A 57,671-nucleotide genomic window follows, 5' to 3' on the forward strand; every position below is an offset into this window, starting at 1 on the left:
ATCTCACCTGCCTGATATGGATTACAGGCATAACACGCAGAATACATCTTCACTCCTGCCGGGATTCCAAGAACCGTCACATCCGTACCAACAGCTTCACAAATGTCCCTTGCAGTCCCATCTCCTCCGCAAAACACGAGAAGATCCACACCCTGTTCTTTCATAATTTGTGCACAAAGTTTCGTATCTTCTGCGCTGCTTGTATGGGCTTTTGGACATAACACCACATCACATGGGATTTTAAGTTTCTCAAGCAAAGCTTCTCCCATATCCCCTGGTGCACTTAGGATTGAAAAATTTTTCTCTCCCACCAATCCTTTATCTCCTGCAACTAAACTTGTGGTAAGATCTGCAATTTTGCTCATACAGCTTTCTGCTCTCTTGGGGGCTGTTCTTTCACAGCCTTCCAGCAAAAGCTTTTCTATTTTTTTGTAATTGTCACTTCCTTTTAGACCGGCTTTTCCACCAATTCCAGCATATGGATTTAGAATAAAACCTATTTTCTTTTTCTTAGTCTCCATCTTTTCCCCTGTGTCGTTGCTGTTTTATGTAAACTTTTTTATTGCTATATAATTTTAAAACTTTCTTTTATCGTTTTTATATTATCAAATCAACAAATCCAAGAATAATCTTTACAACAAAAACTCACTCATAACATAGTTGCTGACATCGATTCCACGATCTGTAAGTTTCACAAAGTCTTCTCCATCTTCCAGAAGTCCTTTCTGTTCCATGTCTCTTATCACATTTCCATAAACGTTCTCCATGCTCTCACCATACATCTTAAGAAATTCTATTTTTGATACACCTTTCATCATACGCAAGCCAAGGAACATCGTCTCTTCCATCTGTGCAGATACAGTTAACTTTTCCGGCTCTTCTCCATAATTAAATCTACTGTTATTGATCAGTGATGCAGCTCCGGTTCCAATCCCTAGATATTCTGTTCGCTCCCAGTATCCGATATTATGTCTGCAAGCATATCCAGGCTTTGCATAATTAGAAATCTCATATCTTTCATATCCGTATTTTGAAAGTATTTCTTTCGTTCTCCAATACATCTTACGCTCTGTCTCTTCATCAGGTAATTCGTCTGCATGACGCCCTTCCCCATACTCCTCATAAAATGGAGTACCTTCCTCCACGATCAGACTATATGCAGAAATGTGTTCCGGGGCAAGCTCTGCCACTGTTTTTAAGTTTTCCTCCCAGTCAGTAAGACTTTGTCCCGGAATTGCTGACATCAGATCAACATTAATATTCTCAAATCCTTCTGCTCTTGCCATATGATATGTTTCAAGAAATTCTTCATATGTATGAATACGACCCAGTATCTGAAGTTCTCTATTTTTTGTAGATTGCAGGCCAATGCTTAATCGGTTAATTCCACATTTTTTATAACCGGAAAGCTTTTCCCTGTCTACAGTTCCTGGATTCATCTCAACTGTGATCTCTGCATTTTCTTCTACAACAAATGTATCACGGACTGCTGAAAATATCTGCTGCATCTGAAAAGCTGTCAAAGTAGAAGGCGTTCCCCCACCGACAAAGATACTGATAACACGGCAAGCCTTCGCCAGGTGCGCGTATGAGCGAATATCCTGACAAAGGCTTTTCACATAAGATTCCCTCTCATCCGCCGTTGACGGACCTGAGAGAAAATCGCAATATTTACATTTTTTTTTACAAAATGGTATATGAATATATAATTCTAATAATCTCATTATTTGTCATCCAACTTCAGTACACTCATAAATGCTTTCTGAGGAATCTCTACATTACCAACCTGACGCATACGCTTCTTTCCTTCTTTCTGTTTTTCAAGAAGCTTTCTCTTACGGCTGATATCACCACCGTAACATTTTGCAAGCACATCTTTTCGCATTGCTCTTACAGTCTCACGGGCAATAATCTTCCCACCAATAGCCGCCTGAATCGGGATTTCAAAGAGCTGTCTTGGGATCTCTTCTTTAAGCTTCTCGCACATCTTTCTTCCACGTTCATATGCAGTATCTGCATGGACGATAAAGGAAAGAGCGTCTACTTCTTCTTTATTGACCAGAATATCCAGTTTCACAAGTTCAGATCTCTGGTATCCGTCCATCTCATAATCAAAAGAAGCATATCCTCTGGATCTGGACTTCAATGCATCAAAGAAATCGTAGATAATCTCGTTGAGCGGCAGTCTGTAATGCAGAACTGCACGGGTCTCTTCAATATATTCCATGCCAAGATACTCTCCTCGTCTCTCCTGACATAGATCCATAATCGTACCGATAAATTCGGATGTTACCATAATCTCAGCCTTTACCATCGGCTCTTCCATATATTCAATCTCAGAAGGATCCGGAAGATTAGACGGGTTTGTCAGTTCTATGACATCTCCGTTCGTCTTGTATACTTTATAAATAACTCCCGGTGCTGTTGTAACAAGATCAAGATTATACTCTCTCTCCAGACGCTCCTGAATAATCTCCAGATGGAGAAGTCCCAAAAAGCCACAGCGAAATCCAAATCCAAGAGCAATGGAAGTCTCCGGCTCAAACTGCAGGGACGCATCATTTAATTGAAGCTTCTCAAGAGCATCCCGAAGATCCGGATACTTTGCCCCATCCGCAGGATACAGTCCACAGTAAACCATCGGATTCACTTTCTTATATCCCGGCAACGGCTCCTCGCAAGGATTCGCTGCATCTGTGATCGTATCTCCTACACGGGTATCTCCGACATTCTTCAAGCTGGCAGTAATATAGCCTACCATACCTGCTTCCAGCTCATCACATGGAATGAATTGTCCGGCTCCAAAATATCCGACTTCAACGACATCTGCCTCTGCTCCTGTCGCCATCATACGGATCTTCGTACCTTTTTTCACGGTACCTTCACGGAGTCTGCAAAATACGATAACCCCTTTATAAGAATCATATAGTGAATCAAAAATCAATGCCTTCAATGGTGCTTTCGGATCTCCGCCCGGTGCCGGGATCTTTTCCACGATCTGCTCCAGAACCTGATCTACATTCAGCCCTGTCTTTGCAGAAATAAGTGGCGCATCATGTGCTTCGATTCCAATGATATCTTCAATCTCTTCAATGACACGGTCCGGCTCTGCACTTGGAAGATCAATCTTATTAATAACAGGCATTACATCCAGATCATGATCCAACGCCAGATATACATTGGCCAGTGTCTGAGCCTCTACTCCCTGAGCTGCGTCTACGACTAAAATCGCACCATCACACGCTGCCAGACTTCTTGATACTTCATAGTTAAAATCTACATGTCCCGGTGTGTCGATCAGGTTAAAAATATACTCTTCTCCGTCTTTTGCCTTATATACTGTACGGACTGCCTGAGCCTTGATCGTGATTCCGCGCTCGCGCTCCAGATCCATATTGTCAAGCACCTGTGCCTGCATCTCGCGGCTCGTCAGAAGCCCTGTCTGTTCAATGATACGGTCTGCCAATGTTGATTTACCATGGTCAATATGAGCCACAATACAAAAATTGCGAATTTTACTTTGATCTATTCCTGCCACTTATCTTCTACCTCTTTATCTCTTTATCTTAAACTTTTTTCTATTATAATGATGTTGGAGTCAAAAGCCCCAACTATGATACCTGCAGATTGTTTCGTGCGATGCACTCCACAATGCTAATGCGCTACTTCTTTGGTGCACTATACTTCACAATGAACAACTCTACACTCATTGTATCACTGAGCCGTCCGGTCTTTACAGCTTCTTCTGTATCTGCCGCTTCTTCCATGATACCTTTTAGTTCTCTCATTGTAAAGCTTCTGCTCTGTTGCATGTATTTTCCTGCCACAAATGGATGAAGTCCCGCTTTTTTTGCGATGGTGCTTTTGTCTGCTCCCTGGTTCATCAGATCTTTCACCTGTAAAAGCAGACGGAATTGTCTCGCCAGCAAATATAAAATCCTCATCGGAGGTTCTTTTAACGCCAACAGATCATAATAATAATCCAAAGCTTTCCTTTGCTGCCTTGTTGCAACTGCTTCAATCATATCAAAAATCTTATTCGTGATCTGCGTCGTACAGATTGCATCAATATCCGCCACCGTAATCTCATTTCTTCCAAGCGTATAAGAAAACAGCTTTTCCATCTCCCGCTCCAGATTCTCCATGTCGGTTCCTGTTCGGGACAACATGTATTCTGCAGTGGACTGCTTAATCTGCCTGCCTTCACGCTTTATATTACCAGCAAGCCACAAAAGCAATGTCTTCTCATCCTGTCTTCCAAGCTCGACCACTCTTCCGGTATCCTTTACGGCCTTATACATCTTACTCCGCTTGTCAACTTCACTCTCCACAAATACAAAGCAGACCGTTTCCGGCATGCTCTTAATATAATCTGCAAACTTTGCATCTGCATTCTTAAATAAGCCAGAATCTTCAATCACAATGAGACGCTTTTCTGCAAAAAATGGCATTGTCTCTGCCAGATCTATAATCTCCGGTACATTGATCCCCTTGCCTTCATAATGCGCATAGTTCACTGTATCACCTTCCGGAAGCACAGCTTTTGTCAATCTGTCACGGTACTGCTTTTTCAGATAAGCCTCTTCTCCATACAAAAGATATGCCTGCTTGATATTCCCTGTTTTCAAATCTTCATTCAGATTCTTCATAAGCTGTCGTTTCGCTCCCTTCCTTAAGAGTATACTGAATTTTCCCACCGAATTCAACCGTGATTTCAATTCCTCCACAATTTGCCGTAGCTAAGATCCGGCTGCCGTTTTTTTCTAATCTTTCAATAGTTTCTCTGTGCGGATGCCCATATGAATTCTCTATCCCAGCCGATATGATTGTGTACTTTGGTCTGACTTTCTGAAGAAATATTTCAGAAGAGGAATTTCTGGAACCATGATGTGCCGCCTTCAATACCTCAAATGCTTTTTCAGGACAATATTTTTCTATAGATTCACAAAGTTTTTCTTCCCCTATACCTTCCACATCCCCGGTAAATAAAAAATCAAATTCCCGGTAACTGACAGATAAAACCATGGAAGCTCCATTACCAGTTTCTCCGGAATAATCACTCCCCGGACAAAGACAGAGGATTTTCATTCCCTGTTTTTCAATCTCCTGTCCTTGCTCCATAACCGCTACCTGCACTCCATTTTCTATTGCATATATTGCTAATTTCTTCAGGCTTTCGTCCCAGACACTTTCTTTTGGAAATACAAGCGTTTTAATCTTCACACCGATTTTCTGCCTCGATATCATTTCTTCAATCCCGTTCGTGTGGTCACTGTCACCATGGGAAATGAACACATAATCCAGTGTCCCGACTCCTTTCGATAACAGATATGGCTCGATCCTGTACTGCCCGACATTCTTCACATCACTGCTCCCTCCGTCAATCATACAGGTCATACCTCCGGGACTCTTTAAAAATATTCCATCACCTTGACCCACATCCAACACCGTCACTTGCATCTGCGACAAACTATCAAAACGGTGAAGCAGAACAAATAATCCCAAAGCACATAACATTCCTGTCAATATATTTCCACGTTTTCTTTGTTTTTCACATTCCTGTGCTTCATTGCGTTCCTGCCCTTTCGCATACTCTTTTTTCTGAGTATGTTTCTTTTCATAGTAGTATATAACACATATGACCACGACGCAGCCGTAGTAGAACAATATCTGCCAGATCTTAATTCTTCCAATAACGACTCTTGCCCCAGGAAGTTCCAAAAAAAACTCACAGCATCTTTCATAAATCGTCAGAATAAAGCCACAGATTACCAGCATACACTTTCCTGGAATCTTGAACATACCAGAGCACAACATACATATAAAACTTCCAGTAATTCCCAGGCTCAGCAAAATTGTCATGAGCGGAATTACAAGCAGATTTAAAAATGTTGCATAGAGTGGAAATTCATAAAAAAAATACAGAACAACAGGTAAAAGAAATAATTGCATTTCTATGTTGCTTATTATCATGCTTTTTATTTGTATTATCCAAGCCTTATTTTCTCTGTTTTTCTGAATGTCTATCTCTGTTCTTGTTTTTGCTTTCTCCATCTGTCCGGCTGGCATTATAACCACCACTGCAAATACTGCAAAAAATGACAGCCAGAACGCCCCGTCGTAAATACTGAGCGGCCTCCAGATGAGTACTACTGCCGCTGCCACAGAAAGTGCCGTCACACTGTCATAATGTCTCCCCGCGATTTCTGCACCTACCCGGAACAAATACATAATACCGGCACGGATCACAGATACTGTAACCCCAATCATCAATACATAAAGAAAGAAAAAGAATATGCCTCCGATTCCTCCTATCGTATAACTTCCTGTCAGTTTTCTAAGTAACTGATAAATTCCGATTCCGATTACCGACAGGTGCAAACCGGAAATTGCCAATATATGTCCGATTCCGTTCACCTGATATAGTTTTTTTATCTCTGGGTCCATCTGGGATTTTTCTCCAAGAAGTATGGTGCTTAAAATACTGCCGTTTTTCTCTCCCGCTTCACTCAGTAATATATTTCTACAATGTACTCGTATATTCTCCAATACATTTTGTATCCGTTTTACTGTGTGGTCTGTTATTCTTAAAGTTTCACTCCATACTTTTCCGTGAATATTCTGCCTTTGATAATAGGCTTTCTGATCAAAATCCCCCGGATTACGCGCAGTTTCAAAAAAACTAAGCTTCCCTTCCGCCTCCACCTCATTTCCTATCTGTATCTTATTTTTCTTCTCATCATAAATGAGCATTCTGGATTCTTTTATTAACGATTGCTGACTTTGTTGATTTTGTTGACTCTGTTGATCTTTCTGAAAATAGACATAACATTTTTTCAGATATAATATCTGATACTTTTCTTTTTCTTCTTTTTTATATACCTGGCCCCTGACAATCAGCCAATCATCTTTTTCTCCATATTGTTCAACAGGAGAAGGGCGAAGCTCTGACACGAACTTCGCACCCGCCCCGGCTGTCAGGATTCCGATTAAAATTGCGATCACCAGGCATAAACTGCATAGTGGTCTGTTCTTCAAATGATTAATCCTCCACAATATCTTCCCGCTCTGTAAGCGGCTGGCTAAGATCCACCTGATCCTGATACTTAAGATTTGAATCTCCATTAACCAGAATCTGTACTTTTGATGCACTTCCTCCTCGAATTATAGAATTTACGATAGAATAAATAGTAACTTCCGGCTGTATATCTGTCATATTCAAAAATCCATTATCAAAATTCACATAACATACATCATCTTTCACAGACACACCCAAAAGTACCGTATCCATAGGAATGACCTTTTTATAAGTTTCTGCAAAAGGTCCTTTCATCAGTTCTTCTACAATCAACTTCTCTTTCAATGTATTGCTGTTGTACCGGACATGTTCTGTCTCTGTCACAAGCTTATCTCCCTCACTGTTTGCAAAATACAATTCAAGATCTACACTTTGATATGTATGAAGTGTGGAACCTATATTCTGAACAAAATATTCGTCATTCATAGCTCCGATTTCGTTACCATTCGCATCGCACAATGGATCCCCACCAATATATAATTTTACAGAATCAACCCCATCAATCTGTATCAGTGACTGAACCAGTGACGCACGAAAAAGAAGTTCCGGCACTTTTTTCACATTTTTATATTCCTGATTAAAAGATATCCCCAGTCGTCCATTTGTAAGTTCCCATTTTTCCACTTTTATCTTTTTGGGAAATGTACTCTTTACTTCTACATCTTCTGGATTTTTCTTCAGTTCTTTTAGCATAGATTCAATCTTCTCTTCCGTAGTATCCCCTTCTATTTGAACTTTTTCCTGTTCCAGTGCCTGGGTCTGTACATTTACATAATACAGTTCATAAGTTTCCTCACCCGTATCATTTTTCTTACAGGACATAAGGAGAGCCACGCATATAAGAATCCCTAACAAAGCTGTAAATTTCCTTCGTTTTTTCATACTGCCTCTCCTTTCTATGACACGTAAGTCAATGGAATTTTCACTGTAAATGTTGTTCCTTTTCCCGGCTGACTGTAAACCTTAATCGCACCTCTGTGCATAACAATTGCACTTCTTGCAATCGCAAGTCCAAGTCCGGTTCCTCCGATTTCTCTGGAGTGAGACTTATCTACCCGGTAGAATCTCTCAAAAATATGATCTGTCTCCTCCGGTGCGATTCCAATGCCGGAATCAGCCACTTCAATATAAAACAACTTGTGATCTGCATTTAACGCCACATGCACCCAGCCATTTTCCTGATTATATTTAATCGCATTTTCCACCAGGTTTGTGATTGCAAGCGATAATTTTACTTCATCTACCTCTGCAGTCACCGGTCGGAAACTTTCAAACACCACCTCTATATTATTTTTTGCCGCAATTGGACGAAGCTGTTTTAATATTCTTTCCACAAGAGTATTAATGTTCACGGAAGAAATATTCATCGTATCCGCTGTTTTGTCCATTTTAACGAGAGATAGAAGATCATTAATAATCTTGTTCTCACGCTCTATTTCTTCTGACAGATCCCCCATAAACTCCTTGTACAACTCCACCGGAACATCTTCCTGTGTCAGCAATGAATCTGATAATACCTTCATAGACGTAAGTGGTGTTTTCAATTCATGAGACACATTTGACACAAATTCTGTCCTTGAATCATCCAACACCCGGAGTCTTCCCAGCATTTTATTAAATGCTTCTGTCATCTGTCTCGTCTCTGTATATGCATTTTCATGGAGCATACTTTCATCATAGCCCGCCGTTGCATTTTCCAGTGATCTGGTAATTCTGATGAATGGTCGGACCATAAGCTTACTGAATACCAGTGCTATAAGCACCCAGATGATCAGGATTACGCCTCCTACTGTTCTGACACTTGACCGAAGTTCATGAAGTGTATCTACGATCGTATCTGTGGACACACTGACTAACATAACGCCCTTTACTTCATTGGTCTGTGAATCAGCAATCGGTGAAGTCACTTCAATATAGCGGTTCCCCGAATCATAATGGCTGGTTCCCTGCCCTTTTAAACACTGAATCACATCACCTGAAACAATGGTCTTTCCATCGTCCATTCCATATGTATCTTCCATAATCTGAAAATTATCATCGATCAACATCACCCGGCCATTGTAAATATTTGTCAACTGGTCGAGTTCTGTCTTTATAAATTCTGAATTTTTTCCCTTCAGGTCACTGCTGTCACCCAATTGATTGCATAGAATTGTACATTGACTCTGAATCTCGGCAGTGCGTACATTCACTGCCCTTTTTTCATAAGTACTAAGGAGTACCCCTTCAATGATCAGCACCGGAATGATCCCTGCCAGAATGATCAGGAATCCAATCTGAAACCTGAGACTCCCTAGTCTGCTTCTTTTCAAATACTTCTTAACCCCTAAAATAATAACCAACTCCCCACTTCGTATGTACATACTTCGGATCACTCGGATTCTTTTCTATCTTCTCCCGAAGTCTCCGGATATGTACATCGACAGTTCTTGCGTCACCGGGATACTCATATCCCCATACGATATTCAGAAGATTCTCTCTGCTATAGACTTTATCCTGATTCATTGCAAGAAGCTCCAGAAGATCAAATTCCTTTGCTGTCAGATTCACTTCCCGTTCTCCGATTACAACTCTTCTTCCTTCGCAGTCGATCTTCATATCACCTTTGACGATCTGTCTTCCTTTCGGCCGTTCCTCTGTCTGTCTTTCGGTTCTTCTCATGATTGCCTTGATTCTTGCCTTCACTTCCAGAATGTTAAATGGCTTCGTGATATAATCATCTGCACCATATTCCAGTCCGAGGATCTTGTCCATATCCTCGCCTTTTGCTGTCAGCATCACAATTGGCACATCAGAAAATTCACGTACCTGCTGACACACCTGAAATCCATCCAGTTTAGGCAGCATCACATCCAAAAGAATAATGTTATACTTATTCTCACGGATCAGTTTCAATGCTTCCTCACCGTCATAGGCACAGTCCACATCCATACCATCTTGTTCCAGACTGAACCTTATTCCCTTCACAATCAGTTTTTCATCGTCTACTACTAATACTTTTCTGCTCATTGCCAGTCTCCCCTGTCAAATCTTAATCTGATCTTTTAATTTCTGAAAGGTCCCCTTTTTGATTCCTTCTACTTCCATAAGCTCTTCTATTGAGCGGAATTCGCCATGTTCTTCCCGGTATTTTAAAATTGCCTGTGCACGCACATCACCAATTCCATTTAATGTCAGCAATTCTTCTTTTGAAGCTGTATTCAAATTAACTTTTCCGTCATCCTGCCCGGATACATTTTCCACAGCCTGCACACTGAATGTCTCATCACTCTCAGATGCATTTCTGGTTGACGTAACTTTTCCGGAATCTACCTCTTCCTGTGACGGAACATAAATCTGCTGCCCGTCCTTTAGAAGCTCAGCCTGATTCAGATAAGAAAAAGCGGCAGTTGTAGTCATACCTCCTGCTGCCTCTATCGCTTCAAAAACTCTGCTATCCTGTTGTAATTCATAGACTCCTGGCTGATTTACATTGCCGCACACATGTACATACAGCTTCTCTGGTCTATCTTCTGTGTCAGGCACCGCATCATCTTTCTTCTTAGCAGTGTCTTCTTCCTTCACTTTTCCGACATCTTCTGTGGTATCTTCTCTTGAGTCTTCCGGTGTACTTTCCGGTTCTTCTTCCCTGACAGACACTGTCTTAAGATCTGTCTCCTGTGACTTTTTCTGGCAGCCCACACAAAATACCACGCACATAATTACAACTACGCTTCTGATAAAATACCTGTAATTCCACCTTGTCCTACTCATATGTCCTCCTTTGTAATTCTCATACAAAGTGGCTTGTACCCTCAAAATGTAAGACAGTTTTATTTTACTATCTCCATTCCAAAATTGCAACTGCGATCCGCCAAAGAGACGTAAAATCACTTCTATTATTTCCACTGAAAAATTGCAATTCCAATCAGTGCTATCCCCATGCCGATTACTTTTCTCCATTCCAGAGGTTCTTTATCAACCCCAAACAATCCGAGAAGTTCAATCCCATAAGCTACGATCAACTGTGCGATAACAATCAGTAATGCTGCTTTTGCCGGGCCAAGCTGGTTCATTGCCCGAATTACTGTAAGTGTAATTCCAGCTCCGATCACTCCTCCCAAAAGCAGATATCTGGGCTCTACTTTCATAAGTACCATCGGATTATCTCTACCTGCAATCAGCCAGGCAATCAGACAGACGGCAAATGCAGTAAGCTGCACCCATGCATTGCCAACCCACATACCTGTCGTCTTGGTAACTTCTGTATTAAAAACACCTTGTATACTCATCAATGCCCCTGATAAAAGAGCAATAAAAAAACCGACCATTGTGATACCTCCTTACCTGTCGTAATTAGTATATCCGTGCGTCGGTTTTTATATTCCTTTTTATAAATGCCAGATACATTTCATGATGCCTGCGGATTGCTCCACATTTTTTCACTCTGCTATTATTACAGAACCTTTTTCAAAATCTCCAGCATCTCATCTACATGCTCTTTTTCAATCACAAGTGGCGGAACCAGGCGAAGTACATTCCCCTTTGCACTGATAATAAGAAGTCCTTCTTTCAGTGCCTCCGAGCTAATCTCTCCTACCGGCTTCTTAACCTTAATCCCCTGGATAAGTCCAATTCCTCGTCTCTCCAGAACTGCGTCATTTGCTGCAACAAGTTCATCCAGCTTTTCTGTCAGATACGCGCCAATCTCACGCACATGAGCTGTGAGATCATATTTTTCAAATAACTCCAGCGTCTTGGCAACTGCTGCACACGCCAGCGGATTTCCACCATAAGTTGTTCCGTGATCTCCCGGCTCAAGAGAATATTCTGCCACTTCTTTTGTCATGGCAAATGCTCCTACCGGAACTCCATTTCCAATTGCTTTTGCCATCGTCATGATGTCCGGTTTTACACCATATCCCTGCCATGCAAACATAGAACCTGTACGTCCCATACCACACTGAATCTCGTCACAAATCAGAAGAATTTCTTCTTCATCACAAATCTGGCGGAGTCCTTTCATAAATTCATCAGTAGCCGGAGTGATTCCGCCTTCCCCCTGAAGAGCTTCCAGAATAATTGCGCATGTCTTATCACTTACCAGTGCTTTTACACTGTCAAGGTCATTGTATTTTGCAAATTTCACGCCCGGTATCAGTGGCTCAAATGGCGTTCTGTAATGCTCTGTTCCGGTAACAGACAATGCTCCCATACTTCTTCCATGGAAAGAATCTTCCATAGCAATGAACTCATAACGTCCGGTACCTTTTTTGTAAGCATATTTTCTGGCAGCTTTTAATGCACCTTCAATTGCCTCTGTACCACTGTTAGTAAAAAATACTTTATCCATCTCACATGCTTTCAAAAGTGCTTTTGCTGCTTTTCCGCACGTTGTATTATAGTATAAATTCGAAGTATGTGTCAGAAGATCGATCTGATTTTTTAATGCAGTCTTATACTCTTCATTACTGTATCCAAGTCCACATACCGCAATTCCTGCCGCAAAATCCAGATACTTCTTTCCTTCTGTATCATAAAGATAAACACCCTCACCATGATCTAAGACAACCGGAAAACGGTTATATGTATGGACCAGTTCTGAGTTTGTCTCTTCCATATATATATTTGTCTGATTATTCTCCATCATAATACCTTCTCTCACTGTCATTTAAAATAGCTGTACCAATTCCTTTGTTTGTAAAGATTTCAAGCAGCAGGCAGTGTGGAATTCTTCCATCCAGAATATGAACTCTGGATACCCCACTCTCAATAGCCTCGATACAGTTGTTGATCTTCGGAAGCATTCCGCCACCGATATATCCATCTCCCACCAGCTTATGAGCCTCTGATACTGTCAGTTCAGAAATCAGTGTGGATGAATCCTGTGGATCCTTATAGACTCCTTCAATATCTGTCAGAAATGCAAGCTTCTCTGCTTTCATAGCTTTTGCAATCGCACATGCTGCATCATCTGCATTAATATTGTATGTATTGTTGTCATCGTCCAGTCCTACTGGGCAAATGATCGGAAGGAAATCTTTTTCCAGAAGATCGTAAAGAATATCCGCATTTACATTTGTCACATCACCGACAAATCCGATATCTTCACCATTTGCATATTTTTTCTTTACAGAGAGAAGTCTTCCGTCTTTTCCACTGATGCCGATCGCGCGGACTCCCAGGCTCTCTACAAGCTGAACAAGACTTTTATTTACCTTGCCCAGAACCATCTCAGCCAGCTCCATAGTTGCCTCATCGGTCACACGAAGTCCATTCTTAAATTCCGGTTTCATACCAACTTTTCCAACCCAGCGGCTGATTTCCTTGCCGCCGCCATGAACAATGATCGGTTTGAAGCCTACCAGTTTCAAAAGTGTGACGTCCTGAATGACTCTTGCTTTGAGTTCCTCGTCAACCATGGCACTTCCACCATATTTTACTACGATAATCTTACGGTTAAAACGCTGGATATATGGAAGCGCCTCAATCAGTACTTCTGCTTTATCCAAATATTGCTGCATATCTTTATTCATGTCCAAAAACTTCCCTTCTGTCATCCAACTACTAGTTTCTAACAATTATCTGTACTTTAACTTCTGTAGTCTGCGTTAATATTGATATATTCATGTGTCAGATCACAGCCCCATGCGGTCGCACTGTAATCGCCCATTTTGATATCTGCCGTGGCTGTGATCTCAGGCTCAGATAAAATCTTCGTGGCTACTTCTTCACTATAATCTGTTGCCACACCATTTTCAATAATCTGAAGCTTTCCAGCCTTACTTTCAAAGAACAGATCCACCTTTTCCGGATCAAACTGTACACCGGAATATCCCATTGCACAGAGAATTCTTCCCCAGTTTGCATCATGTCCGGCAATTGCAGCCTTTGTAAGATTGGAGCATACAACTGATTTTGCAAGTGTCTTTGCCTGCTTTATACTCTCTGCTCCTACGACTTTCACCTCAAATAAAGCAGTCGCTCCTTCTCCATCTCCTGCCATTTTCTTGGCAAGTGTCTCGTTGACCATGTGAAGTGCCTCTTTAAATGTCTCATACTCCGGACTTGCGTAAGTGATCTCCTGATTGCCTGCCAGACCATTTGCAAGAAGAATTGCTGTATCATTGGTAGATGTATCTCCATCTACAGAAATCATGTTATAAGTATCTTCTACGTCTTCACTCAGCGCCTTCTGCAGTGCCTCTTTTGTAATTGCGGCATCTGTTGTGATAAATGCAAGCATCGTGCACATATTCGGGTGGATCATACCGGAACCTTTGGACATCCCTCCGATTGTGACTGTCTTGCCGCCAATCTCTATCTCAACTGCCATCTCTTTTTCTACTGTATCAGTAGTCATGATTGCAAGAGCTGCATCGTGTCCGCTCTGTAGACCTTCTGCTTTCTTTCCTGCCAGCACCTGGATTCCGTTCACCAGCTTCTGCATCGGAAGCTGCATTCCGATGACTCCTGTGGAACCAACCAGGACACCTGCTGCGTCAATATTAAGCGCTTTCGCTGCTGCCTCGGCTGTCTCTTTGCAATATCCCATGCCTTCTTCACCGGTACATGCATTGGCAATTCCTGAGTTTACAACAACTGCCTGCACGCCTGCGCCACTGTCTACTATCTGGCGATCCCATTTAACCGGAGCTGCCTTTACAACATTTGTTGTAAATGTTCCTGCAGATACACAAGGCACCTGGCTATAGATCAATGCCATGTCGGTACGTCCCTGATATTTAATCCCTGCGGCTGTACTTGCAGCCTCATATCCCTTCGCAGCTGTTACGCCGCCCTTTATCTGTTTCATATATTCCTCCTGAAGTTTCCTTCTATTTATTCACTTATTTTACAAAGCATTTTCTTCATATTCAAGAATGCCTCGGCATTCTTATGATGCCTGCAGATTGCTCTGCACTTCGCACTTGCCTCATTCTCAGTTACTGAATAAATGCAGTGATATTCGCCTCATTTAATATAAAGTCGTAATAATTCAAATCTTCCCGCTTCTTCCAGCCAATCTCTTTCCAGAATGCATTTCCTATATCATTCTTTGTAAATGCAATTAAAGAAACATTGTTGATTCCTTCTGTTTTTAGTGCTTCCATTGCAAATACAACCATTGATTTTCCGATTCCGCGCATGCGGTATGCTTCATCCACACAGACATGATAGAGACACCCCCTTCTTCCATCATGTCCACATAAAATAGCACCAACAATCTTATCATCTTCAACTGCCACCACACTCGTTGTTGGATTTCTCTTTAAGAAACGCTCCACACCTTCTTTTGAATCATCCACACTTCGAATTCCAAAACCATGTATTTTCATCCAAAGATCATGCACCTGTTCATAATCTTCAATTGTCATTGTTCGTATCATTTTATTTCTCCCCTCAGATTTGTTCTATGGGAACATCGGAACAAGTTCCAGTCCTTCGCTTTCCGGAAGTCCGAAAAGAAGGTTCATATTCTGAACCGCCTGTCCAGCCGCACCTTTTACAAGGTTATCGATGGCTCCCATCATAACAATACGGTTCGTTCTTGGATCCAATTTGAATCCGATATCTACATAATTGCTGCCTTCTACCCATTTTGTCTCCGGACATACGCCTTCACCAAGCACACGCACAAACTTCTCGTCTGCATAATATTTATCATAAATTGCTTTTACTTCTTCACCTGTTACATCTTTTTTCAATGTAGCATACTCTGTTGCCAGTATTCCACGATTCATCGGAACAAGATGTGGTGTGAAACTGATGGTCACATTTTCACCTGACGCATATCCAAGCTGTTCTTCAATCTCCGGTGTATGTCTGTGAGATGCTACACCATAAGCTTTCATGTTCTCATTGACTTCACAGAAAAGATTCGGAACCTTTGCTCCTCTTCCTGCTCCGGAAGTACCGGATTTCGCATCTACAATGAGTGTCCTCATATCAATGATCCCTTCTTTTGCCAGCGGATATGCTGTCAGAATAGAGCAAGTTGTATAGCAGCCCGGATTAGCGATCAGTCTTGCGCCTTTTACTTTATCACGGTTCACTTCGCAAAGTCCATAAACAGCTTCTTCAATAAATTGCGGACTCTTGTGCTCGATACCATACCATTTTTCATATACCTTAACATCTTTGATACGGAAATCTGCACTTAAATCTACAATTTTTGTCTTGCCTAAAATATTCTCGTTAATGACAGAAGCCAGAAATCCCTGAGGAGTCGCTGTAAAAATCACATCTACCTGATCTGCCAATGCTTCGATATTGTCATCCATGCATTTTGCATCTACAATCTGAAACATATTGCGATATACATCTGCATACTTCTGATCAATATAGCTTCTTGAGCCATACCACACAATTTCTGCCTCCTTATGTCCCATTAAAATACGAACGAGTTCTCCACCTGCATAGCCTGTGGCTCCGATGATTCCTACTTTTATCATTTTTGTACCTTCCTTATATTGTAAAATCTAAAACTATCATTGTATACACTTCAATCCATGTGCATGATTATACAACTTATATGTATAATATTCAAGTGTTTATGCATAACTTTTTCATATTATGCATATTATCCAATCTCATGAATACTTTTGCACAATTTCACAGCATATTTTAATCTTTACTCTTTATCCTTCTGCCTGTAAAAGTGCAACATATGATAAACTTTCGTCCCCAAGTCTACCTCTTAATTCTCTCTAAGAAACTTGCAAAATTCGTAGAACTCCATATTTGCTATCGAAAGTATTATGACCGTCCGACTTTGCATTATGGAGACAAGACTGTAAAAATCATGGTAGCCTTTGCTGACATGATTTTTGTTCTGTCAGGCTTGTCGGAATGCTTTGTGCAACGGAGTGACGGCTCAAATACTTTCGTAAGCAAATTCATAGTTTTTTCTGTTTCTTACGGGCGAATCTGTCCATCTCCAAAAATCACATACTTTGTCGTGGTGAGTGCTTCTAATCCCATTGGTCCTCTTGCATGCAATTTCTGTGTGCTGATTCCTATCTCTGCTCCGAATCCGAATTCAAATCCGTCCGTAAATCTGGTCGATGCATTGACATAAACTGCTGCCGCGTCAATCTCGTCCTGGAATTTTAGTGCATTTGTATAATCTTTTGTAATAATGGACTCGGAATGTCCGGTATTGTATTTGTTAATATGTGCAATTGCCTCTTCTATGGAAGAAACAATCTTCACAGAAATGATCGCATCCAGGTACTCTGTGCCCCAGTCTTCTTCTGTTGCCGTCACAATCTCCGGTACAATCTCGCGAGCACACTCATCCCCCCGGACTTCTACGCCTTTTTCACAAAGCGCTTTATAAATAACCGGAATGGCCTGTTCTGCGATTTTTTCATGAACCACAAGTGATTCACATGCATTGCATACGCCGAGACGCTGTGTCTTTGCATTGACAACAATCGGGACTGCCATGTCAAGGTCTGCAGTCTCGTCCACAAAAATGTGACAGTTTCCGGTTCCTGTCTCAATAACCGGGACCGTACTGTTCTGCACTACATTTGCAATGAGTCCTGCTCCTCCTCTTGGTATCAGTACATCAATATATTTATTTAGCTTCATCATTTGATTGACAACTGCACGATCTGTATTTTCAACAAGAAGAAGCGCATCCTCTGGAAGATTACATTTTTTCAAACCGTCCTGAATCACTTTTGTCACAGCAAGATTGGAATGGATTGCATCAGAACCTCCACGCAGGATTACAACATTTCCTGTCTTAAAGCAAAGTCCAAATGCATCAGCCGTTACGTTCGGGCGCGATTCATAAATGATTCCGACCACCCCAAGTGGAACCACTCTTTTTCCAATACGAAGGCCATTCGGTCTGACCTTTTCCCACAATGTTGCACCAATTGGATCTTCCAGATCAGCAATCTGTCTGAGACCTTCAGCCATTCCGGCAATTCTTTCTTCCGTCAGGCGAAGACGGTCAATCAGAGATGCTTTCATACCGTCTTTCTTAGCTTTTTCAATATCCTTTTCATTTTCTGCCATAAGATAGCTTTTCTGATTTTCCAGTTCTTCCGCTACTCTTCGAAGTCCTTCATTTTTCTGATTTTGGGAAAGATGCTGAACCTGTGCAGAAACTGATTTTGCACGCTTCCCAATCTCGTGTATGTAATCCATATGACGCCCTCCTGCTTCTATTGTACTTGTTCTTTTTAACAAAATGCCTTTTCCTATACGAAAATAGACAAGACTTACATCTTGTCTATTTTATCTTATCCTTTTGAAATGATTTGTCAAGTTTTTACTTCCAGTCAAACTTCCGATAATAGTAAACTAAGCTTCATCAATAGCTTTTCCAATATCATGTCTCATATACTTATTGTCAAATTTTACCCATTCTGTTGCTGCATAGGCATTAGCTCTCGCTTCTTTCAAGTCCTTTCCTTTTGCTGTCACACCAAGGACACGTCCTCCGTTTGTAACGATCTGGTCTCCGTCAAATTTTGTTCCGGCATGGAAGCAATAGTAACCATCGTGTTTATCAAATTCCTCCAATCCTGTGATTGGCAGACCTTTGTCATATTTTACCGGATATCCGTCACTTGCAAGCACGACACACACTGCTGCATTGTCTTCGAACTGAAGGTCGATCTGATCCAATGTTCCATCAATGCAGGCTTCCATGACTTCAATAATATCATTCTTCATTCTTGGAAGTACGACCTGAGCCTCCGGATCTCCAAATCTGGCATTATACTCCAGTACTTTCGGTCCGTCTGGTGTCAGCATGAGTCCGAAGAAAATAATTCCTTTGAATGGGCGGCCTTCTGCTTTCATGGCATCGACTGTTGCCTGATATACATATTTGTTGCAGAAATCTTCAACTTCCTTTGTATAAAATGGACTTGGTGAAAATGTTCCCATTCCTCCAGTGTTGAGTCCAGTATCTCCATCTCCGGCACGCTTGTGATCCTGAGCACTTGTCATGGTCTTAATTGTGTTGCCATCTACAAAAGAAAGTACGGAAACTTCACGACCTGTCATAAATTCTTCAATGACCATCTCATTTCCTGCAGAACCGAATTTCTTATCCAGCATAATCTTTTTGACACCATCTTTTGCTTCCTCCAGTGTATTGCAGATCAAAACTCCTTTTCCAAGAGCCAGTCCATCTGCTTTTAATACAATTGGAAATTTTGCCTCTGTCTCCAGATACTTAATTGCCGCATCCGGATCTGTAAAATTCTCATATGCTGCAGTTGGGATATTGTATTTTTTCATTAAATCTTTTGAAAATGCTTTGGAGCCTTCCAGAATTGCTGCATTTTTCTTTGGACCGAATGCACGAATCCCTGCTGCTTCCAGTTCATCTACAAGGCCACCTACAAGCGGATCGTCCATTCCTACAATTACAAGATCTACTTCTTTTTCCTTAGCAAAGGCTACAATCTTATCGAACTCCATCGCTCCGATAGGTGCACATTCTGCCAGTGCTGCAATTCCGGCATTTCCCGGTGTACAGTAAATCTTATCGACCTTCTCACTCTTTGCAACACTTTGTGCAATTGCATGCTCTCTTCCGCCGCCACCTACGATTAATACTTTCATTTTATTCCCTCCTGCTGCTTTTACGATATAGGTTTTCATGTATCAAAACGAACTGCAAGTTTCCCTACAGTTCGTATTCTTACTATATAATATGAGTTCTTCCATCCTCTACTTTTACTTTTCCATTTGCGATCAAGTCAATTGCTTTTGGAAGTATCTTCCACTCTGCCTGCTCCATGACACGTCTCTGCAATACTTCCGGTGTATCTCCTTCTTCAACTTCCACTGCCTTCTGTAAAATAATCGGACCGGTGTCTGTTCCTTCATCTACAAAATGAACCGTCGCGCCCACAACTTTGACTCCTCTTGCGAGTGCTGCCTCATGAACTTTCAATCCATAATAGCCTGTTCCGCAAAATGACGGAATGAGAGACGGATGGATATTAATGATGCGATTGCGGTATTTTTCAATCATTTTTGGCGGAATCACTACAAGGAATCCTGCCAGCACAATCAGATCTGGATTCAGTTCATCCATCTTCTCCAGAAATTTCTGATTGAATATTGCTCTGTTGGCATAATCTTTTGGGGAAATGCAGCAATTTGCAATTCCATGTTTTTTAGCCCGCTCAAGTGCATATGCATTTTTATTATTGCTGATCACGCCTGCAATCTTCGTATTCGTAATTGTCCCATTTTCCACCGCATCAATAATAGCCTGAAGATTCGTTCCGCCACCAGATACAAGAACTACTACATTTAACATAATGTAACTCCCTTTTCTCCAGCCTCAATATGACCAATCACATACGGTTTGTCTCCTGTTGCTTTAATTGCTTCCATAGTCTTATCTACATCAGCCGGATCAACTGCAACAATCATTCCGATACCCATGTTGTATGTATTATACATCGCATGCTCATCAACATTTCCATCTTTTGCAAGTTTTGTGAAAATTGGCGGGATTGGATAGCTGTCTTTTTTAACAACCGCTTTCACTCCATCAATCAGCATTCTTGGCACATTTTCATAGAAACCGCCACCTGTAATATGGCTGCATGCTTTTACAGTCACACCTGCATTTTTAATGCTCTTTAATGCTTTCACATAAATTCTGGTCGGAGCAAGAAGTGCCTCGCCAAGTGTTGTTCCAAGATCATCATAATATGTGTCCAGAGACTCTTTTGTCATGTCAAATACTTTTCTTACAAGAGAAAATCCATTGCTGTGCACTCCTGTAGATGCCATACCGATCAGAACATCTCCGTCTTTTAAATTCTCACCTGTGATCATATCCTTCTTATCACATACACCAACTGCAAATCCTGCCAGATCATACTCATCCTCCGGCATCAGTCCCGGATGTTCCGCAGTCTCGCCACCGATCAGTGCTGCTTCTGACTGGATACAGCCTTCTGCCACACCACTTACAATAGAAGCAATTTTCTCTGGGTAATTCTTTCCACATGCAATATAATCCAGGAAGAATAATGGTTCTCCACCTGCACAAGCGATATCATTTACACACATTGCAACTGCATCAATTCCGATAGTATCATGCTTGTCCATGATCATAGCCAGTTTTACTTTTGTTCCACATCCGTCTGTTCCTGAAAGAAGAACCGGCTCTTCCATTTCTTTAATCTTTGCAAGAGAAAATGCACCGGAAAATCCACCAAGACCGCCAAGTACTTCTTCGCGCATAGTTTTCTTTACATGCTCTTTCATAAGTTCTACTGATTTGTAACCAGCCTCGATATCCACACCTGCATTCTTATAATCCATAACTCGTCTCCTTATGTACGTTTATTGTATTTTTATTTACTGATCTTTTTACTTAGATGCCAGATATGCCTCATATCCAACTTCATCTAATTTTGCTGCTTTTGCTTTCACTGCCTCTTTCTGTCCGGTTGTATAATCTTTTAACTTCTGAAGTAATGCGTCATCGGAAGCTGCAAGGATCTTTGCCGCAAGAATCGCTGCATTCTTTGCTCCGTCAATTGCTACTGTTGCTACCGGAACTCCCGGCGGCATCTGCATAATAGAAAAGACTGCGTCCATTCCGTCCAGATTCTTTCCCGAAAGCGGAACCCCGATAACCGGAAGGGCAAACAATGCTGCACACATTCCCGGAAGGGCCGCTGCCATTCCAGCTCCCGCGATCATAACTTTCATTCCGCGTCCTTCTGCACTGCGTGTCCACTCGATCAGTTCATCCGGCTCACGGTGTGCGGAGATGATTGTCATCTCATAATCAATTCCTAATTCTTCCAGCATGACTGCTGCTTTGCTCATGACCTTAAGGTCTGAGTCGCTTCCCATTATAATTCCTACTCTTGGCATAGCATTCACCCTTTCTTATAAGTTCAACAAATAAATCATACCCTATTTATTAGAATTTTTCAATGGTTCATTTAAAATCTCTGTGCCAGGAAGCACAAATATTCCGTCACGGATAATTTCTATCTCTTTTCCATCCGCGCATTCTACGGTAATACTCTTCAATTCTTCATAAGGAATCGTAATATCTGTATGACAGTGGAAATATGCTGCTGAGACGTCTTCTTTTCTCTGAATGGATACCGAATTATCTCTTGCCACAATTTCTTTGCCATTTGGATTGTATACTTTAATGTCCTCTGCCCAACTATAGCATGTGTCGCCAACTGCAAAATGCGGTCCCATTTTCTCGGCGATCAGAATTGGCATCTTATCGGCAATATTGTATTTCTTCGCTGCTACATACGCAGTCGTGTTCGTACCGATTGCAAATTCGCCAAGCGGCAATGTCGGGTGACGATAAAGAACATTATCTAAAAAGTATTCTTTATTCTCCAGTTCATGTTCAAAGTTCTTGCAGCTGTAATCTGCCACCATTCCATTTGAAAACGTTACTTCCAGATCTTTGTATAATAGTTCATTCAGGTAAACCTGACTTACATGAAGAACCCCGTTCGTTCCTTCCAGAACCGGTGATGTAAAAACTTCTCCCACTGGGATGTTAACATCTGCCACGCAGTTTTCAAAAATCGTCTCCTTCTTTGGATCTTTCAATTTATAAAGCTGCACCCGAAGATCTGTATGGTTACCGTTGTTTCCAAGAATGTGCACACTTGTTCCCTGATCTAATGCATCAATAATGGTCTGTTGAACCTTCTCATAAACTTTTGCATCTAATGTATTGATCTTGATAATCTCATCAAAAATCTCTTCGTACTGATCTCCAATCTCCGGAACAGGATACGCTACGATTGTGAAACTTCTCTCGTCTCCCGGAATATAGCTATTTACAATCTGACTGGATTTACTGTCATATTCAAGCGAGATTTCCTTCTGCTTATCATTAAGTTTTACCGCCTCTGATTTTGACACTGGTGTAAATGGCTCCTCGCCAAATGTCTCCATGCATGCCGGACCTGCATGACGTCTTGCCAGGTCTTTATACTGTTTGTAAGTTGTCCGCATGACTTCCAGCTTCCGTTCCATGAACTGACGATCTAAGATCAGTGCCTGATCGTCCTTGTGGTCATACTCGTACTGCTTATTTGCAATACCTCCGTAATATCCGATTTTCAAATGTTGCCTCTTTGTAAGGACACTGACACCAGCGCGGTAAATCGTCGGCTTTAGTCCCATTTTCCGAAAATTCTCAATAGCAATCCGAATCACCCGCTCGAACCCAAGCGTATAGCGAATATTGACTGTTGCTTTCTTTGACAGATTCTTGCCTGTATTTACAAATCCAATCCGGTAACCTTCTGTATACACATCTGCCATTTTCTGTATTGTCTCAAGTGGCAGCTCATTCAGGTGCATGGCAGTGCGCTTCTCGTTTTCACTGACATACTCTCCGTAATAATAGAGATAACGCACATCATTAAAATCACTGTTCATAATCAGATCCGCAGCAAAATTATCTTCCGGGTCAATCTGTTCTTTGATGCGGTCTGCCAAAAATACGTCACAATAATCGCTGGCATACCAATAAATCGTCTGTCTCACATGCTCATATTCCGGCTCGTTTTCTTCCTCAAACTGATTATAAACTTCAATGAATAATTCAAACAAAATATCTAGATATTCTGTTTTCTTTTCAAATGCATATGGAATCACACCACGAAGTTCTGTATATAGAAAACTCAAAAGCCGGCCGTATTCTATGCCGAATTTTTCTGTTGCAAATGCCGGATTGGCATAACTTGTCTTATAATGCTCTCCAAGCACGTCATCATACAAATGTGTATTCCAACACTCTAATTCTTCAATTGAAAACTTATAATACTCACCATTTTCAATTTTTTCTTTTAATTTATCAACTAAAAGTGCAAAATCAGCCAGTGTCCGGAAATAATCCCGGTATTTTTCACTGACTGTATTTTCACCCTTTATATTCTCAATTCTCTCGATTGCTAATTCATATCTCATCTCTGTCATCTACACAAGCCCCCTGATAAATATTGCTGCAACTCCTGCAAGAACCAATCCATTTACCCCGATTCCGACTTTGCAGGTTATGTATTTCTTATCTCGTTCATTCAGACCCCGAAGTCCGAGTCTGAATCCATAAACTGCCAGTGCAAGCAGTGCAAAACAAAGAAATCCTACGATTATATTTACATTCCCCTTCATCAGAAATGACACAAGAATCATCACAATTAAAATCACTGCACAAAGCACAGCCATCATGCAGGATTGGATTCCCTTTCTCGCATGTTTCAAAGTCTTCTGGCCATATTTTGTATTTACACGTCTGCTTCGTTTTTTCTTATCTTTTCCGAACATGTCTCCTCCTTATTGCTACACAGGTCACAAATATAATATGACCTGCAACTCCTCCGATCGTGTTAAGTAGAATATCATCTACGTCGAAACTTCCGACTTTCGTAAGAAGCTGAAATATTTCTACACACAAGCTTAATCCAAAGCTCCAGAACAGTGTAGCAAAACAGCTACGATATTTGCTTGCCATAGGTAAAAAGAACCCGAATGGTATAAATATAATTACATTTCCAAACAGGTTCGTGAACATGGCAAAAAATCCCAATTGATGCCGGTACTGCCAAAATCTTTTGATTTCTTTGAACAGGACGAGATTATAATGGTATTCCTGCATCTCGCCCGTTCTGCCATACCAGTCGGAAAATATAAGAAAATATATCAGGAACCCGATGTAAAGGACAAATAATACTTTTCCAAGTCCTCTGAGTGCCTTTCTTTTTCTGGAATTCAAAAATATTGCTTCCTTTCCGTCCAGTCAAATGTCTTATCCTCTGATCTTATCAGATTTTAAAACGTAAGTCCTTTTTTGTCTTTTAATAACTTTGCTCCGCTGACAATGGAGATAATTCCTGCAGCCACGCCTGTGACCATCACAATGATCCCGACTGTGATTCCGGCCGCACCTGCAAGGCTCATTGTCTTATATGCCTTCTCGTTCATATTATCCTCTTTCTATTTCTTATCATTCAAACCCTGTCAGGGCTTTGTGATGCCTACGGATTGCTACGTGCTTCATTTATTTTGCACCGTACTGCTCATAGTATGCGTCGATTGCTGCCTTCAATGTATCGTCGATGACAACTTTTCCCTGACACTCTTTGTTATACAGATGCTCTACTACATCTGCCATACTTACAATTGCTGCTGTTTCAAATCCATACAGGTCTTTGATCTCATCAAGGGCACATTTTTCTCCGCCTTTTCCAACTTCCATACGGTTCAAAGATACCATAAGTCCTACAATTGTAACATCAGCAGCTCCCTTTACCTTCGGAACAGTCTCTTCCATAGATTTTCCGGAAGTTGTTACGTCCTCGATCATAATCACACGGTCACCATCTTTTAACTTGCTTCCAAGAAAGCTTCCCTTATCTGCACCGTGATCTTTCTCTTCCTTACGATCAGAACAATAACGAACCTCTTTTCCATATAATTCACTGTAAGCGATTGCTGTTACAACTCCAAGCGGGATTCCCTTGTATGCAGGTCCGAACAGTACATCAAAGTCATCTCCATATGTCTCATGAATTGCTTTTGCATAATACTCTCCGAGCTTCTTAAGCTGTGAACCAGTCACATATGCTCCCGCATTCATGAAGAATGGGGACTTTCTTCCACTCTTTAATGTGAATTCTCCAAATTTGAGCACATCGCTCTCTACCATAAAGTCAATAAATTCCTGTTTGTAAGCTTCCATTGTTATTCTTCCTCCATATTCTACAGGTGCATATACCTGATACGTTCTTTTATTTCTTTCTATCTTACCATACACTGTAGACATTTTCAAACTGTAACTGTTCCAAAAACTTATCGATTCTTCTCTACAAAAACTGCGTAAGCACTACTGCCAACATGCCTCCTGCCACACTAAACACAATATACAGTAGTCCACTAAGAATATCACCTTTTTGAATCAATGTCACGGACTCTAATGCAAATGTAGAAAATGTAGTAAAGCCTCCACACACACCAGTTTTTAACATCAATGTCATCTCCGGAGAAAGTTTACTGTATTTTCCACTTAGCATCACAATAATTCCAATCAAGAAACAGCCCACAATATTAGTAAGCAATGTTTTTATCGGGAATCCATCACCACACTCCATCGGAAGCATGCTCACTCCATAACGGAGCATAGACCCAACCATACCACCAATACCAACTAAAAATACATTTAACATTTCTTTTGCCTTTCATACAAAATGCCACTGAAAATTACATTCTGCAATCTCAGTGGCATTTTAACACTATTTTTATACCGTTTTTATACTACTCCACAATGCCAACCATGTCAGCCACGTTCTCAAAGCCGTTTTTCTTCATATAGGCTTCGATTCCGTCAATGACTTCCATAGTCACTGCAGGATTATGGAAGTTTGCTGTTCCGACAGATACTGCGCTCGCTCCTGCTAAAATAAACTCAATTGCATCTTCTGCACTTGCGATTCCGCCCATTCCGATGATTGGAATATTGACTGCATGTGCTGCCTGATATACCATGCGCACAGCTACCGGTTTCACGATTGGACCTGACACTCCTCCTGTCTTATTTGCCAGCGCAAATGTCTTGCGGTTGATGTCAATCTTCATACCTGTCAATGTATTAATTAGAGAAATTGCATCTGCTCCACCCGCTTCTGCAGCTTTTGCTATCTCAGTAATATCTGTTACGTTCGGTGTCAGTTTCATAATGATCGGCTGTTTTGCGATTTTCTTAATATCTGCGGTAAGCTTCTCTACATTCTTTGCATCCTGCCCAAATGCCAGAAATCCGGCGTTAACATTTGGACATGAAATATTGATTTCCATCATATCAATCGGCTCATCTGCCAGACGTTCTACAACTCTGAAATATTCTTCCGGTGCATGACCGCATACATTTACAATAATCTTCGTGTCATACTTCTGAAGATAAGGAATATCTCTTTCGCAGAACAGATCAATTCCAGGATTCTGAAGTCCGATTGCATTCATCATACCGCCGTAAACTTCTGCCACACGCGGGGTCGGATTACCAGCCCATGGCACATCAGCTACACCTTTTGTCGTGATAGCTCCCAGTTTATTCAGATCCACAAATTCAGAAAATTCTTCTCCGGAACCAAATGTTCCAGATGCTACTGTAACCGGATTCTTCCATTCTACTCCGGCGATGTTTACATTCATATTCATTAAATTTCCACCTCCGTAGCAAGGAATACCGGACCATCTTTACAGATTCGCTTGTTGCACACATTGCTGTGGGCATCTTTCTCTTTTGTCTTGCACACACAGCCAAGACAGGCACCAATTCCACATGCCATACGCTCTTCCAGAGATATATAGCATACAATCTTATGTTCCTCGGCATACTGCTTGATCGCACGAAGCATAGGAGTCGGTCCACAGGCATAGATCATATCCGCTTCCAGTCCATTTTCACGGATTGCGTCCATAACATTTCCCGTTGTTCCGACACTTCCATTCTCTGTGGAAATGTATAACTCACCGTTCTGCTCGAACTCTTCCTTTAAAAATGTCTGTGCATCACGATAGCCTACGACAATCTGTTTTTTGTCGCATTTCATCTGTTTTGCAAGTTCCAGAATCGGTGGTACACCAATTCCTCCACCCATAAGAAATACTTTCTTTCCTTCAGCCGCTTCAAACGGGAATCCATTTCCAAGAGGTCCGATGATCGGGATTGCATCTCCTGTTTTTAACTTTGAAAATTCTTCTGTTCCTGTATTCTCTCCAGTCACTCTGTATACAACACGAAGGCGACTGTCTTCTTTGTTAATCTCACAGATACTGATCGGACGAGGCAATAACTTTGTCGCATCCTTTGTATACATAGAAATAAACTGTCCAGGTCTGGCGCTCTGCGCTGCCTCTGTATGAATCCACATACTAAAAATATCATCAGCGATCTGCTCCTGAGAAACAACCATTGCCTGTTCTTTTTTCTTATCCGCCATCTTATCTTGCCTCCAATGCGCCTCTAATATCAGCAACCATGTCCTCTACTGCTGCTCTGGATGCATCTGCAAATGCTTCTTCACCATAGTTTGCGTATTTTTCCTGCTTGTATGCCGCAATGATTCCACGAGAAGAGTTTACGATTGCTCCAAGACCATCTTCATTAAAGAAATGTACCAGATCTTTTCCTTTTCCTCCCTGTGCACCATATCCCGGCACAAGGATGTAAGATTTCGGCATCACTTTACGAAGTACTTTCCCCATCTCCGGATAAGTAGCTCCGACAACTGCTCCAATGTAGCTGTACTCGTCACCCATGCAGTCTTCTCCCCACTGTGCAACTTTTTCACCGACCAGCTCATAGAGTGGACGTCCGTCGATCATCTGATCCTGGAACTCTCCACTTGACGGGTTAGAAGTCTTAACAAGGATAAAAAGACCTTTCTTTTCCTCTTTGCATACATCTATAAACGGATTCACACCATCAGATCCAAGATATGGATTGACTGTCACAAAGTCCTCATCAAATGGTGCGTAAGTCTTGCTTCCTACCTGCACTTTACCAATATGTCCAACCGCATAAGCAGAAGATGTTGATCCGATATCTCCACGTTTGATATCTCCGATTACAACCAATCCTTTTGATTTACAGTAATCTACTGTTTTCTTAAATGCAACAAGTCCCGGAATACCGAACTGCTCATACATAGCGATCTGAGGTTTCACAGCTGGAATCAGATCATAAGTCTTGTCCACAATTTCCTTATTGAACTGCCATATAGCCTCTGCAGCTCCCTCAAGTGTCTCACCAAACTCAGCAAACGCCTTCTTCTGGATATGCTCCGGAATATATTTTAACATTGGATCCAGACCAACCACGATCGGTGCGCCCGTCTTCTTAATATTCGCAATTAACTGATTAATCACAATCTCATCCTCCTGCTTCTATCTTTATTACTTTTGTTAGAAATTACATATTTAATTTATTTTACCACACTAGTAGCTCACTTGACAAGAAATCAATCCCTCTTTGCATTTTAAACAGTTAATCTAATATTTTATCAAATAATCTTTATAAAACAAAATATCAGATTCAACTAGTCAAAATGTACATCATTTCACCAATTTTTTAGTCACTGCTTACATTGTACCTCCCTCCCATTTGTTCTATACTGATATCAGATTACAAGAGAACTATTTATTTTCTTTAAGGAGGATTACACAAAATGGCAAGTTTATCATTAGAGGGAATCCAGAAAGTATATTCTAATGGATTCCAGGCAGTTAAAGACTTCAATCTTGAAATCGCTGACAAAGAGTTCATCATCTTCGTTGGACCTTCCGGATGTGGAAAATCAACAACACTTCGTATGATCGCAGGTCTTGAGGATATTTCCGGCGGTACACTGAAGATTGACGGAAAAGTAATGAATAATGTAGAGCCAAAAGACAGAGATATCGCTATGGTATTCCAGAACTACGCTCTTTATCCACATATGACAGTATATGACAACATGGCATTCGGACTGAAACTTCGTAAAGTACCAAAAGACGAAATCGACAAAAAAGTTCGCGAGGCAGCAAGAATCCTCGACCTTGAGAAACTTCTTGACCGTAAGCCAAAAGCTCTTTCCGGTGGACAGAGACAGCGTGTTGCTATGGGACGTGCAATCGTTCGTAAACCAAAGGTATTCCTTATGGACGAGCCTCTTTCAAACCTGGATGCAAAACTTCGTGTTCAGATGCGTATTGAGATTGCAAAATTGCATGAGAATTTAGGTGCTACAATCATCTATGTAACACATGACCAGACAGAGGCTATGACTCTTGGTACAAGAATTGTTGTTATGAAAGATGGAGTTGTTCAGCAGGTAGATACACCTCAGAACCTCTATACAAAACCATGCAACCTGTTCGTAGCTGGATTCATCGGATCACCTCAGATGAACTTCTTAGATGCTGAAGTTAAAGTTAACGGATCTGATGTTACACTTTCTGTTGGTGGACATGAGCTTCCAGTGCCAGCTGATAAAAAACAGGCTCTCATCGATAAAGGATATGCTGGAAAGACAGTTATCCTCGGAATCCGTCCGGAGGATGTACATGTTGCAGCTACATTTACAGGTGAGAATGCAGGTACTGTTCACTCTACAATTAACGTATATGAGCTTCTTGGAGCTGAAGTATTCTTATACTTCGATGTTGCAGGAACTCAGGTAACTGCAAGAGTTGGTTCCGGAACAGAGCTCAGAAGCGGAGATAAAGCTTCCTTCACATTTGACATGAGCAAGATTCATATCTTCGACAAAGAGACAGAGTTGACGATTGCAAACTAATCGTATAAAATAACAATAACGGTTCTACTGTTATGGAAGATACAATGAAAGAGCTGTACGAAGGTGCAGCTCTTTCTAATTTATGCAAAAGAGGGTTATTTTTATGGAGCAATCTCAGGAACTTTCCAAAGCATTAGAAGAGCTTACACGGGCAACCGGCATCGCTTTGGATATTCACATACAACCGGAAGCTTCCAAAGAGAAGATAGACGAGTCAATCCGGCAGATTCGTTCTCTTTGTGCTGCTTATAAAGAGAAGTATAACAAGAATTATTTTTTGTTAAATCTCATGACAGGTACTGCACAGGATTGCGAGATTAGTGAACGTGCTGCCAGATTACATATTCGTGCTGTAAAACCTCGTTATCTTTTTTTGCTCGAATCCTCAAAAAAAATGGACGAAACAGTTACAGAGGTATTGAAACAGTTGTTTCCATTTCAAGAAAAAATATATCTCGTTCCTGTAAATGAATTTCAACTTGCAATGCTTTATCCGGTAAAAGATGGCTGCACATCCGAAGATATTCACGATCTGGCACATACCATGATCGATACTCTAAGTATGGAAGCGCTGACTCATGTACAGATTGCCTACAGCGATCTTATTCCCGATCTGCACGCCTTGCCTTCTGCTTATAAACAGACTGCGCTTGCATTGAGAGTTGGTAAACTTTTTTATTCAGAACAATCTGTATTTCCTTTTAATAAGTTAGGGATTGGACGATTGATTCACGAGTTGCCTGAAAAACTTTGCGAAGATTTTCTTTTTGAGATATTCGGTGGTATAACTTCCGAACATTTAGATAAGGACACTTTAGCTGCCATCGACAAATTCTTCCAGAACAACCTGAACATTGCAGAAACTGCACGACAGCTTCATATGCATCGCAATACACTTATTTACCGACTGGAACAAGTCGAAAAAAGAACAGGTCTTGACCTTCGTCAGTTCGAGGACGCTATGACCTTTAAAATTGCGATCATGATACTGAATTACTTACAATCAGAAAGGAATGTTTCACATGAATGATAATTTTCATGAACAACTTATAACAAAAAAACAAAAAGGAAATCCGTTAGTTATTCGCATCATCGTTGTAGTTTTCATAATTTTATTTTTAACGATCGGTGCTCTGTTTCTAGGATTTCTGTCTATTATCATTGCTGTAGTACTTGGTGTCACTGCTTATTTTTACATTTTTCCAAATCTTAGTGTTGAGTATGAGTATTCACTGGTCAACCATGAACTGGACATCACCGCAATTTACAGCAAGTCAAAAAGAAAAGAACTCTGCTCTTTTGATATCAAAGAAGCTGAGATGATTGCTCCAAAAGGATCCAGTAAGCTTGCTTCTTTTAAGCCAGTAAAAACCTGTGATTATACTTCCGGAGAGGGAAATGCGGCAATTTATTCCATCATTATTTTTCTAAATCAGCAGATGTATAATATTCTGATTGAGCCTGACGAAAAAATGATTGCCGGAATCCGGCCGTGGATGGGATCAAAATTTTCACAGTTTTAACTAAAAAAGGTCCACCGGACCTTTTTGTCGTATGCTTGGCAACTTAATTGGGGACGTAGCATTTTAAAAGTTTGCTACGTCCCCATCTGCGATTAACGGTGTCCCCAATTGAGCTGCTTACTGCATCTCTCCCTGTAGGGTTTCAATTGCTTTATTCAACTGATTATCTGCTTCCGGATTGTTTTCATCTGCCTGATAATCAATTGCTACATCCGGTGTAATTCCTTTTCCATCAATATCCTGACCTTTTGCCGTAAAGTATTTGGCAATTGTAAGTTTCACACAAGTTCCGTCTTTCAAATCAAAGATCTGCTGTACAACACCTTTTCCATAAGTTTGCGTTCCCACAATTGCACCCAGATCATAATCCTGGATCGCACCTGCAAAAATCTCAGAAGCACTGGCGCTATATTGATTTACAAGAACAGTCATTGGAATATCGATTTGATGCTCTTCATCTGATGTGAAGTCTTCTTCTTTTCCGTTTTTGTCTTGAGTATATACAATCTTTCCTTCTGGAAGAATCTCATCTAATATTTTACACACAATACTCAGACTTCCGCCTGGATTACTTCTCAAATCTACGACCATTCCTTTCATTCCCTGGTTTTTCAGGTCATTATAGGCATTCTTATATTGGTCATATGTCACGGAATCAAATTCTGTAATTCTAAGATACCCAATTCCATTATCTAGCATCTTAGAGCTTACTGTAGGATACTCAATCGTATCGCGGGTTGCTGTTACTGCAACCTCTTCTCTGTCGTCACCTCTAAGAACTGTCAAATTAACATCCGTTCCCTTTTCTCCTTTTATCTTACTGACGACTTCTGTCAGATCTTTTCCTGTCACTTCCTCATCTTCTACTTTATAGAGAATATCATTATCCTTCATTCCAGCCTGTTCTGCAGGTGAACCTTCATATACCTGACTGATGGTAATGATTCCAGTCTCCTTATTCTGCGACATCACCGCACCAATACCGTCATATTCTCCATCTGTAGATTCCTGAAAACTCTTCGTAGCTTCTTCATCATAATATACAGAATACGGATCATTCAATCCGGCAATGTATCCTTCGTAAATTCCCTGCTGAAGTTCATCTTGATCTACATCTTTCAGATAATACTGGTTAATCAAAGATTCCAGTTTTTCCAGCTTTTTATCGGTCTCTGAACTGATTGCTTCTGTTGTATCTTTCTCTCCACTGTTGCTGTTTTTTGCTTTTAATCCACATGATACCAGTCCTGCTGCCAATAACATGGCAAGGGCGCCACAAAGCGCCCCCTGTAAAAATCCTTTTTTATTTTTCATATTTTTAGTCCCGTCTGTCTTAAATTCAATTTGATTCAAGAACGCCTCTGCAATCCTGCCAGAGGCTTATTTTTCTACAAGTAATTCATCGGATTTACCGGTTTTCCATTGTTCATCACCTGAAAATGCAAATGCGGTCCCGTAGAGTTTCCTGTTGTTCCTACTTGCCCGATATTCTGTCCTTTACTGACCTTCTGTCCTGCTGACACAAAAATTGTATTGCAGTGCATATAATAAGTCAGAAGTCCATTTCCATGGTTAATAATAATCAAATTTCCAGCCTTACCACTGTAACCTGCTGAAGTTACAGTTCCGGCTGCTGCTGCATAAATCGGTGTTCCAGTTGATGCCGCAAAATCAACTCCTTTGTGATTTGTACTGGCTCCGGCAAGTGGCGCATTACGATATCCAAATGTGCTGGAAATACGACTATATCCCGGACAAGGATGCGTAAACATTCCATTTCCGCTGACTACAGCTCCTCCCGCACTTCCACTATTATTGTTCTTCTTTGCTGCTGCAGCTGCGGCTTCTTTTTCTTTCTGTTTTCTTGCCGCCTCTTCTGCGGCCGCCTGAAGTTCTGCAAGCTTTTGGTTCGTCTGCTCCAGCTCTCCGCTGATACTTGAAATCTCGCTTTCCTTGCTGGCTTTCAAGCTCTCGACATTCGTTTGTTTTGCAATCAGATCATTCTGCAGGTCTTCAAGTTTTGCATACTCCTCTTCCAGTGCAGCCTGCTGTTCCTGAACTTTCTTGCGAATCTGCTGATATGCCACCAATTGTTCTCTGTCATATGATGATATAGTGGATATGTATTCTGCATTATTCAAAAATTCGCCAATATCTTTTGACTGACATAAAATATCAACAAATTTTGTATTTCCATTCTCATACATGTATTTGATACGCTTTTTCATACTCTCATATTGATCATTTTCCTGAGCCTGAGCCTCAAAAAGCTCCTCTTCTTTCTGCCCCAGCTCTTCTTCCTTCTGAGAAATCTGATCTTTCGTATCTTCCATCTCCGAAACAATTGCCATAAGCTGCGTTTCCAGTGACTTCTGTTCCGATTCTGCCGCTTCCTTCTGTTTTTGAAGTTCTTCAGCCTTTTGCTTCGTGTCATCAATCTCGGTAGCTCTTACTTGTGTCGACATTCCCAGGCATAATGTACCGATCAGTAAAGCACTGATAATTTTCTTCCCCTTTATCATATGTACCCCCTTATCAATTAAGTACGTATGTTATTATACTTTCAGATGTTTTCTGATTGTAAAGAAACTTCCTACAAAACCGATTCCCACTCCCAAAAGAATTCCTACTGGTAAAAGTGTTCTATATACTTGTGTGACCGGAAGGAAATTAATGATATTCTGAAGAAGATGGAACTTCTCAAGAATATAGTGAATTGCCTTCTCATATACAAAGTACAGAATTCCAAGTGGAATCACAGCTCCGATTGCTCCGATGAGCAATCCTTCAAACACGAACGGTGCTCGGACAAATCCATCCTTCGCTCCGATATATTTCATAATAGCTATCTCTTCTCTTCTGACAGTAATACCCATGGTAACTGTATTACTGATCAGGAAAATAGATACCGCTAACAGAATTCCAATAATGGCAACTGATACATAACCTACCAGTTTATTTACACTGGTCAGCGTCTTCGCAACGACATCTGATTTATTGACTTTACGGACTCCATCCAGGCTTTCTGCAAAACTTACTACATCTTTCTGTTTGGAAACATCAGACATATATACTTCATAGTTATCAGAATTTGCAAGCGGATTATCATCTTTAAATCCTTCTGCTGCTTCTTCTGATCCCTGGAAATATTGCTTCTGGAACTTTGCCCATGCTTCATCACCACTCACATAAGTGACGCTTAATACTCCGTCTTCATTCTTAAGCTGAGCTCCAATGTTATCTTTTTGTTCCTGTGTTGCTTCTTGATCAAAAAATACCGTAATGGCAACTCCCTCTTCTGCCTTCTGTACGATATAATTAAAATTCATAACAATAGAATAAAACAGGCCAAACAGGAAAATACAAGCTGACATAGTCGCAATAGATGCAATGGAAAACATCTTATTTCTCCCTATGTTCTTGACACCCTGCTTCATAGAATATCCAAAAGTACTAATTTTCATTATTATACCCACCTTTTTTCTCGTCGCTTACAATGACTCCCTTTTTCATCGTAACAACTCGCTTCTTCATCTCGTTTACAATTTCCTGATTATGAGTTACGACCAAAACGGTAGTTCCTCTGTCATTCGCCTCCTCCAAAAGCTTCATGATCTCCCATGAATTTGTCGGATCCAGATTTCCTGTAGGCTCGTCAGCGAGAAGAATCGCCGGTTCATTCACGATTGCTCTTGCAATCGCTACTCTTTGCTGCTCTCCACCGGATAACTCCTTTGGAAATGCTTTGTACTTCTGTGCAAGTCCCACCAGTGACAATGCTGCCGGTACTTTTTTCTTGATCACTCTTGCAGAGGTCTCTGTAACTCTCTGTGCAAAAGCAATATTCTCATAGATATTACGATCCTTTAAAAGTCTGAAATCCTGGAACACTACTCCAATATTTCTTCGGTACATCGGAACTTTTCTATGGCGCATGCGGCCCAGATTATGTCCGTTCACAACAATAGTACCTGATGTAGGCTCCAGCTCCTTCATGATCAATTTGATAAGTGTTGACTTGCCTGATCCACTGTCACCTACGATAAATACGAATTCGCCCTGCTCGATCTTAAGGTTGATACCATTTAGCGCAGAGATTCCCTTCGAGTACTCTTTGGTTACGTCCTTTAATTCGATCATAGTTTCCTCCTAATTATTTAATACTCCATCGATTCCATATACTTCATATATTTCACTACCATAAGAGCGATTTTAAAAGTAATGGCATCCTCAAACACACGAAGATCAAGTCCTGTGCTCTTCTGAAGTTTATCCAGTCTGTATACAAGCGTATTACGATGAATATACAGTTGTCTGGATGTTTCTGATACATTCAGGTTGTTCTCAAAGAACTTATTAATAGTTGCTAATGTCTCTTCGTCGAAGTCATCTGGCGATTTCCCCTCAAAAATCTCACGGATGAACATCTTACAGAGTGGAATCGGCAACTGATAAATCAATCTTCCGATTCCAAGCGCACTGTAAGCAATAACATTTCTCTCACTGAAGAATATCTTACCTACATCAAGCGCCAGTTTCGCCTCTTTATAAGACTTAGATACCTCTTTGATATCATGTACGACGGTACCATATGCGATCAGGGCGTCTTCTTCCCCATTATCTTTCAACAGTGTCAGATAACCGTTCGCCATCTTTTCAAGTTCCTTGTGCCCGTCTTCAAGCTCAAGTTCCTTCACAATGATAATATTCTTCTCATCTACTGCTGTCACAAAATCTTTTGATTTGTTTCCCAGAAGATTACGTACATTATCAAGAGCATTGCTGTCCTTCTCATGATCCGTCTCAATTATAAATACAACACGACGCACTTCTGTGTCAATATGTAATTTTTTGGCACGATTGTAAATATCTACAAGAAGCAGGTTATCCAAAAGCAGATTCTTAATGAAATTATCCTTGTCAAAACGCTCCTTATATGCAACTAACAGATTCTGGATCTGAAATGCTGCAATCTTTCCAACCATGTACACATCATCACTGCCACCATTCGCCAACAGCACATATTCCAACTGATGTTCTTCAAAGATCTTAAAAAACTGATATCCACGCACAACCTGGCTATCTGCCGGAGAATCCACAAAGGCCAGCACTTCTTCTTCATAATTCTCCTGTTCTGTCATCGTACTTGCAAGCGGTTTCCCATCTGTATCCATCACACAGAAGTCAATTCTTGTAATTCCTTTCAATCCTTCAATTGTGTTTTGAAGTATCTGATTAGATATCATATCCATCTCCTCCACTCATATCAATATGCATTTTTCACAACAAAGTGCCCTGTTTTTTAGTAAAAGAGCATATTCTCAAATTCTATATTAATATATTTTGACAAAAAAATAAAGAGAAAACTACAGTTTTTTTGTTAGTTTCCTCTTTTTTTACTCTTTTCAATTTCCTTCTTAAAAATCTGTTTCATAAAAAACTGACCGATTCTACCCCCACCAATGCCTTTCTCTGCCACTGGAATTCCATCTTTTCCAAGTCCAAGCCATACTCTTGCATTCATCACATTACGATTCTTGGAAATCAGTTCTTCCTGCAGCGGTGAAGAAAGTGCCGACAAGACACAATCTACTTCCTCGCCATTGATCGCATTGATCAACATATCATCTGCCCGATTCTTTGCAGATACTTTCGCCATACCTACAATCTGGGTTCCTCTGTAATACTCTTCAAAATGTCCGAACATCTTCTGTCCTTCTTCTTCCGATTCCACCAAAAGATATACCCGCTTATGCTTTCTTGCCAGATATCTTAAAAACATCTTTAAAAATGTCTTATCTTGCGTCTCTCGCAGACACTTGTGATCTGTAATCTCTGCTGCTTCCAGAATTGTCTTGTTACCAGCCAGTATAAGGTCGAAATTCTCGATCTCTTCTTTTAACTCAGCCTCTGTTCCCAGTTCCATAAGACTTTCTATCGTCACAAGTTCGATTACACTCACCAGATCCGATTCCATATAAGCAAGCGCTTCCCGCATAGCTTCTTTTGCTGTAAAATTATCAATGGATATATCTAAAACACTTATCTTTTTGCTCATAATCTCACTCATATTTGTCAACATCTTGTAGCTGTTCGATTATAGCAAACGATTCTATGTTTTTCAAGGTTTCTTGTAAAATGTTCACATTTGTTAATATTCGTAATATTTTTTGTAATATTTTTGTTACTTCTTACTTCGATTTTTCCTTTTTCTGGCAAGTATTCCACCAATTCTCCCGGTTTCTTTTGATGACAACGATTTCCAACCGTCTTTCATAACCCTATCTAAAAGTCCTAACTCATCGGCTATCTCATATTTCATCTTCTCTTCTTCTGTAAGCTGATCCAAACGAACTGGTGTATCCTTCTTTTTTGCCATGGCAAACTCCTTTCCTTCATATGGCCGAAACATATTTTTCTACACCAGTATTGTTAACACATCTGTATTTCTTATTCGCCAAAACATTTACCTTCGGCTTATTTTTTCACATTTCCTATGATTGTTCTGCCTGAAATTGAACATTTACCTCCCCAACTCCACATTCAATTGACATTGTCTTATCGGACTGATTTTCAATCTGATATTCACTTCCAATCTCCGTAAATTCTCTTTCGCCACACACAATACTTCCTATGTCGCAATTCAGATCATAATTATAATCTGTCTCATTACCGATGGCAGTAAAGTTAATCTCTCCGACGCCACTTTCAAGATCTGCATCTCCCAGTGTCTTTCCGAGCGCTTCGATCAGCCCCATATCACAATTCATTGTCAGATCATTTGTCAGGAAAGAATCCACTTGAACCTCACCGGCATCTACATCTATATCTAAATCTTCTGTATGGATATCTTCTATATAAATGCTGCCTGCACTCAGATTCATCTCTACTTCTTCCAGCCTATAGCCTTCTGGAATATAAACATATATTTTGGCATCTTGTGCATGATTTCGCGCGTAAATCCAGTTCCAGACTTTTTTATTTGTTGTAATATTTAATACTCCCTCTTCTTCATAACACTTAAACTTAAGACTTTTGGATATTTTTTGTGTTTCTACAGTAATCTCCTGCTGTTCTTTTGGTGCTTTTAATATTTTTATCTCGCCTGCTGCTATGTCAAGATCCAATTCTCGGATGCCCTGATAGCTTTCCTGAATATTCGGACTATAAGTCTCTTTTATTGGAGCACGTTCTTTCACTATTTCCATCGTTGCGCCCATTCCCAGTCCAATGCCTAAAAGTGCAATACCGACTACCAACGTAATACCACAGGTCAACCAGAATATTTTCCACCCTTTTTTCATCTTCACGCTACCACCTTTCTATGAGAAATCTTTTCCCAGAGGTACTTCATTCCCTTTGCCAGTCCACGGAGTACTACTTCACAGAGTTTTCCAAATCCTACTGTTGCAACCACACCAAGAACCATTATGATCAGACCGCTGCCAATCAATGCCAATCCTGCGGCCGTCTGTGGCAGAAGTATAACGGAACCGGATATTACCAGCGAAATTCCAACAATTGCAATGGCAGCCCCGGCAATAACCAATGCAAATACTCCAACAATGATAGTTAACACCATTGCCAGTCCTGCAGCCAGAATACCTCCGATAATTGGAATCAAGACCGGTCCTATAATTATCGCAAGAGCCACAATTAAAACAATTTTTCCAATACGGGCATTTTTCTTTTTCTGATCATCTGATGTCCCATACTGATATTCCGATGACTGCTTATTCTCCTGATGATTCATCTGATATTGCTGTCCTGCTGACTGATATTCTTCCTGCTGACCATGCGTTGTATTTTCCGTCTTGCCTTTTAAATCTGCTTTTATATTCTCTGCCACTTCCTCCGGAGCGCCAAATTCCCGGATAACCTGTTCTTCATTCTCTTCGCCGGCCTCATCAAAATAATCATTGTAATACTTCATAGCATCTCTTCGCTCTACTTCCGGGATGTCCTGTAAAAGCGATGCTAGTTTTGTCATATATTCAATTCGGTTCATTACTTCTCACCCCCTGCAAATAACTGATTGATCTTGTTCGTATATTGTGTCCATTCTGTCCGATACATATCAAGCTTTTCCCTTCCTGCCAAAGTCACCTTATAATATCTTCGATTGCGCCCATCATATTGTCTGTCGTACACTTCAAGACACCCATCTTTTTGAAGTCTTCGAAGAACTGGATAGAGGGTTGATTCAGACACTTCTATTGTCTCCCGCACATCCTGTGTAATCTTATAACCATAAGTGCCTTCCTCTGTCCGTGACACAACTGCCAGAACAATCGCATCTAAAAGAGCTGCACCTGTATTAAAGACCATTTCACCACACCCTTTCTGCAAAATCTGGATTTAACCAAAAATTGTCATGCAATTATCTTTACAGATTCGCTATATTATTTTGTTTCATATATTATATGCTGTATAATATATGCTTTTGTATATTATATGGCATATAATATTATAAGTCAAGAGAAAACAGTTGCAAAAATGGAACAACCTGCATTTTGTCTTAACAGATATTTTCATTCAAGTCGAACGTCCGTGAGACTTGGCGCGTGATTCTGGTCAGAGAAGCTGACATATTCCTATCAGAATCACTGCGCATCCTCGTGGAGCGTTTATCTCAGTCGGAGATTGGACTCCCACTGAGACAAATTTGCTATTACTCACCACCTGAAGGTGGGAGTCTGTCTTCTCGACTGAGATAAAAACAGCATCAAGTGCATATTCTACGCGACTTCCACACAATGGAGATGAAACTCTTAACATCATAGAGGCCTCTGCTGAATATGATGTTTGTTTTTAGAGGTTCATCGTAATTCCCTGTGTGGGGAACTTAGAATATGCACTTGATGCATCCTTTTTAGTAATTAATATTTGTTAAGACAAACTGCAGGCTTCGCCCAGTGTAAAAGAGTACAGCACCTTTTCTTTCACTTTCTTCCCAGTGATCTGTTCCAGTGCCCTGCCATAGTAATCTAGCTGGGCATGGTATTTTTCCACCAGTTCTTCTATCTTATATACTTTGTCTGTCTTGTAATCCAGTACGACCAGTCCGTCTTCTTCCTCAAAGTACACATCTATGATTCCCTGTACAAGAGCAAAGTCACCTTCTGGCTCGTCTTTATATAATTCCTGTCCTGGTATTCCAAGTACAAACGGCTGTTCTTTCCACAGTTTTCCACAATCTGCACTTGTTCTCATTCGTTTTCCCACAGAGCTATCAAGAAATCCCAACACATCGGCTGTCCGGACGGAATCTGCCATTTCTCGCGTCATTCGCCCTTGTTCTACAAATGTGTTTATCTCTGTCTCCAGCGTCTGCCTATCATACATTTTTTCAAAATCGAGAAGTTCCATGACGCGGTGATAAGCAGTTCCTCGCGGAGCTCCGGTCAGTGTTTCTTCTTCTGTCATAAATTTAGGAAGAAGCGGTACAACTTCCGGTTCTTCAAAAACTACTTCTCCCAAAGCATTTTCCTCATCGTCAAGTTCTGCCTGATAAGCCATTTTTTTTAGCTCGGATACTGTAAATTTCATCTTTCTAGCATGACTTTTTGGATAAGGATACTGATATGCGAACTGTTCTTCTAATGTCTGTCTTACATTTGCATCATATTCTGCTGAAGTGTCCCATCTTCGTAATATTTCTTCCTGTATTTTTCCGGATACTTCCGTCTCCACCTCATCACGGACAATCTCTTCTAGCAACACTTCTTCGAAAGTGACCGGTATCTCTTCTGGTATATATGCAAGTGCCGGTATGATCCAGTCCAGATATTGAATAGCACTACTTCTCTGTGCAAAGGTCAGCGTCTTTGCCATTTTTGTCTCTAGATTATCACAGGTTCCTGTAATAATCAGCTTTTCCTTTGCTCTTGTCAGTGCAACATAAAGCACACGAAGCTCTTCTCCTAAATTATCAAGCTTCGCTTCTTTTTGAATCACTTTTTTTACCAGACTTGGAATTTTCGTTCTTCTATCTAAATCTACCACGTCCATACCGACTCCCAGTCTGGCATGAATAATCACCTGTCCGGCAAGATCCGTCACATTGAATTTTTTACCAGTTCCTGCTACAAACACGATTGGAAACTCCAGTCCTTTACTTTTATGGATTGTCATGACACGGACTGTGTCTGACTGCTCATCTTCCAGACTTGCCTCACCATAATCCACTTCAAATTTCTGAAGCTGCTCAATATAACGCACAAAATGAAAAAGTCCTTTATAGCTGGAAGACTGAAATGCCTGCGCTTTTGTAATCAGCATTTCTACATTTGCCGCACGCTGCGCGCCTCCCGGCATTGCTGAAATAAACTGACCATACCCGGTTTGTGTCAGAATACTCCGTAGAAGTTCATGGATTGGTGTATACGGAACAATTTCGCGGAAATCATTCATTTTTCCATAGCAATGTTTGAGTTTCTCACATATTACCGTATTTTCTCCGTTTTCCAGATAATTTTCTACCGCCTGGTAAAATGGAATTTCAAAAGCTTCAGAACTTCGGATCACTGCCATTTCTTGTTCATTCAATCCACAAAATGCCGACATAAGAACCGCCGCCAGTGGAATATCCTGTTTCCGATTATCCAGCACTCTCAGATAATCCAGAAGCACACCGATTTCCTGCGTCGCAAAATAGCCTTCTTTTGTACCTGAAAATGCCGGAATTCCTTCCCGATTCAGTTCCTGTACAAATATGTCAGCAATCCCTTTCACACTTCTGGTAAGAATGACAATATCGGAATATCTTGCCGGACGCAGTTTTCCTGTCTTCTTATCCAGAACCTTCTGCTCTGCAATTAGCCTGCGGATCCGGCTTGCGATCATCCGAGCTTCCATCTCCTGTTTGGAGGCTTTTATGGAACGGTCATATTTTTTTAATTCTGTATTTAATACAAGTACTTCTGTTTCACACCCCGGATTTTCAGGATATTCTGCACCTACATACAATGCCGCCTTGTCATCGTAATCAATTTCTCCAAGATTTCGCACCATAATCTGCCGAAAAATGTAATTCACACTGTCCAGTACTTCTTTTCGACTCCGGAAGTTTTTATGAAGATCAATCCTTTGTTTTGGTCCTTTTTCCAAATCATACGTGTCAAATTTTTCCATAAAAAGCTCTGGTCTGGACAGCCGGAAGCTATAAATACTCTGCTTGACATCTCCCACCATAAAAATATTATATTTTCCTTTCGAAACACCGGAAATACTAGTCAGAATTGTCTCCTGGATCAGATTACTATCTTGATATTCGTCAATCATAATCTCCCGGAACTGATCCTGATATTCCTTTGCAACCTCAGAAGGTTCAAACCCTTCTTCTGTTTTTTTTGCCAGGATTTGAAGTGCAAACTGCTCCATATCTGAAAAATCAATAACATTTTCCTGGCGCTTCTTTGCGTCAAATCTTTGCGAAAAACATTTTACCAGGCCCACCAATTCTTCCATATAAGGAAGACATATCTGCATATCTGCTGCCATTTCTTCCGGTTTCTGATAAAAATAATCTTTCTTCAGACCACTGACAATTTCCTTCACCTGCTCACGAAGATCCTTAACTGCTTCTATTTTTTCTTTCGATACAGTCTTATCTCTGCATGATGCAAACCTGCTCCACTCTACATTCTGGATGCGCCCAGACAGCTCATTATAATTTTTTGCACTTAAGAGCTCTCTTATTGTCTGAGCATCCAGCTTCAAAGCCTCTTCATACACAGCCGGGCCATCTATTTCCAGACTAATTTGCGTTGCCTGTTCATTCAATAGTTTTGCTTCTTCCAGGTAGGCTTTCGCCCAGGTTACAATTTTGTTTCCATAATCACTTTTTTCCAGATCTTCTGCACAGTCGACTCTATATGCATCAACACAAGAATCAAGTCAGCCCTCTCCGTCTGGATAGCTCCGACTGTAATCGTAAGCCTTCTCAATCATTTCTTCCAGCTTTTTATCATTTCTTCTTCCACCATAGGCATTAGAAAACCGCAAGAACCGCTCTTCTTTTTGCGCGTACTTTTCTTCCAGCAGTTCATCTAATACATCATGCCGCAAAAGTTTCAGTTCTCCTTCTTCTGCAGTACGGAAACCTGGATCAATATCGATTACATGAAAATGATCACGGATTACGGAAAGACAGAAACTGTGAATTGTTGTAATCTGCGCATTGTGGATCAAAGTCGCCTGTCTTTTCAGATGTTCATTTTCCGGATTCTCTTCTAATGCCTTTTCAATGGCACCCCGGATTCGTTCTTTCATCTCACCTGCCGCTGCTTCTGTAAATGTTACAATCAGAAGTTCGTCCACATTGACCGGGTGTTCCTCATCAGTCAGCATTGTAATAATACGCTCTACCAACACTGCTGTCTTTCCCGAACCTGCTGCTGCAGACACAAGAATATTGCGGTCCCGAAGATCAATGACCTGTTGCTGCTGTTTTGTCCATTTTACTCCCATGAGCCCGTTCCTTTCTCCTGCTCCTTTTCATGATCGTCCCGATTCATGTTCTCTTTGACTGCATCTGCTTCCATGGCTGCCATCACCTCTGACTGTGTCATCTCAAAAATATCCCGATATTTGTATCCCGGTATTTTCTGGTCAAAACCACAGATATGCCGGTATGCACAATAATCACAGCCACTCTCCTGTTTTCTCCGGTATGGAAATGCCGCAACTTCTCCACTTAATATTTTTCGATGTACCTTAAAAACTTTCCCCAGGGCATGGCGCATCATCACTTCAAATTCCTGCTCCGATGCAACTTTTGAATTTTTTGACAGACTACCATTTTTATTATATTTCACAGGAATGACAGCAGATTCTCCGACCTGACAATGATCTAGATGCTCCAGTGTCTCATCTTTCAAATTCATCACGCCATCCACTTTCAGCTCTTTTAGTACTTTCTGCCAGATTTCTTCTTCCTCTCCAACCACTTTCTTCTCCACAAGAGGATCATTTAACCGGTAATAAAAGACACCTGCCGGAATCACTTCACTGTCCGGGTAATGTTTTTGAGTCATTTTTACTGCTGCATCCATATAGACCATAAGCTGAAGCTGGAGCCCATGATATAAAGCCACCACATCAAAGGCCTTGCTCCCGGTCTTATAATCCAGAACCTTGACATAGACCTTGTCTTTGTCTTTGCACAGATCCACACGGTCAATCTTACCATTCTCAAAACGCATTTCATAAGCCACCGGCACAAAATCTCCTGCTTCCAACTGCTTTGTAAGCGCCCATATGGTTCTCGTCAGAAGACGCTTCATGCGTTCAATCATATACTCGTTGCGCGCTGAACTGTAAAGCACCGAATTTCCATAGTCGGAAATGGCATGTTCCACACTATCATCAATGTATTCTTGTCTTTTTTCTTCCTCTATCTCTGTCCAGGACAAATGCTCTTCTTTTAGCTTTCTGGAATAATACTCCAGGGCGCTGTGGCACACATTTCCCAGATCCAGCGGTTGGAATTCGTATGTCTGACGCTCCCGAAGGCGCAGTCCATAAGTAAGAAAATGAGCAAATGCGCAGGCTGAAAACCGTTCAATTCTCGTAATACTGTCCTGAAAATGTTCTCCATAAAGCTGCTTAGCCACCTCTTTTGTCAGTCCATCTGCCGGCCGGGTATAAAATCCTGATTTCATAAGTTCTTCTACACGATACTGCCACTGTGGCTGTCTCTTGTACCAGGAATATAATTCCTGCCATTCCTGATCCATAGCATTCCCGTCCTGAAATCCTCTGATAACTTTTTGCATACCAAGCTTTGGGGTCCACTCCTGGGCAGAAAATGCCTGTTTTTCTTCGTCTTCTATTTCCAGACCCGAAAATAATCTCTGCATCTCCTGGATCAGATATGATGGGCGGATACTTTTTCCGTCCGCGGAAACCTTGCTGTAATAAATATCCAATGTCTCAGAAGGTTTTGTCAGATTCATGTAAAGATAAAATTTCTGCTCGTACGCTTTCTCTTTACCTCCCGGTGACAGATGGATCTTTCCTGTTGCAAACTTATCCCTGTCGCGCTCTGTAAGAAGGCCACTCCTTATTAATGCTCCCGGAAGAAATGTATCATTTGCCCCGACAAAAATAAGTGCTTTAATATCTTTTAATCTTGTACGTTGCATGTCTCCAACAACAACCTGATCAATTCCAGGTGGAATGACTCCGACTCTTGCTTCTTCAAGACCCGCGTCTAAAAGCTTCAGATATTCATCCATGGTCACATTCTCATCACCAAGAAGTTCTACGAATTTATCAAATAGTTCAATCAAAATACGATAAACCTGACTGTATTCCTTGGCAAGCGCAAGTTCTCCTGCCTCTTGAAATGCTTCAGACTGACGCTGCAATTTTAACTGAAGTTCTTCTCTCACCATAAACTCATAAAGCGCCATCGTCACATCTTTGACTGTCTTGCTCCTTTGTCTTAATACATACACAAGCGTGTCCACCTTTTCCACAAGACGAACCCGGTTATGATTCAGAATTTCCAGATTTTCTTCTTCCAGATATTTCGGGCGGCGGATCCAGCTCTCCTGCCATTTCTTATATCCACGGATTCCAAGCGCAATTACGTAATTTTCCAGTTCATCGACTTCACCATAAGTAAAACCACTAAGATTTGTTCTTAAGAAACGAAATACACTCTCATAACTGAAATTATCCTTCACCATATTCAGAAGACTCCGGATATATTCTACAAAAGAATTCAAAAGAATACTCCGCTTATGATCCATAAACACCGGAATTTCGTAGATGTCAAATGCCTGTCCCAGGTCATCACCATACACCTCCATATTGCTTACAATAACTCCGATATCCCGGTAACGATATCCTTTTGTCCGAACCAGGTTCCGAACTCTTCCTGCAGCTTTCATCGCTTCTTCTCTTGGATTTCTGGCCACATGTATCCGGACTGCTCCCTGTTTTTCCTTATAACATTCTTTGCTATAGCGGAATATATTTCTCTCCAGAAACTCCATAGCCGAATTGTCACAGAATCGATAGAGTGGACGTTCGTACAGACACAAAGCTTCTTCCACACTCACTTTTCTCTCTGCCGCAATCTGTATTAACGATGTCACGGTATGCTTGCCGAGTGCAAATAACTGATATGGGTGTTTATAAACGTACGGGTTTTCCCGATCATCCATTGTTACAGTTACGATCACTTCCCGGCATACTTCAAGAAGTTCTCCAAGCAGCCGGTTCTGTACTGGTGTAAATCCTGTGAATCCGTCCAGAACAATCGTACTTTCTTTTAAAATATCCGAACCTTTCACTACACGGCAAAGTGCGTCCAGGAGTTCTTCTTTCGTAACAAATCTATCTTCCAGATATTTCTTAAAACCAATATACAGAACTTCCAGATCCTGAAGTTTATAATAAAGCCTTGAATTCTCCCCTGCTACTGCTTTCATCTGCCTCAGTTCCTCTTCCCCAATATCGTACTGATCAAATTCTGAAAGCACTGATTTGACTTCGCTGATATAGCCAAGCTTTTTCATATTTCCCTTTAAGACTTTTAAATCCTTTTCATAATCACCGGCAATCTTTCGCAGAATCAGATTCTTTCCCTCATCATCCAACACCGGAAGGGCCTGCCCACCGGTCTCCTCAAAGATGCGGTAAGCAAGCCTCACAAAACTAAGTACATCGATATTCATAATTCCATGATTCGGATGTTGCATGACAAGATCCTTCTGCGTCTGCATCGTAAACTGCTCCGGTACAAGGACAATATACTGACGATCCGGGAACTTTACAGATTCCCGGATCACATAATCATATAATTGATAAGATTTTCCTGAGCCAGATGGCCCAAATACGAATTTTAAAGACATATCTCTCCTTCTTACAGGCTTCTTAAATTCTCCGTAAATTCACTGCTGAGCGTAATCTTTGCCACGTAGAATACATCTCCTGTCATAAAGACCGTTCCGTCATCTTCTACTTCCACCTGAAGGTCTCCTCCCGGCATATGTACGATTACTTTGTTATTCGTCATACCAAGCTTATGTGCCACGGCTGCGGCTGCACATGCACCTGTTCCAGATGCCAGAGTATAGCCTGCACCACGTTCATAAATCTCAATAGCGATATTCTCTTTGTCGATGACTTTCATAATCTGTGTATTGATTCTGTGCGGAAAATACTTCGCACACTCGGAATAATCACCAATCTTGCATACAATATTCTTAGAGATTTCTCTCATCGGAATCACGCAGTGCGGATTACCGACACTTACACAAGTAACCGGATACAGTGTCCTTCCGAATACCATATCTTCATTGATAACTTCTCTCTTCTCTCCTGTCACCGGAATTTCATCACTCCAGAAAGAAATCTTTCCCATAGAAACACGTAGTCTGCTTCCGTCTTCATTTAAAAATGTAACTGCTGCCTCCCCATATCTGGTATATAATTTGAAATTCTTCTTTTGAATATAGCCTGCATCTTTTAAATATTTTGCAAAAATACGGACACCATTTCCACTTGTTTCAGATTCACTTCCATCCGGATTCCATACTTTGACATGCATGCCGTCTTCTTTTATAACCGGACCTTCCAGGACTCCATCTGCTCCAAGTCCTGCATTACGGTCACAAATCATCTTAACATTTCCCGGTGTCAGTTCCAGTTCATTTTTATTTGGATCAAATACTACATAATCGTTGCTTAATCCATGATAACGCTCTAATACCACTTTCATAACATACCTCCGTTTTAAATCTTCAGACAATTTTCACTATTCTTATCATAACAGGCATCAATTTCTTTTTCAATGTATATAATGATTTTTCTGTCGTTTAAATGTATGAAAAAATAACACACTATAAAACATAATAAAAATTACCTGTTGACAACAATTTGCGGATAAATATCAGCAGGTACATATGCCGTAACCTGGATACCTTCTTCTGTATAATTCTCTTCCAGTAATTCTCCATATTTTCGAATAAGCTGGATCTTCCCGGCTTCACTGTACGGATATACTTCCTCTATATAAACCTTCTGCTGGCGAAGAAGCGCTTCAATCGTCTCCAGCAGATCCCCGAGTCCTGCTTTAGTCTTTGCAGATATTGAAACCGCATAGTCTGCCTTAAAATCTCGAATAACTGGTATTCCTTCCAGTCGGTCCTGTTTATTAAATACGGTAATAATCGGTTTATCCTGGACTTTTAATCCCTGAAGTGTCTCATAAACAGTAAACATCTGCTCATCCGCCTGAGGATTCGAGACATCAACCACATGCAGAATCATATCTGCATACTTTGCTTCCTCCAGTGTACTTTTGAATGCATCGATCAGATGATGTGGCAGCTTCCGGATAAAACCTACGGTATCTGTCAGAAGTATCTCCTGACCGCTTGGAAGCTTCAGACTTCTTGTCGTCGGGTCCAGTGTTGCAAACAACTTATCTTCCGCCAGAATATCTGCACCAGTCAAAGCGTTGAGAAGTGTTGACTTTCCGGCATTCGTATATCCCACGATTGCTGCGACCGGAATCCGGCTCTTTGCTCTTTTTTCTCTTGTCACTTCACGGTGTTGCTTTACACTCTTTAGCTCCCGATTCAGAAGTGCGATCCGATTTTTAATAAGACGTCTGTCCATCTCCAGCTTCTTTTCTCCCGGACCTCTCGTACCGATACCACCGCCAAGCCTTGACATGGCAGTTCCAAATCCGGCAAGTCTCGTCTGTCGGTACTTAAGCTGCGCCAACTCAACCTGAATCTTTCCTTCACTGGTAGATGCTCTTGCAGCAAATATATCCAAAATAACCAGAGTCCGATCCATAACCTTTGCATCTAGTTCATCCTGGAGATTGTTCATCTGTGCCGGCGACAATTCATCATCACAGATAATTCCTGTTGCATCCAACTCCCACAAAAGGCTTTTGATCTCATCAATCTTTCCCTTTCCGACATAAGTTCCCGGGTGTACCTGATCCCGGCTCTGCACAACTTTTCCTACTGTAACAGCACCGGCTGTCTTCGCAAGCTCACTTAGTTCTTCCAGTGAAGCATCGATATCCTCCTGCCCCGGAAGACATACCCCTACCAATATAACACGTTCTGTCTCTTTCTTTAATTCTATCATTTAAACTTCCCTTATCTGGTTTTTAAAAATTCTGCTTCTTTAGCAGCTTTCTCGTCATCTGGATATGCAGTCACATAATCTTCCAGTTTTGCTTTTGCATTGTCCCAGTCTTCCAGTTTTTCATAGCAGACTATTACATTAAACTGAATTTCCTGCTTCATATCGTCAGAACAATCTGAATGATCCAATGCTTTTTCATAATAAGAAATAGCATCTTCATAGTTTTCTGTCTGCATCTTACACACTGCCATCATATTACAGATTGTTCCTGTCTCCTTCGTTCCGGCGGAAACTGCATTTTCAAATGCAGCAAGCGCATCTTTGTATTTTTCCTGTTCATAATATGCAATTCCCAGTCCACGATAGGAATCGGCCACATTTTTCTTATCCTCTACTGCTTTCTGGAAATTCTCCTGTGCTGCTGCATAATCTTTATTTTCCAGACTTTCCACACCCTTTTTATATACATTCTGACCACATCCGGCAAGCATCATGCACGCCAGTATCAGTGGTATAATTCTTTTATAACATTTCATAATTCTTGTCTTTTTTCCTCCTGTCTAAGCAGTATATCCTGCAACTCCTGCTGAATTAATCACTGCCAGTATCACCACGACCATCTCTACTAAAATTGCTTCCCACATACCAAAGTATCCAATAACTGCCATAAACAACACAAGTATCTTTATAAATACTGCAAATGTAATATTCTGTGAAACACTGCGCAGGGTCTCTTTTGCAATTTTCATCAAAGCTACTATTCCATGAAGGTCATCTTTTACAAGAATCACATCTGCTGCCTCAATTGCCGCTTCTGACCCGAGATTTCCCATGGCAATTCCTATATCTGCTCTCGCCAGCATCGGAGCATCGTTAATTCCATCACCGACACAGACCAGCTTCTCTGCCTCTCCCTGAATAGACATGAAATCTTCTAACTGTTCCAGTTTGTCCTGCGGAAGTAAGTCCGTATAAACATAGTCCATATGAAGTTCGCGTCCAACCGCCCGTCCCGTCTTTTCTGTGTCTCCCGTCAGCATCACCAAAATTGCCCGATACTTTTCCTTCAGCCATGTAAGCGTCGCTTTCGCCTCTTCTTTCACCTGATCCTGAACGAGTACATATCCTGCATACTCTCTGCCCACACATACGTAGACGACTGTTCCCGGTTCATTAATTTCATCTACCAGCAGCTTTTTTGCATCCATCATACGACGGCTTCCAACATGCACTCTCTGTCCTTCATAGGTCGCACTGATTCCAAATCCAGGCTTTTCTTTTACGCTTCTGACACTGTCAGTATCCAGCTCTTTTCCATATGCATCTGCCAGTGATTTTGCCAGCGGGTGATTGGAATAACTCTCCACATGAGCGACCAGCTTTAAAAGTTCTTCTTCTGTCATACCCACTGCTTTTATTCTTGCCACCCGGAACTCTCCTTGTGTCAAAGTTCCTGTTTTATCAAAGATAAATGTATCTGCTTTCACCAGGCTTTCCAGAAAATTACCACCTTTGACCACGATTCCCTGTCTGGCTGCTGAAGCAATTCCACCTAAAAATGCAAGTGGTGCTGCCACTGCAAGCGCACATGGACATGCCACGATTATAAAAATAAGTCCTTTATATATCCATGTCTCCCAGTTTCCATAAGAAAATGTAGACGGCGGAATAACCATGATCAACACAGACAGCAATACCATGATCGGTGCATATACTTTGGAAAATCTCGTCACAAATGCTTCTTTTTGGGATTTACGGTTCTGCGCCTCCTCCACAGTTTCCATAATTCTTGAGACGATTGAATCCTTGTAAATTCTTGTCACTCGCGCTTCCAGCACACCGCTTTGATTAATGCAGCCACTGTAAATCTTATCCCCTTTATACACTTCCACCGGCATTGCCTCTCCTGTAATTGCCTTTGTATCTATAGTTGAGCTTCCAGACAGAACAACCGCATCGACTGGAATTCGTTCTCCTGGTTTGATCACAATAATATGACTCATCTTTAATTCCGAAGGATCTACCTGTACTTCCTGCCCTTTTACTTTACGAATAGCATATGTCGGTCTCAGATCGATCATCTTTGCAATAGATCTCTTTGTCCGGTCTGTTGCAATCTGTTCCGCAAGCATTCCAAGTTCAAACATAAGCATAACTATCACAGCTTCCATATATTTCCCTATGCCAAATGCTCCGATTGTTGCAAAGATAACTAATATATATTCTACCGGGAATCTCTTTTCCATAATCTCTTCACTCAATTTCTGAAATGCCCCATATCCTATCAGTAAATAAGTTCCCAGAAATATTGCGAATTTTTCTTGATCGGACAGCATAAATCGGGCTGCCCCCCAGACAGCACCTGCATATACGATTATTCCCAATCCATAGACTATACATTTTCTCTTTAACTGCTTTTTCATAACTCTATTCCCACATTCTCTTTCTTATTTTGAGACTTGCATCTTTGCTTCGCCCAGATGCAGGAAAACGCTTTGGTCAGTCATCTTAACATATCTTTTTATTCTGTAATATGCTCCATGCCCTGACTGATAATAGACTGGATATGTCCATCTGCAAGCGAATAATAAACAGTCTTCCCGTCTCTTCGGTTCTTCACAAGTTTCATCTGCTTTAACATACGAAGCTGATGGGAGACTGCTGACTGTGTAACTCCCAGTATCTCCGCCAGATCACACACACACATCTCTGATTTTTGCAATACATACAGAATTTTCACTCTTGTTCCATCTGCAAATGCTTTATAAAAATCAGCCAGACTATTAAGCAGTTCTTCATCCGGCATCTGCTCCAAAGCCAGTTTTACGTTCTCATTATGAATACATGTCACATCGCAGCATTCAACTTCTGTCTTTCCCATATATTTCATCCTTTCAAACTACAGACTATCATGACCCGACTGTCATGTTTTTTGTAAGGCTTAAATCTTAAAAATTACAATTTTCAAAGCCAGACTATGCCTGTACAAATGCCTGTTTATATTAATTATGCCAAATGGAGAAAACTATTTCAACCATTTGGCATAATTTAACACTTTTGTAATGTTATGTTATCGTTATTTTGTTTTCACATGCATTGCGCGGATGGAATTCAATACACATATCATTGCTACACCTGTATCAGCAAATACTGCAAGCCACATATTCGCAAATCCAAGAAAACCAAGAATCATAACAATTGCTTTAATCACCAGCGCAAATACTACATTCTGAATTGCAATACTTCCTGTCTTCTTCGCAATCGCGATAGACTGTGGGATTGCTTCTACTGAAGAATTCATAAATACCACATCGGCCGCCTCTATTGCGGCATCTGCTCCGCTTCCCATTGCTGCTCCCACATCTGCACCAGCCAGTACCGGTGCATCATTAATTCCGTCTCCAACGAACATGACAGCACCGTGATTCTTACGAACGTTCTTTAGATGCTCCAGTTTTTCCTGTGGAAGAAGCTGTGCATAAACTTCATCAATTCCTGTCTCTTTTGCAACTGCCTGCGCGCTGTTCTTCTCATCACCAGTTAACATAACTGTTGCAATTCCAAGAGCTTTCATCTTACTTACAGAAGCAGCCGCATCAGTCTTAATTTCATCTGCTACAATTACAAATCCTTCTAACACACCATCAACTGCCAGTAAGACTTCTGAGCCATAACCGCCTTTTTCGTATCCTGTCGTATCTACCTGATACATTTCCATCAGTGTATAATTTCCAAGGAGAACAGTTCCTTCCGGGAATGTTGCACGGATACCTTTACCGGAAATCTCTTCCACTTCTTTCGGTCTTGTAAGCGTCAGATTCTGTCTTCTTGCTTCCTGAACAATGCTGACCGCAATTGGGTGTGTTGAACCAAGCTCACAGTCCGCCGCCATAGTCAGCACCTGTTTTTCTGTCAGTTTTCTTGTTGCCGTGACTTTCTGTACAGCAAAATTCCCCTTTGTGATGGTTCCTGTCTTATCCATAATGACTGCTTTAACATCTTTCAATGCCTCAATAGCCAAACCGCCTTTAAAGAGGATTCCTCTCTTAGATCCTGCTCCAATTCCCGAGAAGAAAGCCAATGGTACACTCAATACAAGTGCACACGGACAACTGATTACAAGAAATGTAATCGCTGTGTAAATCCAATGGTTCCAGTTTCCCGTTACAATGGAAGGGATAATTGCAGTAAGAACTGCTGCCACAACAACAACTGGCGTATAAACTCTCGCAAATCTTGTGATAAAACGATCGATCTTCGGCTTACTTGCCGCTGCATTTTCCACCGAATCAAGAATCTTTGTGACCATGGATTCGCTCAGTGGTTTTGTAACCTCAGCCTTTAATACACCTTGTTCATTGATACAACCGGAAATCAGTTCGTCTCCCGGAACAACTCTTACCGGTACCGGCTCTCCTGTGACCGGTGAAGTATCTACCCGGCTCTCACCCTCGATAACCTTTGCATCCAGCGGAATTCTGTCACCAGGACGGATCATAATAATATCTTTTACCCTTGCATCCTGTGATGGAATTTCTTTTACTTCGGAACCAACGACAAGATTAACAACTTCCGGGCGCATATCTACGGCATCCATAATCTGTCCACGGCTCTTTTCCACGGCAATATCTTCGAACAACTCTCCGATACGGTAGAACAGCATAACTCCGACTGCCTCTGCAAAATCACCAATCACAAACGCTGCAATTGTCGCAACTGCCATCAGAAAGTTTTCATCAAACAAATGTCCTCCCGCCATATTCTTCAGCGCTTTCATTACAATCTCAAGTCCAAGAAGTAAGTACGCAATAATGAAAATACATGCACTGATCATCGGATTCGGAAGTGTTTTTTCTGCAATAATACCTGCTGCAAAAAGAATCGCTCCAGCTCCGACAAGTACTATATCCTTTTTATTCTCTTCAAACGGATTCTTCTTCTCTCTTTTGATCGGCTGATCATCCGGCATTGCAACAACCTGTACTTCTGACTCGATAGAGGAACAGATTTCCTGAATCTTGGAAAGGAGATGCTCCTGATGATCTGATGCGACAACTAGTTTTTTTGTTGCATAAGTCAATGTTGCACCTTCAACTTCCGGTAACGCCTGAATCTTTCTCTCCATCTTAGCTGCACAGTTCGCACATCCAAGATTTTCCAAAATGTATGTCTTCTGCGCTACACCTGCCGGCATAACACAAGGCTCATGCTCCACTGCTTCATGATGATGTTCATGATCTTCATCATGGTGGTGATGATGTCCACAACCACAGCCACACTCTTCCTCATGGTGATGGTGCTCGTGCTCCTGCTTATGTTCATGATGGTGTTCATGCTCTTCGTCATGGTGGTGATGATGTCCACAACCACAGCCACATTCTTCCTCATGGTGATGATGATGCTCATGAGCTTCATGTTCATGATGGTGATGTTCACAGCCGCAACCACAGCTACATTCTTCATCACGGTGATGTTCATGCTCTTCGTCATGGTGATGATGTCCACAGCCGCAACCACATTCACACTCTTCCTCATGGTGATGGTGCTCGTGTAATTCTTTCTCCATATCTTTCATATATTTTATCCTCCTGCACGTCGCATTAACAATTGAGCATTTGTTCATATGTTTGTTTTAAATATATTCCTGATATGTCTGTTTGTCAATAGTCTTCCTTTATTTTCTCTTAATTATTACTAATCAATCTGCCAGTCGATTGGTTCCACACCGCCTGCTTCCAGGAATTTATTCGTCTTGCTAAATGGTTTACTTCCAAAGAAACCACGGTAAGCGGAAAGCGGACTTGGATGTGGTGCTTTCAGAATCAGATGGTTCGGATTATTCAACATGCTGGCTTTTCTCTGTGCTGGAGCTCCCCAAAGAATAAATACAATCGGACGATTCTGGCTATTAAGTGCCATAATTGCTGCATCCGTGAACTCCTCCCAGCCAATGCCTCTGTGTGAATTCGCCTGATGTGCCCGTACAGTCAATACTGTGTTGAGCATCAGAACACCTTGCTCTGCCCATTTTGTCAGGCAGCCATGATTCGGGATGGTACAGCCCAGATCATCGTGAAGTTCTTTATAGATATTTACCAGTGATGGTGGAATATCCACACCTTTCTTTACAGAAAAACAGAGTCCATGAGCCTGTCCTACATTATGATATGGATCCTGTCCAAGAATCACAACCTTTACTTTATGTAATGGTGTCAAATGAAAGGCATTGAAAATGTCATCCGCCGGTGGAAATATCTGTCTTGTTCGATATTCTTCATTTACTGTCTCAAATAGTTTTTTATAATACGGCTTTTTAAATTCCCCCTGCAAAGCCTCAAGCCAGTCATTATTAATTGCTGCCATTTTCTTTTCTCCTTTTTACTTTCTAGATAGAGATATAGGTAATTGCAACTTTAAGTTACAATTACCCATACCTTTTATCTGTTATAATCGCACAGAAACACCTCTGCCACGAAGATATTCTTTTACTTCCTTAATCTCTAATTCTTTATAATGGAACAGAGATGCTGCCAATGCTGCATCTGCCTTTCCGTCTGTCAGCGCATCGTAAAAATGTTCCAGATTGCCTGCACCGCCGGAGGCTATGACCGGAATATTAACTGCTTCTGCAACTGCACGAGTCAGTTCCAGGTCATACCCTGCCTTTGTTCCATCACAATCCATACTGGTCAAGAGTATCTCTCCTGCTCCCAGTTTTTCCACCTTATGAGCCCACTCCAGTGCATCAATTCCTACATCAATTCTTCCACCATGTTTGTAAATGTTCCAACCACTGCCATCTGCACGTTTCTTTGCATCGATTGCCACAACCACACATTGGCTTCCAAACTTGTCTGCCGCATCCGAAATCAGATTTGGAGTATCAATGGCTGATGAATTAATCGAGATCTTGTCTGCTCCTTCTCGCAACAGTGCCCGAAAATCGTCTACCGTACGGATTCCTCCACCAACAGTAAATGGAATAAATACTGTCTCAGCTACTTTTCTGACCATATCTACAACTGTGTTTCTTCGATCGGATGAAGCTGTAATATCCAAAAAAACAAGTTCATCCGCTCCTGCTTTATCATAAGCCTTAGCAATTTCCACTGGATTTCCAGCATCCTTCAAATCTACAAAGTTCACACCTTTTACAACTCGTCCGTTATTTACATCCAGGCATGGGATGATTCTCTTTGTATGCATATACCGTTCCTCCTGTCTATAACTCAACAAAATTCTTCAAAATCTGTATTCCAACATCACTGCTCTTTTCCGGATGGAACTGGCATGCAAATACATTTCCACTTTCTACAGATGCATGGATCAATGTGCTGTATTCTGTTGTGGCTGTTACAATACTCTCATCTTCTGCCTTCAGATAATAAGAATGTACAAAGTATACATAAGAATCTTCCGGTATTCCACGGAATAATCTGCCTTCATTCGGATACTTCAGAGAATTCCAGCCCATATGAGGAATCTTAAGTCCCGGCTGATCCGGAATCCGAAGAATCTCTCCTTTTAAAATACCAAGTCCTTCTACTCCCGGTGTCTCGTCACTTCGTTCAAATAAAAGCTGAAGTCCCAGACAAATTCCAAGAAATGGAGTCCCTTTTTCCACGACTTCATGGA

General features: G+C 41.1%; 52 protein-coding genes and 1 pseudogene (2 of these 53 cut by a window edge). 3 read left to right on the forward strand and 50 right to left on the reverse strand.

Translation table 11 applies throughout. The features are described 5' to 3' along the window. The 29 genes from NQ560_RS11290 to pyrF all read right to left on the reverse strand — a co-directional run. Positions 1-521: the 5' end (the start) of an ATP-NAD kinase family protein gene (locus NQ560_RS11290; RefSeq protein WP_005334428.1), read on the reverse strand. The gene continues 679 nt to the left of window position 1, outside the view; 521 of the gene's 1,200 nt are visible here — the first part of the coding sequence; it begins with the start codon at positions 519-521; its stop codon lies off the left edge, out of view. Between the two features lie 111 nt (positions 522-632). Beyond that, the gene (hemW, locus tag NQ560_RS11295; RefSeq protein ID WP_117612976.1) at positions 633-1,724 is read right to left on the reverse strand and encodes a radical SAM family heme chaperone HemW; all 1,092 of its coding nucleotides are present in this window, start codon (positions 1,722-1,724) and stop codon (positions 633-635) included. Continuing rightward, positions 1,724-3,538, reverse strand: coding sequence for a translation elongation factor 4 (lepA, locus tag NQ560_RS11300; protein WP_005334431.1), 1,815 nt, complete (start codon positions 3,536-3,538; stop codon positions 1,724-1,726). The genes hemW and lepA overlap by 1 nt, the downstream gene beginning before the upstream one ends. Before the next feature lie 124 nt (positions 3,539-3,662). After that, a complete protein-coding gene (gene holA / locus NQ560_RS11305) occupies positions 3,663-4,649 on the reverse strand; it encodes a DNA polymerase III subunit delta (protein WP_005334432.1) in 987 nt (328 codons plus the stop codon). Further along, positions 4,633-7,038, reverse strand: coding sequence for a DNA internalization-related competence protein ComEC/Rec2 (locus NQ560_RS11310; protein ID WP_040015590.1), 2,406 nt, complete (start codon positions 7,036-7,038; stop codon positions 4,633-4,635). Before NQ560_RS11310 ends, holA begins: the two co-directional genes overlap by 17 nt. A 4-nt stretch (positions 7,039-7,042) precedes the next feature. After that, positions 7,043-7,960, reverse strand: coding sequence for a GerMN domain-containing protein (locus NQ560_RS11315; protein WP_005334434.1), 918 nt, complete (start codon positions 7,958-7,960; stop codon positions 7,043-7,045). A gap of 14 nt (positions 7,961-7,974) precedes the next feature. Further along, positions 7,975-9,441, reverse strand: coding sequence for a sensor histidine kinase (locus tag NQ560_RS11320; RefSeq protein ID WP_005334435.1), 1,467 nt, complete (start codon positions 9,439-9,441; stop codon positions 7,975-7,977). Continuing rightward, complete coding sequence (locus NQ560_RS11325) at positions 9,398-10,087, reverse strand: response regulator transcription factor (protein WP_005334436.1); 690 nt, start codon at positions 10,085-10,087, stop codon at positions 9,398-9,400. The genes NQ560_RS11320 and NQ560_RS11325 overlap by 44 nt, the downstream gene beginning before the upstream one ends. 15 nt (positions 10,088-10,102) lie before the next feature. After that, positions 10,103-10,831 carry a ComEA family DNA-binding protein gene (locus NQ560_RS11330; RefSeq protein ID WP_117612979.1) on the reverse strand — a complete coding sequence of 243 codons (729 nt, stop codon included), beginning with the start codon at positions 10,829-10,831 and terminating at the stop codon, positions 10,103-10,105. 125 nt (positions 10,832-10,956) lie between these two features. Beyond that, entirely contained in the window at positions 10,957-11,388 is a 432-nt protein-coding gene (locus NQ560_RS11335; RefSeq protein WP_005334438.1) for a DMT family transporter, read from the reverse strand. Between the two features lie 125 nt (positions 11,389-11,513). Beyond that, positions 11,514-12,707, reverse strand: coding sequence for an aspartate aminotransferase family protein (locus NQ560_RS11340; RefSeq protein ID WP_005334441.1), 1,194 nt, complete (start codon positions 12,705-12,707; stop codon positions 11,514-11,516). After that, positions 12,694-13,593 (reverse strand): acetylglutamate kinase, encoded by a 900-nt coding sequence (gene argB, locus NQ560_RS11345; protein ID WP_022279143.1) that lies wholly within the window; start codon positions 13,591-13,593, stop codon positions 12,694-12,696. Before argB ends, NQ560_RS11340 begins: the two co-directional genes overlap by 14 nt. A gap of 56 nt (positions 13,594-13,649) precedes the next feature. Further along, positions 13,650-14,873 (reverse strand): bifunctional glutamate N-acetyltransferase/amino-acid acetyltransferase ArgJ, encoded by a 1,224-nt coding sequence (gene argJ, locus NQ560_RS11350; protein ID WP_005334444.1) that lies wholly within the window; start codon positions 14,871-14,873, stop codon positions 13,650-13,652. A 130-nt stretch (positions 14,874-15,003) separates the two neighbouring features. Continuing rightward, positions 15,004-15,447 carry a GNAT family N-acetyltransferase gene (locus tag NQ560_RS11355; protein WP_040015591.1) on the reverse strand — a complete coding sequence of 148 codons (444 nt, stop codon included), beginning with the start codon at positions 15,445-15,447 and terminating at the stop codon, positions 15,004-15,006. A 24-nt stretch (positions 15,448-15,471) separates the two neighbouring features. Beyond that, on the reverse strand, positions 15,472-16,512 hold the full coding sequence (gene argC / locus NQ560_RS11360; RefSeq protein ID WP_005334447.1) for an N-acetyl-gamma-glutamyl-phosphate reductase: 1,041 nt from the start codon (positions 16,510-16,512) through the stop codon (positions 15,472-15,474). A 463-nt stretch (positions 16,513-16,975) separates the two neighbouring features. Next, complete coding sequence (locus NQ560_RS11365) at positions 16,976-18,223, reverse strand: glutamate-5-semialdehyde dehydrogenase (RefSeq protein ID WP_005334449.1); 1,248 nt, start codon at positions 18,221-18,223, stop codon at positions 16,976-16,978. A gap of 156 nt (positions 18,224-18,379) precedes the next feature. Next, positions 18,380-19,654: a phosphoribosylamine--glycine ligase gene (purD, locus tag NQ560_RS11370; protein ID WP_040015592.1), complete on the reverse strand. Its 1,275-nt coding sequence runs from the start codon at positions 19,652-19,654 to the stop codon at positions 18,380-18,382. 82 nt (positions 19,655-19,736) lie between these two features. Next, complete coding sequence (gene purN / locus NQ560_RS11375; protein WP_005334453.1) at positions 19,737-20,360, reverse strand: phosphoribosylglycinamide formyltransferase; 624 nt, start codon at positions 20,358-20,360, stop codon at positions 19,737-19,739. After that, on the reverse strand, positions 20,354-21,379 hold the full coding sequence (purM, locus tag NQ560_RS11380) for a phosphoribosylformylglycinamidine cyclo-ligase (protein ID WP_005334455.1): 1,026 nt from the start codon (positions 21,377-21,379) through the stop codon (positions 20,354-20,356). Before purM ends, purN begins: the two co-directional genes overlap by 7 nt. Positions 21,380-21,427: 48 nt before the next feature. Beyond that, on the reverse strand, positions 21,428-21,940 hold the full coding sequence (gene purE / locus NQ560_RS11385; protein WP_005334457.1) for a 5-(carboxyamino)imidazole ribonucleotide mutase: 513 nt from the start codon (positions 21,938-21,940) through the stop codon (positions 21,428-21,430). A gap of 42 nt (positions 21,941-21,982) precedes the next feature. Then, the gene (locus tag NQ560_RS11390; RefSeq protein WP_005334459.1) at positions 21,983-24,031 is read right to left on the reverse strand and encodes an aminopeptidase; all 2,049 of its coding nucleotides are present in this window, start codon (positions 24,029-24,031) and stop codon (positions 21,983-21,985) included. Next, positions 24,032-24,379, reverse strand: a complete 348-nt coding sequence (locus NQ560_RS11395) for a DUF6142 family protein (protein WP_005334460.1) — start codon at positions 24,377-24,379, stop codon at positions 24,032-24,034. It lies immediately after the preceding gene. Beyond that, a complete protein-coding gene (locus tag NQ560_RS11400; protein ID WP_005334462.1) occupies positions 24,363-24,827 on the reverse strand; it encodes a VanZ family protein in 465 nt (154 codons plus the stop codon). Before NQ560_RS11400 ends, NQ560_RS11395 begins: the two co-directional genes overlap by 17 nt. A 56-nt stretch (positions 24,828-24,883) precedes the next feature. Further along, a complete protein-coding gene (locus NQ560_RS11405) occupies positions 24,884-25,036 on the reverse strand; it encodes a hypothetical protein (RefSeq protein ID WP_005334464.1) in 153 nt (50 codons plus the stop codon). A 76-nt stretch (positions 25,037-25,112) separates the two neighbouring features. Then, a complete protein-coding gene (pyrE, locus tag NQ560_RS11410; RefSeq protein ID WP_005337048.1) occupies positions 25,113-25,793 on the reverse strand; it encodes an orotate phosphoribosyltransferase in 681 nt (226 codons plus the stop codon). A 124-nt stretch (positions 25,794-25,917) separates the two neighbouring features. After that, positions 25,918-26,277: a fluoride efflux transporter CrcB gene (gene crcB, locus NQ560_RS11415; RefSeq protein ID WP_005334467.1), complete on the reverse strand. Its 360-nt coding sequence runs from the start codon at positions 26,275-26,277 to the stop codon at positions 25,918-25,920. 88 nt (positions 26,278-26,365) lie between these two features. Then, positions 26,366-27,268 (reverse strand): dihydroorotate dehydrogenase, encoded by a 903-nt coding sequence (locus NQ560_RS11420; protein ID WP_005334469.1) that lies wholly within the window; start codon positions 27,266-27,268, stop codon positions 26,366-26,368. After that, positions 27,268-28,053 (reverse strand): dihydroorotate dehydrogenase electron transfer subunit, encoded by a 786-nt coding sequence (locus tag NQ560_RS11425; RefSeq protein ID WP_005334470.1) that lies wholly within the window; start codon positions 28,051-28,053, stop codon positions 27,268-27,270. Before NQ560_RS11425 ends, NQ560_RS11420 begins: the two co-directional genes overlap by 1 nt. 1 nt (position 28,054) lies before the next feature. Beyond that, positions 28,055-28,981 carry an orotidine-5'-phosphate decarboxylase gene (pyrF, locus tag NQ560_RS11430; protein ID WP_005334472.1) on the reverse strand — a complete coding sequence of 309 codons (927 nt, stop codon included), beginning with the start codon at positions 28,979-28,981 and terminating at the stop codon, positions 28,055-28,057. Between the two features lie 299 nt (positions 28,982-29,280). Between pyrF and NQ560_RS11435 the strand changes: the two genes are divergently transcribed. The 3 genes from NQ560_RS11435 to NQ560_RS11445 all read left to right on the forward strand — a co-directional run bounded on the left by NQ560_RS11435 (position 29,281) and on the right by NQ560_RS11445 (position 31,913). Then, positions 29,281-30,390 carry an ABC transporter ATP-binding protein gene (locus NQ560_RS11435; RefSeq protein WP_005334474.1) on the forward strand — a complete coding sequence of 370 codons (1,110 nt, stop codon included), beginning with the start codon at positions 29,281-29,283 and terminating at the stop codon, positions 30,388-30,390. 103 nt (positions 30,391-30,493) lie between these two features. Further along, on the forward strand, positions 30,494-31,420 hold the full coding sequence (locus tag NQ560_RS11440) for a PucR family transcriptional regulator (RefSeq protein ID WP_040015593.1): 927 nt from the start codon (positions 30,494-30,496) through the stop codon (positions 31,418-31,420). Continuing rightward, positions 31,413-31,913 carry a hypothetical protein gene (locus tag NQ560_RS11445; protein ID WP_005334477.1) on the forward strand — a complete coding sequence of 167 codons (501 nt, stop codon included), beginning with the start codon at positions 31,413-31,415 and terminating at the stop codon, positions 31,911-31,913. Before NQ560_RS11440 ends, NQ560_RS11445 begins: the two co-directional genes overlap by 8 nt. Positions 31,914-32,030: 117 nt before the next feature. Here the strand turns inward: NQ560_RS11445 and NQ560_RS11450 are convergent, their stop codons facing one another. The 21 genes and pseudogenes from NQ560_RS11450 to hisH all read right to left on the reverse strand — a co-directional run. Continuing rightward, positions 32,031-33,227 (reverse strand): S41 family peptidase, encoded by a 1,197-nt coding sequence (locus NQ560_RS11450; protein WP_040015688.1) that lies wholly within the window; start codon positions 33,225-33,227, stop codon positions 32,031-32,033. 74 nt (positions 33,228-33,301) lie between these two features. Further along, complete coding sequence (locus NQ560_RS11455; RefSeq protein ID WP_005334482.1) at positions 33,302-34,435, reverse strand: murein hydrolase activator EnvC family protein; 1,134 nt, start codon at positions 34,433-34,435, stop codon at positions 33,302-33,304. A 33-nt stretch (positions 34,436-34,468) separates the two neighbouring features. Then, complete coding sequence (gene ftsX / locus NQ560_RS11460) at positions 34,469-35,377, reverse strand: permease-like cell division protein FtsX (protein WP_005334484.1); 909 nt, start codon at positions 35,375-35,377, stop codon at positions 34,469-34,471. Then, positions 35,367-36,053 carry a cell division ATP-binding protein FtsE gene (gene ftsE / locus NQ560_RS11465; RefSeq protein ID WP_005334486.1) on the reverse strand — a complete coding sequence of 229 codons (687 nt, stop codon included), beginning with the start codon at positions 36,051-36,053 and terminating at the stop codon, positions 35,367-35,369. Before ftsE ends, ftsX begins: the two co-directional genes overlap by 11 nt. Before the next feature lie 17 nt (positions 36,054-36,070). Continuing rightward, a complete protein-coding gene (locus NQ560_RS11470; protein ID WP_005337030.1) occupies positions 36,071-37,159 on the reverse strand; it encodes a PucR family transcriptional regulator in 1,089 nt (362 codons plus the stop codon). Positions 37,160-37,293: 134 nt separating this feature from the next. Beyond that, positions 37,294-37,971: a WecB/TagA/CpsF family glycosyltransferase gene (locus tag NQ560_RS11475; protein WP_040015689.1), complete on the reverse strand. Its 678-nt coding sequence runs from the start codon at positions 37,969-37,971 to the stop codon at positions 37,294-37,296. Between the two features lie 126 nt (positions 37,972-38,097). Then, positions 38,098-38,292, reverse strand: a complete 195-nt coding sequence (locus NQ560_RS11480) for an alpha/beta-type small acid-soluble spore protein (RefSeq protein ID WP_005337026.1) — start codon at positions 38,290-38,292, stop codon at positions 38,098-38,100. Positions 38,293-38,407: 115 nt separating this feature from the next. Next, positions 38,408-39,217 (reverse strand): DUF4097 family beta strand repeat-containing protein, encoded by an 810-nt coding sequence (locus tag NQ560_RS11485; RefSeq protein WP_040015594.1) that lies wholly within the window; start codon positions 39,215-39,217, stop codon positions 38,408-38,410. A 2-nt stretch (positions 39,218-39,219) separates the two neighbouring features. Continuing rightward, positions 39,220-39,921 (reverse strand): DUF1700 domain-containing protein, encoded by a 702-nt coding sequence (locus tag NQ560_RS11490; protein ID WP_005334493.1) that lies wholly within the window; start codon positions 39,919-39,921, stop codon positions 39,220-39,222. After that, positions 39,921-40,241, reverse strand: coding sequence for a PadR family transcriptional regulator (locus NQ560_RS11495; RefSeq protein WP_005334495.1), 321 nt, complete (start codon positions 40,239-40,241; stop codon positions 39,921-39,923). Before NQ560_RS11495 ends, NQ560_RS11490 begins: the two co-directional genes overlap by 1 nt. Before the next feature lie 561 nt (positions 40,242-40,802). Next, a pseudogene (addA, locus tag NQ560_RS11500) lies at positions 40,803-44,384 on the reverse strand (helicase-exonuclease AddAB subunit AddA). Continuing rightward, positions 44,375-47,779, reverse strand: coding sequence for a helicase-exonuclease AddAB subunit AddB (gene addB, locus NQ560_RS11505; protein WP_005334510.1), 3,405 nt, complete (start codon positions 47,777-47,779; stop codon positions 44,375-44,377). The pseudogene addA and the gene addB overlap by 10 nt, the downstream one beginning before the upstream one ends. Before the next feature lie 11 nt (positions 47,780-47,790). Further along, positions 47,791-48,648 carry a diaminopimelate epimerase gene (dapF, locus tag NQ560_RS11510; RefSeq protein ID WP_005334513.1) on the reverse strand — a complete coding sequence of 286 codons (858 nt, stop codon included), beginning with the start codon at positions 48,646-48,648 and terminating at the stop codon, positions 47,791-47,793. A 140-nt stretch (positions 48,649-48,788) separates the two neighbouring features. Beyond that, on the reverse strand, positions 48,789-50,036 hold the full coding sequence (gene hflX / locus NQ560_RS11515; RefSeq protein WP_005334515.1) for a GTPase HflX: 1,248 nt from the start codon (positions 50,034-50,036) through the stop codon (positions 48,789-48,791). Positions 50,037-50,047: 11 nt separating this feature from the next. After that, positions 50,048-50,572 carry a tetratricopeptide repeat protein gene (locus NQ560_RS11520; protein ID WP_005334517.1) on the reverse strand — a complete coding sequence of 175 codons (525 nt, stop codon included), beginning with the start codon at positions 50,570-50,572 and terminating at the stop codon, positions 50,048-50,050. Between the two features lie 24 nt (positions 50,573-50,596). Continuing rightward, positions 50,597-52,459 carry a heavy metal translocating P-type ATPase gene (locus NQ560_RS11525; protein ID WP_005334519.1) on the reverse strand — a complete coding sequence of 621 codons (1,863 nt, stop codon included), beginning with the start codon at positions 52,457-52,459 and terminating at the stop codon, positions 50,597-50,599. 98 nt (positions 52,460-52,557) lie between these two features. Further along, positions 52,558-52,917: an ArsR/SmtB family transcription factor gene (locus NQ560_RS11530; RefSeq protein ID WP_005337017.1), complete on the reverse strand. Its 360-nt coding sequence runs from the start codon at positions 52,915-52,917 to the stop codon at positions 52,558-52,560. Between the two features lie 195 nt (positions 52,918-53,112). Further along, positions 53,113-55,611, reverse strand: coding sequence for a heavy metal translocating P-type ATPase (locus NQ560_RS11535; RefSeq protein WP_154104237.1), 2,499 nt, complete (start codon positions 55,609-55,611; stop codon positions 53,113-53,115). 119 nt (positions 55,612-55,730) lie between these two features. Then, a complete protein-coding gene (locus tag NQ560_RS11540; protein WP_005334523.1) occupies positions 55,731-56,399 on the reverse strand; it encodes a uracil-DNA glycosylase in 669 nt (222 codons plus the stop codon). 81 nt (positions 56,400-56,480) lie between these two features. Next, positions 56,481-57,242 carry an imidazole glycerol phosphate synthase subunit HisF gene (gene hisF, locus NQ560_RS11545; RefSeq protein ID WP_005334524.1) on the reverse strand — a complete coding sequence of 254 codons (762 nt, stop codon included), beginning with the start codon at positions 57,240-57,242 and terminating at the stop codon, positions 56,481-56,483. 16 nt (positions 57,243-57,258) lie between these two features. After that, positions 57,259-57,671 carry the 3' portion of an imidazole glycerol phosphate synthase subunit HisH gene (gene hisH / locus NQ560_RS11550; protein WP_040015690.1) on the reverse strand. Its footprint extends 193 nt past the window's final position, so only the last 413 of its 606 coding nucleotides appear in the window; the start codon falls outside the window, past its right edge; it ends in the stop codon at positions 57,259-57,261.

The organism is Dorea formicigenerans (assembly GCF_025150245.1).
Lineage (GTDB): Bacteria > Bacillota > Clostridia > Lachnospirales > Lachnospiraceae > Dorea > Dorea formicigenerans.

Excerpts from the sequence above, each read along its gene's own strand:
- NQ560_RS11525 (WP_005334519.1), bottom strand. The coding sequence starts at position 52,459 with ATGAAAAAGCAGTTAAAGAGAAAATGTATAGTCTATGGATTGGGAATA.
- NQ560_RS11480 (WP_005337026.1), bottom strand. The coding sequence starts at position 38,292 with ATGGCAAAAAAGAAGGATACACCAGTTCGTTTGGATCAGCTTACAGAA.
- NQ560_RS11355 (WP_040015591.1), bottom strand. The coding sequence starts at position 15,447 with ATGATACGAACAATGACAATTGAAGATTATGAACAGGTGCATGATCTT.
- NQ560_RS11495 (WP_005334495.1), bottom strand. The coding sequence starts at position 40,241 with ATGGTCTTTAATACAGGTGCAGCTCTTTTAGATGCGATTGTTCTGGCA.
- pyrE (WP_005337048.1), bottom strand. The coding sequence starts at position 25,793 with ATGGAAGCTTACAAACAGGAATTTATTGACTTTATGGTAGAGAGCGAT.
- ftsE (WP_005334486.1), bottom strand. The coding sequence starts at position 36,053 with ATGATCGAATTAAAGGACGTAACCAAAGAGTACTCGAAGGGAATCTCT.
- ftsX (WP_005334484.1), bottom strand. The coding sequence starts at position 35,377 with ATGAAAATTAGTACTTTTGGATATTCTATGAAGCAGGGTGTCAAGAAC.
- NQ560_RS11395 (WP_005334460.1), bottom strand. The coding sequence starts at position 24,379 with ATGTTCGGAAAAGATAAGAAAAAACGAAGCAGACGTGTAAATACAAAA.
- hflX (WP_005334515.1), bottom strand. The coding sequence starts at position 50,036 with ATGATAGAATTAAAGAAAGAGACAGAACGTGTTATATTGGTAGGGGTA.
- NQ560_RS11490 (WP_005334493.1), bottom strand. The coding sequence starts at position 39,921 with ATGAACCGAATTGAATATATGACAAAACTAGCATCGCTTTTACAGGAC.
- NQ560_RS11390 (WP_005334459.1), bottom strand. The coding sequence starts at position 24,031 with ATGACAGAGATGAGATATGAATTAGCAATCGAGAGAATTGAGAATATA.
- NQ560_RS11445 (WP_005334477.1), top strand. The coding sequence starts at position 31,413 with ATGAATGATAATTTTCATGAACAACTTATAACAAAAAAACAAAAAGGA.
- NQ560_RS11365 (WP_005334449.1), bottom strand. The coding sequence starts at position 18,223 with ATGGATTACATACACGAGATTGGGAAGCGTGCAAAATCAGTTTCTGCA.
- argJ (WP_005334444.1), bottom strand. The coding sequence starts at position 14,873 with ATGAAACAGATAAAGGGCGGCGTAACAGCTGCGAAGGGATATGAGGCT.
- NQ560_RS11450 (WP_040015688.1), bottom strand. The coding sequence starts at position 33,227 with ATGAAAAATAAAAAAGGATTTTTACAGGGGGCGCTTTGTGGCGCCCTT.
- purN (WP_005334453.1), bottom strand. The coding sequence starts at position 20,360 with ATGTTAAATGTAGTAGTTCTTGTATCTGGTGGCGGAACGAATCTTCAG.
- NQ560_RS11440 (WP_040015593.1), top strand. The coding sequence starts at position 30,494 with ATGGAGCAATCTCAGGAACTTTCCAAAGCATTAGAAGAGCTTACACGG.
- NQ560_RS11425 (WP_005334470.1), bottom strand. The coding sequence starts at position 28,053 with ATGGCGGATAAGAAAAAAGAACAGGCAATGGTTGTTTCTCAGGAGCAG.
- NQ560_RS11530 (WP_005337017.1), bottom strand. The coding sequence starts at position 52,917 with ATGGGAAAGACAGAAGTTGAATGCTGCGATGTGACATGTATTCATAAT.
- NQ560_RS11320 (WP_005334435.1), bottom strand. The coding sequence starts at position 9,441 with ATGTACATACGAAGTGGGGAGTTGGTTATTATTTTAGGGGTTAAGAAG.
- NQ560_RS11340 (WP_005334441.1), bottom strand. The coding sequence starts at position 12,707 with ATGATGGAGAATAATCAGACAAATATATATATGGAAGAGACAAACTCA.
- NQ560_RS11330 (WP_117612979.1), bottom strand. The coding sequence starts at position 10,831 with ATGAGTAGGACAAGGTGGAATTACAGGTATTTTATCAGAAGCGTAGTT.
- addB (WP_005334510.1), bottom strand. The coding sequence starts at position 47,779 with ATGTCTTTAAAATTCGTATTTGGGCCATCTGGCTCAGGAAAATCTTAT.
- NQ560_RS11470 (WP_005337030.1), bottom strand. The coding sequence starts at position 37,159 with ATGATATCTAATCAGATACTTCAAAACACAATTGAAGGATTGAAAGGA.
- hisF (WP_005334524.1), bottom strand. The coding sequence starts at position 57,242 with ATGCATACAAAGAGAATCATCCCATGCCTGGATGTAAATAACGGACGA.
- holA (WP_005334432.1), bottom strand. The coding sequence starts at position 4,649 with ATGAAGAATCTGAATGAAGATTTGAAAACAGGGAATATCAAGCAGGCA.
- dapF (WP_005334513.1), bottom strand. The coding sequence starts at position 48,648 with ATGAAAGTGGTATTAGAGCGTTATCATGGATTAAGCAACGATTATGTA.
- NQ560_RS11315 (WP_005334434.1), bottom strand. The coding sequence starts at position 7,960 with ATGAAAAAACGAAGGAAATTTACAGCTTTGTTAGGGATTCTTATATGC.
- argC (WP_005334447.1), bottom strand. The coding sequence starts at position 16,512 with ATGATAAAAGTAGGAATCATCGGAGCCACAGGCTATGCAGGTGGAGAA.
- NQ560_RS11405 (WP_005334464.1), bottom strand. The coding sequence starts at position 25,036 with ATGAACGAGAAGGCATATAAGACAATGAGCCTTGCAGGTGCGGCCGGA.
- purE (WP_005334457.1), bottom strand. The coding sequence starts at position 21,940 with ATGCCAAGAGTAGGAATTATAATGGGAAGCGACTCAGACCTTAAGGTC.
- NQ560_RS11420 (WP_005334469.1), bottom strand. The coding sequence starts at position 27,268 with ATGAATATGAATGTAAACATCGCCGGAGTAGAATGGAAGAATCCGGTT.
- NQ560_RS11520 (WP_005334517.1), bottom strand. The coding sequence starts at position 50,572 with ATGAAATGTTATAAAAGAATTATACCACTGATACTGGCGTGCATGATG.
- NQ560_RS11325 (WP_005334436.1), bottom strand. The coding sequence starts at position 10,087 with ATGAGCAGAAAAGTATTAGTAGTAGACGATGAAAAACTGATTGTGAAG.
- NQ560_RS11335 (WP_005334438.1), bottom strand. The coding sequence starts at position 11,388 with ATGGTCGGTTTTTTTATTGCTCTTTTATCAGGGGCATTGATGAGTATA.
- hemW (WP_117612976.1), bottom strand. The coding sequence starts at position 1,724 with ATGAGATTATTAGAATTATATATTCATATACCATTTTGTAAAAAAAAA.
- crcB (WP_005334467.1), bottom strand. The coding sequence starts at position 26,277 with ATGTTAAATGTATTTTTAGTTGGTATTGGTGGTATGGTTGGGTCTATG.
- NQ560_RS11540 (WP_005334523.1), bottom strand. The coding sequence starts at position 56,399 with ATGGCAGCAATTAATAATGACTGGCTTGAGGCTTTGCAGGGGGAATTT.
- NQ560_RS11535 (WP_154104237.1), bottom strand. The coding sequence starts at position 55,611 with ATGAAAGATATGGAGAAAGAATTACACGAGCACCATCACCATGAGGAA.
- NQ560_RS11455 (WP_005334482.1), bottom strand. The coding sequence starts at position 34,435 with ATGATAAAGGGGAAGAAAATTATCAGTGCTTTACTGATCGGTACATTA.
- argB (WP_022279143.1), bottom strand. The coding sequence starts at position 13,593 with ATGAATAAAGATATGCAGCAATATTTGGATAAAGCAGAAGTACTGATT.
- NQ560_RS11475 (WP_040015689.1), bottom strand. The coding sequence starts at position 37,971 with ATGAGCAAAAAGATAAGTGTTTTAGATATATCCATTGATAATTTTACA.
- NQ560_RS11485 (WP_040015594.1), bottom strand. The coding sequence starts at position 39,217 with ATGAAAAAAGGGTGGAAAATATTCTGGTTGACCTGTGGTATTACGTTG.
- purM (WP_005334455.1), bottom strand. The coding sequence starts at position 21,379 with ATGGATTATAAGAATGCAGGTGTGGATATCGAGGCTGGTTACAAATCA.
- purD (WP_040015592.1), bottom strand. The coding sequence starts at position 19,654 with ATGAAAGTATTAATCGTAGGTGGCGGCGGAAGAGAGCATGCAATTGCA.
- NQ560_RS11435 (WP_005334474.1), top strand. The coding sequence starts at position 29,281 with ATGGCAAGTTTATCATTAGAGGGAATCCAGAAAGTATATTCTAATGGA.